General features: G+C 57.5%; 52 protein-coding genes (2 of these 52 only partly in view). 22 read left to right on the forward strand and 30 right to left on the reverse strand.

Features of this window, described 5'->3' with window-relative positions; all coding sequences use genetic code 11:
- Window positions 1-431, forward strand: the 3' portion of a protein-coding gene (gene fdnI / locus BMW97_RS02250; protein WP_090392489.1) for a formate dehydrogenase-N subunit gamma. Its footprint begins 226 nt before the window's first position; 431 of the gene's 657 nt are visible here — the last part of the coding sequence; the start codon falls outside the window, past its left edge; its stop codon occupies window positions 429-431.
- Window positions 432-489: 58 nt separating this feature from the next.
- Here the strand turns inward: fdnI and ppk2 are convergent, their stop codons facing one another.
- Window positions 490-1308 (reverse strand): polyphosphate kinase 2, encoded by an 819-nt coding sequence (gene ppk2, locus BMW97_RS02255; RefSeq protein ID WP_045908792.1) that lies wholly within the window; start codon window positions 1306-1308, stop codon window positions 490-492.
- 165 nt (window positions 1309-1473) lie between these two features.
- Between ppk2 and araJ the strand changes: the two genes are divergently transcribed.
- A complete protein-coding gene (araJ, locus tag BMW97_RS02260; protein WP_090392491.1) occupies window positions 1474-2649 on the forward strand; it encodes an MFS transporter AraJ in 1176 nt (391 codons plus the stop codon).
- A 6-nt stretch (window positions 2650-2655) separates the two neighbouring features.
- Here araJ and BMW97_RS02265 read toward each other — a convergent pair whose 3' ends face one another.
- The 12 genes from BMW97_RS02265 to BMW97_RS02320 all read right to left on the reverse strand — a co-directional run bounded on the left by BMW97_RS02265 (window position 2656) and on the right by BMW97_RS02320 (window position 16629).
- Entirely contained in the window at window positions 2656-3747 is a 1092-nt protein-coding gene (locus BMW97_RS02265) for an alkylhydroperoxidase domain protein (RefSeq protein WP_090392493.1), read from the reverse strand.
- A 10-nt stretch (window positions 3748-3757) separates the two neighbouring features.
- Complete coding sequence (locus BMW97_RS02270) at window positions 3758-4747, reverse strand: putative FMN-dependent luciferase-like monooxygenase (protein ID WP_090392495.1); 990 nt, start codon at window positions 4745-4747, stop codon at window positions 3758-3760.
- Window positions 4744-6351 carry a dipeptide ABC transporter ATP-binding protein gene (locus BMW97_RS02275; protein WP_090392497.1) on the reverse strand — a complete coding sequence of 536 codons (1608 nt, stop codon included), beginning with the start codon at window positions 6349-6351 and terminating at the stop codon, window positions 4744-4746. Before BMW97_RS02275 ends, BMW97_RS02270 begins: the two co-directional genes overlap by 4 nt.
- Complete coding sequence (locus BMW97_RS02280) at window positions 6348-7199, reverse strand: ABC transporter permease (protein WP_090392499.1); 852 nt, start codon at window positions 7197-7199, stop codon at window positions 6348-6350. The genes BMW97_RS02275 and BMW97_RS02280 overlap by 4 nt, the downstream gene beginning before the upstream one ends.
- Window positions 7196-8140, reverse strand: coding sequence for an ABC transporter permease (locus BMW97_RS02285; protein ID WP_023327539.1), 945 nt, complete (start codon window positions 8138-8140; stop codon window positions 7196-7198). The genes BMW97_RS02280 and BMW97_RS02285 overlap by 4 nt, the downstream gene beginning before the upstream one ends.
- A gap of 10 nt (window positions 8141-8150) precedes the next feature.
- Window positions 8151-9770, reverse strand: coding sequence for a TIGR04028 family ABC transporter substrate-binding protein (locus BMW97_RS02290; RefSeq protein ID WP_090392501.1), 1620 nt, complete (start codon window positions 9768-9770; stop codon window positions 8151-8153).
- Window positions 9771-9920: 150 nt separating this feature from the next.
- Complete coding sequence (gene adhP, locus BMW97_RS02295) at window positions 9921-10931, reverse strand: alcohol dehydrogenase AdhP (protein WP_008501719.1); 1011 nt, start codon at window positions 10929-10931, stop codon at window positions 9921-9923.
- 196 nt (window positions 10932-11127) lie between these two features.
- Window positions 11128-12840, reverse strand: coding sequence for an ABC-F family ATP-binding cassette domain-containing protein (locus BMW97_RS02300; RefSeq protein ID WP_090392503.1), 1713 nt, complete (start codon window positions 12838-12840; stop codon window positions 11128-11130).
- A gap of 382 nt (window positions 12841-13222) precedes the next feature.
- Window positions 13223-14920: an NAD-dependent malic enzyme gene (locus BMW97_RS02305; protein WP_008501715.1), complete on the reverse strand. Its 1698-nt coding sequence runs from the start codon at window positions 14918-14920 to the stop codon at window positions 13223-13225.
- A gap of 176 nt (window positions 14921-15096) precedes the next feature.
- A complete protein-coding gene (sra, locus tag BMW97_RS02310) occupies window positions 15097-15234 on the reverse strand; it encodes a stationary-phase-induced ribosome-associated protein (protein WP_008501714.1) in 138 nt (45 codons plus the stop codon).
- 95 nt (window positions 15235-15329) lie between these two features.
- A complete protein-coding gene (gene bdm / locus BMW97_RS02315; protein WP_013096534.1) occupies window positions 15330-15545 on the reverse strand; it encodes a biofilm-dependent modulation protein in 216 nt (71 codons plus the stop codon).
- A 232-nt stretch (window positions 15546-15777) separates the two neighbouring features.
- The gene (locus tag BMW97_RS02320; protein ID WP_090392504.1) at window positions 15778-16629 is read right to left on the reverse strand and encodes a Vmh family MBL fold metallo-hydrolase; all 852 of its coding nucleotides are present in this window, start codon (window positions 16627-16629) and stop codon (window positions 15778-15780) included.
- Between the two features lie 110 nt (window positions 16630-16739).
- Here BMW97_RS02320 and BMW97_RS02325 point away from each other — a divergent pair, with 110 nt between their 5' ends.
- A complete protein-coding gene (locus tag BMW97_RS02325) occupies window positions 16740-17621 on the forward strand; it encodes a LysR family transcriptional regulator (RefSeq protein WP_045908780.1) in 882 nt (293 codons plus the stop codon).
- 75 nt (window positions 17622-17696) lie between these two features.
- Window positions 17697-18125: an OsmC family protein gene (locus BMW97_RS02330; protein ID WP_008501708.1), complete on the forward strand. Its 429-nt coding sequence runs from the start codon at window positions 17697-17699 to the stop codon at window positions 18123-18125.
- 23 nt (window positions 18126-18148) lie between these two features.
- On the opposite strand, the gene BMW97_RS02335 is transcribed toward BMW97_RS02330, so the two are convergent.
- Window positions 18149-19054, reverse strand: a complete 906-nt coding sequence (locus tag BMW97_RS02335) for a LysR family transcriptional regulator (RefSeq protein ID WP_045908779.1) — start codon at window positions 19052-19054, stop codon at window positions 18149-18151.
- A gap of 115 nt (window positions 19055-19169) precedes the next feature.
- Here BMW97_RS02335 and BMW97_RS02340 point away from each other — a divergent pair, with 115 nt between their 5' ends.
- On the forward strand, window positions 19170-19919 hold the full coding sequence (locus BMW97_RS02340) for an SDR family NAD(P)-dependent oxidoreductase (RefSeq protein ID WP_008501706.1): 750 nt from the start codon (window positions 19170-19172) through the stop codon (window positions 19917-19919).
- On the opposite strand, the gene BMW97_RS02345 is transcribed toward BMW97_RS02340, so the two are convergent.
- The 7 genes from BMW97_RS02345 to BMW97_RS02375 are packed head-to-tail and all read right to left on the reverse strand — an operon-like array spanning window position 19916 to window position 26749.
- Window positions 19916-20845, reverse strand: a complete 930-nt coding sequence (locus BMW97_RS02345) for an oligopeptide/dipeptide ABC transporter ATP-binding protein (RefSeq protein WP_045908778.1) — start codon at window positions 20843-20845, stop codon at window positions 19916-19918. The genes BMW97_RS02340 and BMW97_RS02345 overlap by 4 nt on opposite strands.
- Complete coding sequence (locus tag BMW97_RS02350) at window positions 20838-21824, reverse strand: ABC transporter ATP-binding protein (RefSeq protein ID WP_045908777.1); 987 nt, start codon at window positions 21822-21824, stop codon at window positions 20838-20840. The genes BMW97_RS02345 and BMW97_RS02350 overlap by 8 nt, the downstream gene beginning before the upstream one ends.
- Entirely contained in the window at window positions 21824-22717 is an 894-nt protein-coding gene (gene ddpC / locus BMW97_RS02355) for a D,D-dipeptide ABC transporter permease (RefSeq protein ID WP_045908776.1), read from the reverse strand. The genes BMW97_RS02350 and ddpC overlap by 1 nt, the downstream gene beginning before the upstream one ends.
- Window positions 22714-23736 carry an ABC transporter permease gene (locus tag BMW97_RS02360; RefSeq protein WP_045908775.1) on the reverse strand — a complete coding sequence of 341 codons (1023 nt, stop codon included), beginning with the start codon at window positions 23734-23736 and terminating at the stop codon, window positions 22714-22716. Before BMW97_RS02360 ends, ddpC begins: the two co-directional genes overlap by 4 nt.
- Window positions 23737-23758: 22 nt before the next feature.
- Entirely contained in the window at window positions 23759-25291 is a 1533-nt protein-coding gene (locus BMW97_RS02365; protein ID WP_045908774.1) for an ABC transporter substrate-binding protein, read from the reverse strand.
- A 15-nt stretch (window positions 25292-25306) separates the two neighbouring features.
- Complete coding sequence (gene ddpX / locus BMW97_RS02370) at window positions 25307-25882, reverse strand: D-alanyl-D-alanine dipeptidase (protein ID WP_025911023.1); 576 nt, start codon at window positions 25880-25882, stop codon at window positions 25307-25309.
- A gap of 12 nt (window positions 25883-25894) precedes the next feature.
- Window positions 25895-26749, reverse strand: coding sequence for a MurR/RpiR family transcriptional regulator (locus tag BMW97_RS02375; protein WP_045410261.1), 855 nt, complete (start codon window positions 26747-26749; stop codon window positions 25895-25897).
- A gap of 265 nt (window positions 26750-27014) precedes the next feature.
- Between BMW97_RS02375 and BMW97_RS02380 the strand changes: the two genes are divergently transcribed.
- The 9 genes from BMW97_RS02380 to BMW97_RS02420 all read left to right on the forward strand — a co-directional run bounded on the left by BMW97_RS02380 (window position 27015) and on the right by BMW97_RS02420 (window position 39496).
- Window positions 27015-28496: an alpha/beta hydrolase gene (locus BMW97_RS02380; protein WP_045908773.1), complete on the forward strand. Its 1482-nt coding sequence runs from the start codon at window positions 27015-27017 to the stop codon at window positions 28494-28496.
- Window positions 28497-28591: 95 nt separating this feature from the next.
- Window positions 28592-29803, forward strand: a complete 1212-nt coding sequence (locus BMW97_RS02385; protein ID WP_045908772.1) for a diguanylate phosphodiesterase — start codon at window positions 28592-28594, stop codon at window positions 29801-29803.
- 88 nt (window positions 29804-29891) lie between these two features.
- Window positions 29892-30782 carry an aminoimidazole riboside kinase gene (locus BMW97_RS02390; protein WP_045908771.1) on the forward strand — a complete coding sequence of 297 codons (891 nt, stop codon included), beginning with the start codon at window positions 29892-29894 and terminating at the stop codon, window positions 30780-30782.
- Between the two features lie 172 nt (window positions 30783-30954).
- Window positions 30955-32472 carry a carbohydrate porin gene (locus tag BMW97_RS02395; RefSeq protein ID WP_045908770.1) on the forward strand — a complete coding sequence of 506 codons (1518 nt, stop codon included), beginning with the start codon at window positions 30955-30957 and terminating at the stop codon, window positions 32470-32472.
- Window positions 32473-32538: 66 nt separating this feature from the next.
- Entirely contained in the window at window positions 32539-33909 is a 1371-nt protein-coding gene (locus BMW97_RS02400; RefSeq protein WP_023619263.1) for a sucrose-specific PTS transporter subunit IIBC, read from the forward strand.
- Window positions 33909-35315, forward strand: coding sequence for a sucrose-6-phosphate hydrolase (locus BMW97_RS02405; RefSeq protein ID WP_045908769.1), 1407 nt, complete (start codon window positions 33909-33911; stop codon window positions 35313-35315). The genes BMW97_RS02400 and BMW97_RS02405 overlap by 1 nt, the downstream gene beginning before the upstream one ends.
- Window positions 35316-35343: 28 nt before the next feature.
- A complete protein-coding gene (locus BMW97_RS02410) occupies window positions 35344-36360 on the forward strand; it encodes a LacI family DNA-binding transcriptional regulator (protein ID WP_023344186.1) in 1017 nt (338 codons plus the stop codon).
- A gap of 89 nt (window positions 36361-36449) precedes the next feature.
- A complete protein-coding gene (locus tag BMW97_RS02415) occupies window positions 36450-38000 on the forward strand; it encodes a methyl-accepting chemotaxis protein (RefSeq protein WP_045908768.1) in 1551 nt (516 codons plus the stop codon).
- A 584-nt stretch (window positions 38001-38584) separates the two neighbouring features.
- Window positions 38585-39496, forward strand: a complete 912-nt coding sequence (locus tag BMW97_RS02420) for a TIR domain-containing protein (protein ID WP_023344184.1) — start codon at window positions 38585-38587, stop codon at window positions 39494-39496.
- Between the two features lie 208 nt (window positions 39497-39704).
- Here the strand turns inward: BMW97_RS02420 and tnpA are convergent, their stop codons facing one another.
- Complete coding sequence (tnpA, locus tag BMW97_RS02425) at window positions 39705-40139, reverse strand: IS200/IS605 family transposase (RefSeq protein WP_090392505.1); 435 nt, start codon at window positions 40137-40139, stop codon at window positions 39705-39707.
- A gap of 484 nt (window positions 40140-40623) precedes the next feature.
- On the opposite strand from tnpA, the gene BMW97_RS02430 reads away from it, so the two are divergent.
- Window positions 40624-41343 carry a hypothetical protein gene (locus BMW97_RS02430; RefSeq protein WP_090392507.1) on the forward strand — a complete coding sequence of 240 codons (720 nt, stop codon included), beginning with the start codon at window positions 40624-40626 and terminating at the stop codon, window positions 41341-41343.
- A gap of 350 nt (window positions 41344-41693) precedes the next feature.
- Here the strand turns inward: BMW97_RS02430 and BMW97_RS02440 are convergent, their stop codons facing one another.
- Window positions 41694-42404, reverse strand: coding sequence for a hypothetical protein (locus BMW97_RS02440; protein ID WP_045910606.1), 711 nt, complete (start codon window positions 42402-42404; stop codon window positions 41694-41696).
- 69 nt (window positions 42405-42473) lie between these two features.
- Between BMW97_RS02440 and BMW97_RS02445 the strand changes: the two genes are divergently transcribed.
- The 7 genes from BMW97_RS02445 to dsbG all read left to right on the forward strand — a co-directional run bounded on the left by BMW97_RS02445 (window position 42474) and on the right by dsbG (window position 47808).
- A complete protein-coding gene (locus BMW97_RS02445) occupies window positions 42474-42713 on the forward strand; it encodes a hypothetical protein (protein ID WP_045910605.1) in 240 nt (79 codons plus the stop codon).
- 158 nt (window positions 42714-42871) lie between these two features.
- Window positions 42872-43291: a hypothetical protein gene (locus BMW97_RS02450; protein WP_045910604.1), complete on the forward strand. Its 420-nt coding sequence runs from the start codon at window positions 42872-42874 to the stop codon at window positions 43289-43291.
- Between the two features lie 5 nt (window positions 43292-43296).
- A complete protein-coding gene (locus tag BMW97_RS02455) occupies window positions 43297-43857 on the forward strand; it encodes an RNA polymerase sigma factor (RefSeq protein WP_048029899.1) in 561 nt (186 codons plus the stop codon).
- 87 nt (window positions 43858-43944) lie between these two features.
- Entirely contained in the window at window positions 43945-44316 is a 372-nt protein-coding gene (locus BMW97_RS02460) for a hypothetical protein (protein WP_045910602.1), read from the forward strand.
- A 48-nt stretch (window positions 44317-44364) separates the two neighbouring features.
- The gene (locus BMW97_RS02465) at window positions 44365-46389 is read left to right on the forward strand and encodes a protein-disulfide reductase DsbD family protein (RefSeq protein WP_045910601.1); all 2025 of its coding nucleotides are present in this window, start codon (window positions 44365-44367) and stop codon (window positions 46387-46389) included.
- A 7-nt stretch (window positions 46390-46396) separates the two neighbouring features.
- On the forward strand, window positions 46397-47008 hold the full coding sequence (locus BMW97_RS02470; RefSeq protein ID WP_045910632.1) for a DsbA family protein: 612 nt from the start codon (window positions 46397-46399) through the stop codon (window positions 47006-47008).
- A gap of 41 nt (window positions 47009-47049) precedes the next feature.
- Window positions 47050-47808, forward strand: coding sequence for a thiol:disulfide interchange protein DsbG (dsbG, locus tag BMW97_RS02475; RefSeq protein ID WP_045910600.1), 759 nt, complete (start codon window positions 47050-47052; stop codon window positions 47806-47808).
- Between the two features lie 40 nt (window positions 47809-47848).
- Here dsbG and BMW97_RS02480 read toward each other — a convergent pair whose 3' ends face one another.
- The 7 genes from BMW97_RS02480 to BMW97_RS02510 form a co-directional block, all read right to left on the reverse strand.
- Complete coding sequence (locus tag BMW97_RS02480) at window positions 47849-49141, reverse strand: glycoside hydrolase family 10-like protein (RefSeq protein ID WP_045910599.1); 1293 nt, start codon at window positions 49139-49141, stop codon at window positions 47849-47851.
- A gap of 7 nt (window positions 49142-49148) precedes the next feature.
- A complete protein-coding gene (locus BMW97_RS02485; protein ID WP_045415848.1) occupies window positions 49149-49436 on the reverse strand; it encodes a VF530 family protein in 288 nt (95 codons plus the stop codon).
- Window positions 49437-49530: 94 nt separating this feature from the next.
- Window positions 49531-51705 carry a glycoside hydrolase family 2 protein gene (locus tag BMW97_RS02490; RefSeq protein WP_045910598.1) on the reverse strand — a complete coding sequence of 725 codons (2175 nt, stop codon included), beginning with the start codon at window positions 51703-51705 and terminating at the stop codon, window positions 49531-49533.
- Entirely contained in the window at window positions 51702-54368 is a 2667-nt protein-coding gene (locus tag BMW97_RS02495) for a hybrid sensor histidine kinase/response regulator (RefSeq protein WP_045910597.1), read from the reverse strand. Before BMW97_RS02495 ends, BMW97_RS02490 begins: the two co-directional genes overlap by 4 nt.
- An 11-nt stretch (window positions 54369-54379) precedes the next feature.
- Window positions 54380-54805, reverse strand: coding sequence for a globin family protein (locus BMW97_RS02500; RefSeq protein WP_024909518.1), 426 nt, complete (start codon window positions 54803-54805; stop codon window positions 54380-54382).
- Window positions 54802-56196, reverse strand: a complete 1395-nt coding sequence (locus BMW97_RS02505; protein WP_090392510.1) for a DUF3131 domain-containing protein — start codon at window positions 56194-56196, stop codon at window positions 54802-54804. The genes BMW97_RS02500 and BMW97_RS02505 overlap by 4 nt, the downstream gene beginning before the upstream one ends.
- A protein-coding gene (locus tag BMW97_RS02510; RefSeq protein ID WP_045910595.1) for a DUF3131 domain-containing protein crosses the window boundary here: on the reverse strand, window positions 56181-57066 show its 3' portion. The gene runs 662 nt beyond the window's last position; 886 of the gene's 1548 nt are visible here — the last part of the coding sequence; the start codon falls outside the window, past its right edge; it ends in the stop codon at window positions 56181-56183. The genes BMW97_RS02505 and BMW97_RS02510 overlap by 16 nt, the downstream gene beginning before the upstream one ends.

A 57066-nucleotide genomic window follows, 5' to 3' on the forward strand; every position in this document is an offset into this window, starting at 1 on the left:
TCCATCACAATATTCCTGACAAGCAGGATATCCCGTGGGTGAAAGGGATTGTCGAAGTCCTGAAGGGTAACGAGCACAAAGTCGCGAAGGTCGGGAAATACAACGCCGGGCAGAAGATGATGTTCTGGACCATCATGAGCATGATTTTTGTGCTGCTGGTGACCGGCGTGATGATCTGGCGTCCGTATTTTGCGCATTATTTCCCGATTCAGGTGGTGCGTTACGCGCTGCTTATCCACGCGACGTCGGCCATCATCCTGATTCATGCCATCCTGATCCATATGTATATGGCGTTCTGGGTGAAAGGGTCAATCAAAGGGATGATTGAAGGGAAGGTGAGCCGCCGCTGGGCGCAGAAACACCACCCGCGCTGGTACCGTGATGTGGAGCGACTGGAAGCAAAACAGGAAAGTACGGAAGGGATGAAGTAAGACCTGCGCCGTCGGCTTTGCCCGGCGGCGCTGCGCTTGCGCGGGCCTACTCTTCAAATCAGAACCGCTCCTCCACATACCGGAACGGATATTTTGTGGGTTTGATTTTACCGATTTTGCGTTTCGGTAAATCCACTTTCTCAACGTGTATTTCTTTATACGGGATCTGCGAAAGCAGATGCGAAATAATGTTCAGTCGCACGCGTTTTTTATCCTCTGAACGCGCCACAAACCACGGCGCCCAGGCGGTGTCGGTGGCTTCAAACATGGCGTCGCGGGCGCGGGTGTACTCGTCCCACAGGTTAAAGGATTTAATATCCATCGGCGACAGCTTCCAGATCTTACGCCCATCGTTAATACGGTCGCGCAGGCGTCGCTCCTGCTCTTTCGGCGTCACCTCCAGCCAGTACTTCAGCAGGATAATCCCGGCATCGACCATCGCTTTTTCCATAACCGGCGCGCCGTCTAAAAATTTCTCCGCCTGTTCCTCCGTGCAGAACCCCATCACTCGCTCCACGCCCGCGCGGTTATACCAGCTGCGATCGAAGATCACGATTTCACCCGCCGAAGGCAGGTGGGGCACATAGCGCTGGAAGTAAAGCTGGCTTTTTTCCTTTTCAGTCGGAGCAGGGAGCGCAACAACGCGAAACACGCGCGGGCTGACGCGCTCGGTGATCGCTTTAATGGTGCCGCCTTTGCCGGCACCGTCGCGTCCTTCAAAAACAATACACACTTTTAACCCTTTGGCGACGACCCATTGCTGGAGCTTAACCAGTTCGACGTGCAGGCGGCGGAGCTCTTTCTCATACTCTTTGGTCTTAAGCGGTGCATTCGTTACGACATCAACAGCGACAGGGGTTTTCTTTTTGCTTCCCATGATTGTCATCCTCAGGTTGTCCGGTGCGGAAAAAGCGAGGCCGCACTATGAAGTGTAATCCACCTGAATTAATGGATTAACCTGTCAGCCAGCTGATTTGAACTGGCTCACCATACAAGATTATTCAATAATGCCCGTTGCGAGTGATTAACCCGTGGTTGAGGTATGAAAAAGACAATATTTTCGTTGGCGCTTGGCACATTTGGCCTGGGCATGGCCGAATTTGGCATTATGGGCGTGTTAACCGAGCTGGCGCATGACACCGGTATTTCGATTCCCTCCGCCGGGAATATGATCTCGTTTTATGCCTTCGGCGTGGTGATTGGCGCCCCGATTGTGGCGCTCTTCTCAGGCAAGTTCTCGTTAAAAACCACGCTGCTGTTTCTGGTTGCCCTGTGCGCGGTCGGGAACGCTCTGTTTACGTTTTCTACGTCATATTTCTGGCTGGCGACCGGGCGCCTGATTTCTGGTTTTCCTCACGGCGCGATTTTCGGCGTCGGGGCGATTATTCTGTCTAAAATTGCGCCGCCCGGGAAGGTGACGGTCGCGGTGGCCGGAATGATCGCCGGGATGACCGTCGCCAATCTCGTGGGCGTCCCGCTCGGCACCTGGTTGGGACACCAGTTCAACTGGCGTTATACCTTTTTCCTGATCGCCCTGTTCGATGCGCTGGTGATCCTCTCGGTGCTGATCTGGGTGCCGGACATCCATGACAAATCAGAAATTAAACTGACCGAGCAGTTCCAGTTCCTGAATAAACCGGAGCCCTGGCTGATTTTTGCCGCCACGATGTTTGGTAATGCTGGCGTGTTCGCGTGGTTCAGCTTCGTTAAACCGTTTATGGTCAACGTTTCTGGCTTTTCCGAAGGCATGATGACGATCATTATGATGCTGATGGGCCTTGGCATGGTGTTGGGCAATCTGTTGAGCGGCAAACTCTCGGGACGCTTTAGCCCGCTGCGCATTGCGGCAACCACCGACATGGTCATTGTCGCCTCGCTGCTGCTGCTTTTCGCCTGCGGTGAACTGAAAACGGCTTCGCTAATCACGGGCTTTATCTGCTGTGCCGGGCTGTTCGCGCTCTCTGCGCCGCTGCAGATCCTGCTTCTGCAAAATGCGAAGGGCGGCGAGATGCTGGGGGCGGCCGGAGGGCAGATGGCGTTTAATCTCGGCAGTGCTATCGGGGCGTACTTTGGCGGGATGATGATTACCCTCGGCTTTAGCTGGCGCTACGTCACGCTGCCTGCGGCGTTACTCTCGTTCTCGGCCATGAGCGCGCTGTTGGTATACGGTTACCTGCGGGCCAGACAGGCTCAGGCTAACGCTCGCGCGCTAGCCTGATTGAAGTCAGGCAATCCAGGGCTCGCCCAGGGTCAGCATCAGGCGGTTAGCCCAGGCGAAGAACGCGGCGGACTGCACCAGATCAAGCTGGGCTAAGGTGTCCAGCCCCTCTTTTTCCAGCGCGGCAAGGTGCAGCGGCGTGGCGGCAGGCGGGGTTACCGACAGCGCTGCCGCAAAATTAATCTCCGCCTGCCAGCGCGCAGATTGCCCCTCGCTCAGGGACTGTCCCGGACGCACGGCCAGCAGGGCCTCTACCGCTGCGTCATCCTTTGACAGCTGGCTGGCTTTCCGCGCATGGACAGATGCGCAGTAGATGCAGCCGTTAATTTTACTGGCGACCGTTGCGGCCAGCTCGCGCTCGGCGCGCGGCAATCCCCCCGGCGTATAAAAAATCCCTTTATCCGTTAGCGTGCGCTGTTCAAGCACCGGCAGGTTGCGTCCCAGCAGTCGGAAATAGTCGGAATCGGTGTGGCCAAACTTCGCCAGTATAGCAACCTCGTCATCACGAAAATCCGCCAGCGGTTTGGCGGCGATCCACGGCTCCCAGCCCAGTTCCTGCTGGGTGAAGGCGACGGGAGCCGCCTTTCCGGTGGCCGTGGTGGCGGTCGTGTGCCAGACGCCTGCCGCCACCGGCGCATCGCTTGTGGCGACAGGCCTGTCATTCAGCAGCCGCAGCCCGGCAATCAGTCGGCTCTGGAAGCTGACAAAGGCGATAAGCTGCGCAAGAGTCACGATGCCTTCCTTGCTCCATCCCGCCTGGGTCAGCGCCCTTAACGATGTCGGCGTGGCTTCGACGGGGGAGAAGGTCAGCAGGCGCGCGAAATTGAGCGCCGGGGTCAGACGGTCTGAGGTCGGGTCTGCCAGGCCAAACCCCGCATAGTGCGCGGCCAGCGCCTCCGCGTTATGCCACCTCGCAACTTTTGCCGCGACGGCGAAGCGCTCGTCCAGCGCAAAATCGCTATTCTGCTGAGTGAATAAGATTTCGTAGCTGCCCTGTGCGTGGCGCGTGGCGGCGTCCCGCGTGGCGCGCGCCTCTGCCAGAGGGGAACCGGGTTTAATTTCCGCCAGCTCGGCGAGAATGTCGTGACTTAATGACATAGGTATCTCCTCAATGGATATGGGGGGCAATATGTTCGGCGATCAGTTCGATGGAGCGCAGCGTGTCGCGATGGGTGGGCTCGACCGAATGGACCTGGAATGAGATGTCCGTGGCGCGCCGGAGAACAGAATCGGCCTGCAGCGAACGCAGCACCGTCTCAGGCGAACCGATATGGGCGTCGAACTGGCGACGAAAATCTGTGATAGCGTCACCTTTAACCACGTGTCCGGCAGCGCGATGCTGCTGGGCCTGTTTCGTGAGACCCGGCGTTGCAACCTTCAGCGCATAGTCATCGCTGTCGGCGACGAATGCCGTACGAGAAGCCAGAATGCGCGGTGCGGTACCGGCGGGCAGCGCCTCAAGGTAGGCATCCACAATTGGGTTCTGGATCGCGTCGAGCGTTAAATCCAACTGGTCTGCCGGGCGCGGCTGCGTGCGGGAGAGCATTAAACCGTGTCCGGCCCGCGCGGCGCGAACGGCACCGTCGACGGAAAAGGTGGCAATCCAGATCCGGTCAGCGAGCTGTGGCGCTGGCGGGTAAAGATGGTTATCCGGATGGGTGAGCGAATCCCCGCGCCAGGCGCTCTGGATCACATGTAGATGGTCGGCAAAAGCCGCGCCGCGCTGTTCAAACGTCAGTCCGAACGGCAGGAAAGAGGTAGGTGTGCCGCCCGAACCAAAGCCGACTTCGAGACGTCCATCGGCGAGTAAGTCCAGCACGGCGGCATCTTCCGCCACACGCAGCGGGTTTTCCATCGGCAGGGTAATGATGGCCGTACCCAGCCGAATGGTTTCGGTATGCGCCGCAACGTGGGCCAGAAACAGCAGCGGCGACGGCAGGCCGCCTTCATTCTCATGGAAGTGGTGCTGCGCAATCCAGGCGCTGTCAAAACCGTGGCGTTCAGCGTGGCGGATCTGTTCTGTAGCCAGTCGATAGCGCTCTTTTGGCGTGGCATCGTCAAGCAGGCGGGTGAAAAATCCCAGGCGTTTTCGCGTCATGCGAACTCCTCCGTAGCGGGTGAAAAATGGGGAATGGCGGCAATCAGCTCGCGGGTATAGTCGTTCTGTGGCGACGTGAATAAGGTTTCGACGTCACCGTGTTCGACCACCTGACCGCTGCGCAGCACCGTGACGCTGTGGGCGATCCGACGAACGGTGGAGAGATCGTGCGTGATGAACAGATAGGTTAATCCCAGCTGTTGCTGCAGCTGCTGAAGCAGAGCCAGAATCTGCGCCTGTACGGTCACGTCCAGCGCGGAGGTGGCTTCGTCCAGCACCAGAATAGTCGGCTCCAGGATCAGCGCCCGGGCGATGGCCACGCGCTGGCGCTGCCCGCCTGAAAGCTCTCTGGCCGTACGGGTCAGGAGTTCGACGGGCAGGGCAACCCGCTGCGCCACGGTCTCCACCCGGGTCTTTCGCTCCGCCTTAGCGAGGCGAGAAAAGTTCTTCAGGGGCTCTTCGATGATGTCAAACAGCGTCTGACACGGATCGAGAGAGGCGAACGGGTTCTGGTAGACAAACTGGATCTTCTGGCGCAGCTGACGGCGGGCCTCGCGGCTGAGCGCGGTGGCATCAATGTCATCAATAATGACCTGTCCGTTATCCGCCTGTTCAAAACCCAGCAAAATACGGGCGAGAGTGGTCTTCCCGGAGCCGGACTCACCGACCAGCGCATGGGTGCTGCCGCGTCTGACGTCAAACGTCACCCGATCCAACGCCTGAAGCTGATGACCTTTACCCAGCGAGAACCGTTTGCTGATGGCCCGGGCGCGAATGGCCGGTGACGAGAGCGGAAGACCTGATACCGGGGCGATGGTCAGGCGCTGGCCCTGGAGGTCGCTCAGTAGCTGACGGGTATAGGCGTGCTGCGGCGTGCGAACGATGTCGGCGGTGTCGCCGTGCTCCTGAACTTCACCGTTGCGAAACACCAGCAGCCTGTCCGCGCGCTGAGCGGCCAGGGCCAGATCGTGGGTGACAAACAGAACGGCAGTACCCGATTCCCGGCGCAGGATATCCAACAGATCGAGAATGCGTTTTTGCACCGTCACGTCCAGCGCGCTGGTGGGCTCATCGGCAACGATCACGTCCGGGCGCAGGGCAATGGCGATGGCAATCAGCACGCGCTGTTTCATCCCGCCGGAGAGCTGATGCGGATACTGCGTCATGCGCTGTTCGGGGTGGCTCAGGCCGACCTTTCTCAGCAGGGCGAGCACCTGCTCGTCACGCTGGAGAGCCGTTACCTTTTGGTGCAGCTGAATAATTTCCCCGACCTGCACGCCGATCGTCTTCACCGGGTTGAGTGAATTACCCGGATCCTGCGGAACCAGGCTGATTCGCGCCCCGCGAAGGGTATCGAGACGCTTCGCTGACCACCGGCTAATCTCCTCGCCGTTGAGCACGATTTTTCCCGCATCGCGCCGGGCGTTATCCGCCAGCAGGCCAATGATTGCCTGTGCCGTGGTCGTTTTGCCGGATCCGGATTCGCCGACAAAGGCCAGCATTTCCCCTCGCCTGAGGGTAAAGCTGACGTTATGTACCACCTCGCGCCACTGGCGCGCGGTACGGTAGCTGATGGTCAGGTTTTCTACCGAGAGTACGGTCATTTCAGGCCTCCGCTGAACTGCTGGCTGATACGGTTGGTGGCAAGCACGACGGCGATGACGACCATGCCGGGGAAGGTGGTTAGCCACCATGCGGTAGAGAGATAGTTACGGCCTTCGGCGATCAATAAACCCCATTCCGGTACGGGCGGCGGGGTACCGTAGCCGAGAAAGCTCAGCGTGGAGAGGGCCAGGATAGCCTGACCAAACTGCAGCGTGGCAAAGGCGAGGACGGCGGTTAAGGCATTGGGCAGGATGTGTCGCCACAGCACCGCCAGGAACGTCCCGCCGCTGCCGAACGCTGCCTCGACATAATCCGTATGGCGGATGCGCACCACTTCACCGCGCGCGAGGCGGGCGAAGCTGGCAATGGAGGCCACGCCGACGGCAATCGCGGCATTAACGGTGCCAAACCCGAGCAGAATAATGACCGTCAGCGAGAGCAGCAGAGACGGAATGGATAACAGCACGTCGACAAAACGCATCAGGAAAGACTCGACGCGTCCGGCGAACGCCCCGGCGATCACCCCCAGACCGGTGCCCACCACCAGCCCCATCGTGACGGCAGCGAGCGCCGCGCTCAGGGAGTGGGACGCACCATACACAATACGGGTATAAACATCGCGGCCAAGCTGATCGGTGCCGAGCCAGTGGCCCGCCTGCGGCGCCAGACGTTGTGCTCCGGCGATGCCCTCAATCGGGCTGTAGTGGGTTAACAGGCCGGGCGCCACGGCGGCAAAAAGCGCAATAATAATGACCGCCCATGCCAGCCACAGTCCCGGCTGCCACGCGATGCCCTGCCAACCGGGAACGCGTTTTCGCGCGGCGGCAGCGTAATCGACCAGGCTCATGATGCACCTCCGGTAACGGTTTGCAGACGGGGATCCAGCAGCGGCATCAGCAGATCCACCAGCAGATTGATCAGGACAAAACCGAGGGCGGATATCATGACCACCGCCTGAAGCACGGCGATGTCCTGGTTGTTCACCGCCTGCTGGGTCAGCTGCCCGAGCCCGCTGCGGCCAAAAACGGTTTCGGTGATCAGCGCCCCGGCAATCAGCTCGCCCAGCAGCAGCCCGGCAATGTTCAGGACCGGCAGCAGGGCGTTGCCGGTGACGTGACGCCACAGCACGGCGGTTTCACTCAGCCCTTTAGCCCTGGCCACGGCGACAAACGGCTGCGTCGCCACCTGGTCGAGGCTGCGCATCAGGATTTGTGCCAGCGGGGCGGAGATCGGGATCGCGACGGTCACGATCGGCAGGATCAGCCCCTGCAGCGGGGTCGGGTTAATCACCGGGATCAGCCGCAACTGGAAAGAAAAGAGCTGGATGAGGGCAATCCCCAGCCAGAACGTCGGTAAGGAGATAAACAGGACCGGCAGAGACTGGAGGGTATTACTTAGCCAGCGCAGACCCGGCAGGCGCGACGCAAAGGCCAGCGCAAACGCCAGCAGGACCGCGAGTAAAAAGGCGGGCAGGGCGAGGCTCAGGGTATCCGGCAGATTGCTGGCAATCAGCTCGCTGACCGGCACCCCGGCCTGTAACGAGTAGCCGAAATCCCCGCGCAGCATCGCCAGCAGCGTGTGGCCGTATTGCTGCCACAGCGGGCTGTCCGCGCCATAGGCCACGCGCATCTCCTCGATTTGCGCCGGGCTTAAGCCCAGGTCCGGGTTCTGAAATTTAATCAGCACCGCGTCGCCCGGCAGCACCTGGAGCAACACGAACGAGAGGGTAAAGGCGGCCCACAAGACCAGTAGCCCGTGCCCAAAACGTTGAAGAAGTGCGTGGCGCATCGTCAGCTCCTCAGTGTTTCTCTATCCACGCGCCGTAGAACGACGGGCGGCCGACTGCTTCAAAATTGACGCCTTTCAGCCACGGCGCACCGGCAAAGACCTGCGGCTCTTCGAAAATCGGAATGACGTAGGCGTTATCCAGCAGGTAACGCTGGGCATCGCCGGTCAGCTGCAGGCGTTTTTGTGGATCAACCTCTGAGGAGATATTCACCAGCAGCGCATTCAGCTTGTCGTCACGGAAGCTTTTGACCTTGTCGCTGGAGCCGCCTTTTTGCAGCAGGGCGTCGCGGTTAGCGGGGTAGAACATGCTTTTCACCACGTCCGGATCGGCGCGGCCCACTTCGGAGACGGTTAACGGGGTTTTCAGCGGATCAAGGTTATCCAGCGTGCGGCTGCCTGCGTCGCCGGCTTTCACGTTCAGCGCCACGCCCACCTGTCGCCACTGCTGGGCAACCAGCTGCAGCACCTCTTTATTTTGTGGCTGCGGCAGGGATTCATACACCGTCAGCGCCAGCCGCTGTCCATCTTTGGCGCGGATCCCGTCGCTGCCTGCTTTCCAGCCTGCCTCGTCCAGCAGCTGGTTGGCTTTTGCCGGGTCGAAGGACAATTTGTCGCTGAGATCGACAAAGCCAGCGGCGGAATCGGCAATCACCGACTTCGCCTGCGGATAGTTAGCCGAGAAGAGGGTTTCAACCACCTGTTTTGCATTGGTGGCATGCAGCAGCGCCTGACGGACGCGAATATCGGAGACCAGCGGGTTATCCGGACGGAAGCTAATGCTGTCGTTCACCCCGCGCGTCGGGGCGGCGTAGATTTTATAGCCCTGATCGGTCGCCTGCTTTTCGTCATACGCCTGCACCTGGCGAATAAAGTCGGCCTGACCGGCCAGCAGGGCGCCGACGCGCACGCTGTCTTCCTGAGTTACGATAAACTTGATGCCATCAAGATTGGCTGGCCCCTGTTGCGCCAGATTTTTGGGCCCCCACTGGTAGTCCTTACGTGCTTCCAGCGTCACTTCGCGACCCAGCTTCTCGTCCTTCACCACAAACGGGCCAGAGCCAATGATATGCCGGGCGTCACCCAGCTCTTCAAAATTGCGCTTGAGCGTGCTGAGCGAGACCAGTCCCGACCCGATGGTGGCGGTGCCCTGCAGGAATCCCGGTGACGGTTTTTTGAAGTAGAACTTCACGGTCAGCGGGTCGATCACTTCGCTGCGATCGTAGTTATTGATTACTTCTGACACCGGCAGGCGCTGCGCCTTGTTACCTAAGCCGTAGGTATCAAAGTTTTTTGCTACGGCGTTGGCGTCCAGCGGCGTGCCGTCGGAGAAGGTGATCCCCGGGCGAATTTTGAAGGTGTATTCGGTTTTATCGGCGTTGGTGGTCCAGCTTTCGGCCACCCACGGTTCGACCTGCAGCGTCTTTGGGTTCTGCCACGTCAGTTTGTCGGTAATCTGGTTCAGAATGCCGCCGTTCGGGTAGAAGCCGCCGGCAGGCGGATAGAGGTTGGTGTGCGCCTGTTGCTCCAGATAAATCAGCGTGCCGCCTTTAACAGGCGCATCCGCGGACCAGGCGGCGGTGGTCGTCAGAATCAGCGCCGTCAGCAGCGGCAGACGAAGTGGGGTTTGCATGGTGAATTCCTTTGTTATCTTCTTGTTAGCGTCGGATTCATCATCGGGCGCAGGGGAAAACAAGGGAACAAAGGAATTAAGATAAGGATTGCTGGAAAATGGCTATAAAAAAACCGCCCCTGTCAGGAGCGGTAATTGAACGGTGGGTGATTATGAACGCAGGTCAATCACCATACGGCCACGGATCTGGCCCTGTTCCATCTCTTTGAAGATGGCGTTGATGTCCTCGATCGGGCGCATCGTAACTTTCGGCACGACTTTACCTTCAGCGGCGAACTGGAACGCTTCCTGCAGATCCTGACGGGTGCCAACCAGCGAACCCACCACCTGAATGCCGTCCAGCACCAGGCGAGGAATGTCGAGGCTCATCGCTTCCGGCGGCAGGCCAACGGCGACCACACGGCCACCGGCACGCACGGCATCCACCGCCGAGTTGAAGGCGGCTTTTGCGACGGCAGTGACGACGGCGGCATGCGCGCCGCCGGTTTTTTCCTGCACAATTTTAGCGGCATCTTCGCTGCGGGAGTTGATGGTGAGATCCGCACCCATGCTGGCCGCCAGCTTCAGCTGTTCGTCGTTGACGTCAAGGGCGATGACTTTGGCGTTAAAGACGTTTTTGGCGTACTGCAGCGCGAGGTTACCCAACCCGCCGAGACCGTAAATCGCAATCCACTGGCCCGGTTTAATACCCGATACCTTCACTGCTTTGTAGGTGGTGACACCCGCGCAGGTAATGCTGCTGGCCGCCGCCGAATCCAGACCGTCCGGCACTTTTACCGCGTAATCCGCGGTGACGATGCACTCTTCCGCCATGCCGCCGTCAACGGAGTAACCGGCGTTTTTCACGTCACGGCACAGGGTTTCGTTGCCGGAATTACAGTATTCGCAGTGCCCGCAGCCTTCAAAGAACCAGGCCACGCTTGCGCGGTCGCCGACTTTCAGCGACTTCACGCCAGGGCCGACTTCTTTCACGATACCAATCCCTTCATGGCCCAGGATGACCCCGGTTTTATCGCCGAAATCACCGTTCTTCACGTGGAGGTCGGTATGGCATACGCCACAGCACTCCATCTTCAGCAGGGCTTCCCCATGCTTTAGCGGGCGTAAGGTTTTTTCGGTAACGTTGACCTGGTGATCCTGAGTGACAACAGCAGCCTTCATGTGTATCTCCTTGTTCATGATAAGAATCTGCATAGCAGGTGTAGTACCTCTTAAGGATTAATACATTAGCCTGGTAATGCAAGGCTGCAGCAACATAATGTCATCATTTGATTCGATTTCAGATTAAGAATACGGCGTTCCTCTAATAATTAAGGGGGAAAATTCTGGCCCGGCGAGGCGCTCGCCGGGCGCAGACTTACAGCTGGGCTTCTATCTCCTCTATCTCTTTACGCCATTGCGCCTGCAGCTGCGGCTTTTGATGCTTCGGCTTACGCGCCAGATCATCTTCCAGCAGCGTTTCCAGCGCGACCAGGCGTTCAAGCAGATCGTCATGCGGCGAGGGGCGAACCGTCGGCGCCGCGATGTCAGGCGCAGTGGATGTGACCAGCCCCGCGCGTTCACGCAGCCGCTCAAACACCGCTTCTGCATCGTGCCACTCGCTCAGTTTTCCCTCTTCAATCAGCCAGAAACGGTTGCAGCTTTGGCTAATTAACTGACGGTCATGGCTGACCAGCAGGACGCCGCCTTCGAACTGCTGAAGGGTGTGCGCCAGCGCCTCTTTGCCTTCCATGTCCAGGTGGTTGGTAGGCTCATCCAGCATCAGCAGGCTATAGCGGGCAAGTGTCAGGCCAACGAACAGCAGGCGTGAGCGTTCGCCTCCGCTGAGCGTGCTGACCGTTTGTCCGTGACGCGCCCACGGGAAACCGGCGCTTATCAGGGCCATTTTGCGGTTCTGCGGATCCGGAGCGAAAGGCTCCAGCGCGTCGAGTAGCGTGGCGTTGTCCGGCAGCTGATTCAGCGTCTGGTCGTAATAGCCCGGCGACACGCGCGGGTGCAACTTCAGCCCGTCGTGGGTCAGTTCATCGGTAAACTGTCGCCAGATAAGCTTCATCAGCGACGATTTACCGCAGCCGTTACGACCGACAATCGCCACGCGATCGCCGCTTTTTAACCGCGCAACGTCGACGCTGAACAACGCAGGCAGGCCCGGAGCAGGGGGCACGTCAAGGTTTTCCATCTCCAGCAAACGGTCGGCCCGCAGCGCGTCGCCGCGAAGGGTCAGCGTCCACGGGCTACCTGCCGTGAGTTCCGTCTGGCTCTCCCTGAGCCGTTCGACCTGCTTTTCCATCTGTTTGGCTTTTCGGGCCAGGTCTTCGTTGTCGTAAACCTTGCCCCAGGTCGCCAGCCGCTTCGCGCTGGCTGTCACGCGGTCGATCTCCTTTTGCTCCGCCTTGTGGCGCTGCGCATCGCTCTCATCTTTTGCTTCAAGCGACTTGCGTGCTGCCGTACAGGGAAGGGCAAAGTAGTGCAGCGTTTTATCGCGCAGGATCCAGCTGCCGTTGGTGACGGCATCCAGCAGCTGTCTGTCATGCGAGACCAGCACAAAGCTGCCCGACCAGTTCTGTAGGAAGTGTTCCAGCCAGAGCATGGTCGGGAGGTCCAGGTGGTTGCTGGGTTCATCCAGCAGGAGCAGGTCCGGCTCGTGAATCAGCGCCCGCGCCAGCAGCAGGCGGGTGTGCTGTCCGCCGCTCAGCGTGGCGGATTGCAGCGCCATATCCTGCGGGGTGAAGCCCATGCCTGCCAGCAGCGTTTCGGCTTTCCAGCGCAGGCTATCGCGCTCAGCAAAAGGCAGCTGTGCGAGTACGGCATCCAGCATGGTCAGCGGAAAAATAGCGTCCGGGAGATGTTGCTCCACGCGCGCCATCAGGCAGTGCCCGGCCAGCGAGACCGTTCCGGCGGCGGGGAAATCCGTGCCGTCCAGCACCTTCAGCAGCGTACTTTTACCGCAGCCGTTGTCGCCCAGCAGGCCAATGCGGTCGCCTTTTTTCAGCGTAAAGGAGAGTGAGTCGAAGAGCGTGCCAAACGCCGTATCAACGCGTAAAGATTGTGCAGTGAGTAAAGTGCTCATTGTTGCTTACCCAAGAGTTACAGGCATGTTTATGCCTCGTCAAACATTGCTGACGATAACTCAGTAAGCCCGAGAGAAGGGATTTCAGGGGTTGGTGTCTTCGCTCAAGCAGAAGTTATCGCAGCACGATACCGATAACGCTTGAGCTGGTGCGATCACCAAATGTATGTGAAACATTGAAAATTTCACGATACAGCATAATTGGCCTCCTTATATATTCAGTGGGTTAATGGATGAAAGGAGTGTAGCGGGGGAAAAGGGGTTTGGCTAGTGGGTATTCGATGGTGCGGTTTGTTGCCCTCACCCTGACCCTCTCCCACAGGGAGAGGGAAAACAGCCAGCCCGTAGGCCCGGTAAGCGAAGCGCCACCGGGCGGAGCGGATTAAATCGACGTACGGCGATAGCTGCGGTATTCAGGCTTCCAGAAGTTGTCGTCGATGGCCTGCTGCAGCGCGTCGGCAGAAGTTTTCACCGCCACGCCCTGCTGCTGCGCCATTTTACCCACCGCAAACGCGATAGCGCGCGACACCTTATGAATGTCCTTCAGCTCAGGCAGAACCAGACCTTCGCCGTCGTTGACCAGCGGCGAGTGGCCCGCCAGGGTTTCGCTCGCCGACATCAGCATTTCGTCGGTGATGCGGGACGCGCCGGAGGCGATAACGCCCAAACCAATGCCCGGGAAGATATAGGAGTTGTTGCACTGAGCAATCGGATAGGTTTTATCCTTCCACACCACCGGATCGAACGGGCTGCCGGTCGCAACCAGCGCGTTACCTTCGGTCCAGGCGATGATGTCCTGCGGCGTCGCCTCCACGCGGGAAGTCGGGTTAGACAGCGGCATCACGATAGGGCGCTCGCAGTGCTTGTGCATCTCGCGAATAATCTCTTCAGTGAAGAGACCGGTTTGCCCGGAAACGCCGATCAGAATATCCGGCTTCACGTTGCGCACGACGTCCAGCAGGGAAAGGACTTCGTTGTCGGTATCCCAGTTTTTCAGGTTTTCGCGTTTCTGCACCAGCTTCGTCTGGAATGGCAGAAGGTTCGGCATGCCGTCGGTCAGCAGGCCGAAACGGTCCACCATAAAGACGCGGGAGCGGGCCAGCTCTTCGCTTAAGCCTTCGCGCTGCGTCTGGGCGATAATCTGCTCGGCAATACCGCAGCCTGCGGAGCCTGCGCCAAGGAAGACGATTTTCTGGTAGCTCAGCTGGCTTCCCGCTGCACGGCTGGCGGCGATAAGCGTACCCACCGTGACGGCTGCGGTGCCCTGGATATCGTCGTTAAAGGAGCAGATCTCATCGCGATAGCGGTTCAGCAGCGGCATCGCGTTTTTCTGCGCAAAGTCTTCAAACTGCAGCAGCACGTCCGGCCAGCGGTGCTTCACGGCCTGGATGAAGTCGTCGACAAACTGATAGTACTCGTCGTCGGTAATACGCGGATGACGCCAGCCCATATAGAGCGGGTCGTTGAGCAACTGCTGGTTGTTGGTGCCGACGTCTAGCACCACCGGCAGGGTATACGCCGGGCTGATGCCGCCGCAGGCGGTATACAGAGAGAGTTTACCGATTGGGATCCCCATCCCGCCAATGCCCTGGTCGCCGAGGCCAAGAATACGTTCGCCGTCGGTCACCACAATCACTTTGATATTGTGGTTAGGCACGTTCTGCAGAATATCGTCCATGTTGTGACGGTTCTGATAAGAGATGAATACCCCGCGGGAGCGACGGTAGATCTCGGAGAAACGCTCGCAGGCGGCACCCACCGTCGGGGTGTAGATCACCGGCATCATCTCTTCAAGATGGTTTTGTACCAGGCGATAGAAGAGGGTTTCGTTGGTGTCCTGAATGTTGCGCAGGTAGATGTGTTTGTCGATTTCAGTTTTGAAACCCTGGTACTGGATCCACGCGCGCTCTGCCTGTTCTTCAATGGTTTCAACCACTTCGGGCAGTAAACCTAGCAGGTTAAAGCTGCTGCGCTCTTCCATGCTGAAGGCGCTGCCTTTGTTGAGCAGGGGGAATTCGAGTAAAACCGGTCCGGCGTATGGGATGTATAAGGAACGATGTTTTTTCAGTTTGTTGTCCATGTCACTCACTCTTTTTATGAAGATCCGTCCCTGACACTGCTGTTTGTCATCTTTCTGGCCTGTGCGATGGGGTGCGGTCCGGCGGTATTATAAAGGAGCTAAATATTAATTACCGCAACACATAAACAAAAACACCATCGGGATTACCGATGGTGTTCTGGATCTCAGTCTGGAACTTACTTGCCGGCGTGGCGTTTTCTGCCGGTGGCGTGAGTGACTTGGGTTTCGTGGTCGCCTTCAATCACCACTTTACGCTGATTAGAAAGCTTGTAGTTCAGTCCCAGAATATGGCGTGCCTGACGGTTCGATTTCATATTAACTCCTCAATCCTGTTGATAGTTTTAAGGACCAGTTTGCTTACGCAAACGAAATGTAACCCCTTAGGTTGCAGATCCAGCTTAGCAGGTTTTTACAAGGGTGCGTTTTGCCCGCTGACGACGTAGTTAATGGTCTGCTGGTAGATGTCACTGAGGATGTCATTATCTGTGGATTCCACCCACTTGGTGAGTTCCATCAAAATGTCATCTTCAGTCACAGCACCGTGCTCGGCGTGAAGACCCTGTGCAATCGCGTTAACGAGTTCAGGTTGTGCTGCTGCGGTATTTGCCGGGTAATAAGTAAACATGCTGCCTCCGTGTCGTTGTCTGTTTAATGGTACGGCTCGCAAAAAAATTAATTCATAAACAGAATGGCAAATATTTTCCCGGTTGTGGCTCAGATTCATCTTAGAAATAAAAATGACATAAGTGTATGCTTTTGTGTGGTTTTGAAATGTGGGGGTAAATCGACGTGGCGTTGAGAGAATATTATGACGGTGCTCCTGCTATCACGAAAATATAGCAGGAGCAGAGTTTACATTACCACTTCATTTCGCCGGTATTCACCTTAGCGCTTAATTCCAGCGAGCTCTCTTCAGCCAGGTTCGGATACTGTTTTTTCAGGGTGCTGATGACGCCTGCAGAATCTTTATGAACGGATAAGGCCTTTTCAAAGCGCTGGAGATAGTCACGGGTAAAATCAATCGCCCCCGTCCCGGCTGGCGGGATACCCAGATAGTGACCCGGGATGACGCGCTCGGGTTTGTGCGCCGCCATATTCACCAGCGTTTCCTGCCACTGCTTACGGCTTTCTGCTGTCTGGGTGTCTGCCGTCCAGACGTGAATTCCCCAGGCTACCCCGGTGCCGCCGAGGATGGTTTTCGCTGACGGGATCCACACATAGGCCGCATAGCTGTCAGGCTGTTCGATATCGATCTTTTCTCCGTCGACCATAAACGTGGTGGAGGCGAGCACCTGCGGGACGACCAGCTCGGTTGGCGCACCGTCTTTCATCTGCGGACCCCAGAAGGCGAGCTTGGCGTCTTTGGTGGCCTTGATGTGGTCAACCACATGCTGCGTGGCCACCACTTTAGCGTTCGGGAAGGCTTTGACCAGCGGCTGCAGGCCAAAATAGAAATCCGGATCGCCGGAGGTGATCACAATCTTGTTCAGGGTTTTACCGCTTTGACGAATTTTCTCTACCAGCGCTTCGCCATCCTTCACGCTGAACTGCGCGTCAAACAGCACCGCTTCTTTCGGGCCGGAAACCAGCGTGGAGGAGACCGCGAAAATGCCTTTCTCCTGCGGGTTATAGGTATCAATGCTCAACGGCGCGGCAAAAACAGCCGGAGTGAAAAGCGTGGAAAGCAGGGCTATGTGGGTGAATTTCATGCTGTTGTCTCTGTTGTTCAGGAATGTCTCTATTGTACGGATATTCGCATTTGCCAGAATTCCTGAAACAGGACATGCTTAGTTTCATAAATCGAGCAGATGGAGTTGATATGGATCGCGTTATTGCCGCTCAGGTTTACAACCGGATATGCGAGCTGGGAAGTTTGAGCGCGGCGGCCCGCGCGCTGGGTATTTCCCGACCAATGGTGAGCCGCTACCTTGAACAGATGGAAAAGTGGGCGGGGACGCGTCTGGTAAACCGCTCCACGCGCAAGCTGACGCTGACTGCGGCAGGGGAAAAGGTGCTGCAAAAAACGCGGACGCTTTCGCAGATCTCGCAGGAAATTGAAGGCCAGTCAGAGAAAGATCTCCCGTCAGGTACCCTGCGGGTGGCCTGCGCGCACTTTACCGCGATGCACCTGATTGCGCCGGTGCTGCCCGGTCTGCTCTCGCGCTACCCGCAGCTGCGCATCGAACTGGATGTGAACAACCATCCGGTCAGCCTGGTGGGAGAACGCATTGATGTCGCCGTGCGCATTACCGACAATCCCGAACCCGGCATGATTGCCCGCAGGCTGGGGGAGTGTCGCTCGGTGCTCTGCGCCTCGCCGGAGTATCTGGCGCAGCACGGCACGCCCGTCAGCCCCGAAGAATTAGCCCGGCATAACTGCCTGCACTACAGCTTTTTTGCCGGGCAGTCCTGGCACTTCCTGACGCCGGAAGGCGAAAGCCTGAGCGTGGCCGTCAGCGGCAACCTGAGCGCCAGCATCTCTTCGCTGCTGATGGACGCGGCGGTTAAGCACTGCGGTATCGCCATGCTGCCGGAGCGTGAGGCGCGAACCGCGCTGGCGCAGGGAATACTGGTGCCGGTACTGGAGACGCTGGAGCCGAAACCGCTGGCCATCCATGGCATTTATCAGTCCCGGGAATACCAGCCTGCCGCGCTGCGGGTGTTCCTCGACGCACTGGCGCACCATTTACTCAGTGACTAAGACTCGTCTGTCTTGCCCGCAAAATCCGGACAGCCTTCTATACTTAACCCTTTGTAAGCCAAAAGGAGAGCAAGAATGACTATTCATAAGCACGGTTCGGCACACTGGTCTGGCGACATTAAGCGCGGTAAAGGGACGGTTTCCACCGAGAGCGGCGTTCTCAATCAGCAGCCTTATGGTTTCAATACCCGCTTTGAGGGTGAAAAGGGGACCAACCCGGAAGAACTGATCGGCGCGGCACATGCGGCCTGTTTTTCGATGGCGCTGTCGCTGATGCTCGGGGAAGCGGGCTATACCGCTGACGCTATTGATACCACCGCGGACGTCTCTCTGGATAAAACCGACGGCGGCTTTGCGATTACGAAGGTTGCCCTGAAAAGCAAGGTGACCGTCCCGGGCATCGCCCCACAGCAGTTCGACGGTATCATTCAGAAAGCGAAAGCGGGATGCCCGGTTTCGCAGCTTCTGAAAGCCGAGATTACCCTGGACTACACGCTAAATTAACTCCCTGCCGGGTTTGCGCCCGGCTATCCCTTCAGTGCGGCGGGAAACACCTCCGCCAGCCACGCAATAAACACCTTAAGACGGTGCGTCAGATGCCGGTTCTGAGGGTAAACCACATGAAACGGATAGGCGGCAGGGCGCCAGTCGCTCAGGATCGCCGTCAGCGTACCCGCCTGTAAATACGCATTTGCCGAATACTCAAACGTCTGAACGATCCCCAATCCCGCTGCGGCAGCCGCCAGATGGGCATTACTTTCGTTTACGCCGAGAAAATGCGGAATATTGATTTCCAGCGTCTCGCCGTTCTCTCTGAAGCGAAACGGAAATGCCCGCCCGGTGACGGGCGAGAGGTAGCTAATGAGCTTGTGGCCGTTGCACAGCTCCTGCGGATAGGCCGGAACGCCATGGTGTTTCAGGTAACCCGGCGTCGCGCAGGTGACCATTTCGGCGTTGCCAATATGGCGGGCGATGAGGGTCGAGTCGTTCAGCGGGCCGCCGCGGATGACGCAGTCTACGTTACCGCTGATAAGATCCACCGGACGATCGGCTACTCCAAGATCGATGCGGATTTCCGGATAACGCTGCATAAAATCCGGCAGCAGGGGAATAAGTACGTCCCGAGCGGTGGAGCCGCCCACGTCAACCCGCAAATGCCCTTTGGGCGTCGCGCGGGAAACGCGAAACGCGGTGTCGATATCTTCGATATCTATCAAGACCCTGAGCGCTTTTTCATAGTAATCCGCCCCTTCCGGCGTCGCGACCACCCGGCGAGTCGTCCGGTGCAGGAGACGTATCTCAAGATGCGACTCAAGCGCTTTCACCAGCTTGCTCAGGGTGGCAATGGGCATGTTCAGCGAGTCCGCCGCGCGGGTAAAGCTGCCGGTTTCCACCACCCGGGTAAAAGCGCGCATCGCCATTAGCTGGTCCATTAGGCTCCCCTGATTATTTCTGTGTGTGAATAGTCATTTTCATTTTTGCCGGTTTTTCACTAATCCGGCAAGGGCTAAAGTTTGTCCAACGCAAACCCAACAAAAGGTAAATGACATGAACACGACTCTCTCAGGAAAAATCGCACTGGTCACCGGCGGCAGCACCGGCATCGGTCTTGCCACGGCGCAGGAGCTTGCTGCACAGGGCGCGAAGGTGTACATCACCGGACGACGTCAGGCCGAGCTGGACGCGGCGGTGGCTGAAATCGCTTCAACGGCAGTGGGCATTCGCGCTGACGTGTCAAAACTGGCGGACCTGGACGAGGTCTATGCCCGGATAGCCAAAGAAGAAGGCCGCCTCGATATTCTGTTCGCCAATGCGGGTGGCGGCGATATGCTGCCGCTGGGCGCGATAACCGAAGAGCAGTTTGACCGGATTTTCGGCACCAACGTCCGCGGGGTGCTGTTTACGGTACAGAAGGCACTGCCGCTGCTGTCCGCCGGATCCTCGATTATTCTGACCGGCTCGACGGTGTCCATTAAGGGGACGGCAAACTTTAGCGTCTACAGCGCCAGCAAGGCCGCCGTGCGCAACTTTGCCCGCTCCTGGGCGCTGGATTTGCAGGGCCGTGGGATCCGCGTCAACGTGGTCAGCCCGGGCCCGATCAAAACCCCAGGCCTCGGCGATCTGGTGCCGGAAGAACATCGTCAGGGACTGTACGACGCGCTGGCCGCACAGGTGCCGCTCGGCCGTTTAGGCGCGCCGGGTGAGGTGGGTAAAGCGGTGGCGTTTCTGGCCTCCGACGCGGCCAGCTTTATTAACGCCACCGAGCTGTTCGTGGACGGTGGGATGGCGCAAATTTAACCCAGACTGCGCCAGCAGCGGACATCACGGCCCTCGCGAGAGGGCTGTAACGGCTGAGGACGTTCGCACCCCTGCGCGGCCATCGGGCATCGGTCACGGAAAAAACAGCCTTCGGGCAGATGACGGTTGCCGGGAAGCTCCGTTTTGCGTAAGGCCAGCGTCTCATCCAGCGGTTCACCGGTGCGGGGAACCGAATCGAGCAGCAGACGGGTGTAAGGATGGCGCGGCTCCCCAAGCACCTGAGCGGCGCTGCCCAGCTCCACAATCTGCCCAAGGTACATCACCGCCACGCGGTCGCTCATGTGCCTGACCACCGAGACGTTATGTGAGATCAACACGTAGGTCAGATTACGCTGCTGTTGCAGGGTCACCAGCAGGTTGAGGATCTGCGCCTGCACGGAAATATCCAGCGCGCTGGTGGGTTCATCGAGCACGATGATATCTGGATCTGACGAGAGCGCCCGGGCGATGGCAATGCGCTGGCGCTGTCCGCCGGAGAAGGCGTGCGGAAGCCGGTCGAGATACTCCGGGCGAATGCCCACCTGTAGCGCCAGGTTTTCAGCCAGCTGACGGCGTTCGCGCTCGCTGCTGCGCTTTTGTACCCACACCGGCTCGGTGATAATGCGCCAGACCGGCAGGCGCGGGTCGAGCGAAGAGAGCGGATCCTGAAACACCATCTGCATGCCGCCCGCGTGGTGCGCCCGCTGGCAGGCGCCGGTGCTGGGCTTAAGCATGCCCATCAGCAGCTGGGCCAGCGTGCTTTTCCCGCAGCCGGACTCCCCGACAATGCCAAGCGTCTCTCCCCGACGGATCTCAAGGTCGAGCCCGTTGAGCGCGTGGACCTGTTCCGTCACGCGGCCCAGCCAGTTTTTACGTGCCGCAAAATTCACGTGCACGCTATCCAGTTCCAGCAGTACATCAGACATGGGCTTTCTCCCGTTGTGGATACCAGCAGGCAGCCTGTTGGCCTTCTGCGCCATGGGGCTGTAAGCGCGGTGTTTCGCTGCATTTCGTCCCGGCGGCAAAGCAGCGCTCGCGGAACGCGCATCCCTGCGGAAGCTGGCTGAGGTTGGGGACCGTGCCGGGGATGGCGGGAAGCGGGGCGCGCGGCTGGCCGTTTTCCGGCGCGCACTGCAGCAGACCAATGGAATAGGGATGTACAGGCTGTTGGATCAGCGTTTGCGTGGCACCGCTCTCGATCACACTGCCCGCATACATCACGTACATTCTGTCGCAGAGCTGGGACACCACGGCCATATCGTGGCTGATAAACAGCACCGAGGTGCCGCTGGCCCGTGCCTTGTGTTTCAGCAGGCGCAGCACCTGCAGCTGGACGGTGACGTCCAGCGCGGTGGTCGGTTCGTCGGCGATAATCAGCTCCGGCTCGCAGGAGAAGGCAAGGGCGATCATCACCCGCTGGCGCATCCCGCCGGACAGCTCAAACGGATAGCGCGCCATGACCGCTTTCGCATCCGGGATTTGCATCTCTTCCAGCAGGGTAATCGCCTTCTGCTGCGCCTCATGCCGGGAAAGCAGCTGATGCTGGCGGATCACCTCCACCATCTGTTTGCCAATCCGCCGCGTCGGGTTGAGGGCGGTCATGGGCTCCTGAAAAATCATAGCGACCTTTGCGCCGCGCCACTGGCGAAGCTGTTTCTCGGATGCCGTCAGGACATTTTCGCCGAGTAATTTCACCTGACCATGATGAATGCGGTAGCTGCCTTCCGGCAGCAGACGCATGGCGAGCATGGCGGTCACCGATTTACCTGAACCGGATTCACCCACCACGCCGACAATTTCACCCCTGCCGATCTCCAGCGAGACGTGGTTCAGCGCGTGGACCTCGCCGCGGAAAATCGGGAAGCTCAGATGCAGGTCTTCAATCTTGAGTACCGGATCGGTCATCACTGTTTACCTCCCGATTTCGGATCCAGCAGATCGCGGATACCGTCGCCAAACAGGTTAAAGCCCACGGCGGTTATCAAAATCGCCGCACCGGGAAACGCGCAGTACCACCACTGGTCCAGAACGTAGTTACGGCCGACGGCCACCATCGCGCCCCATTCGGCGGTAGGCTGCTGCGCTCCCAGGCCAATAAACCCCAGCGTGGCGGCCATCAGGATGGCGCTGCCGATGTCCAGCGATGCCTGCACAATCAGCGGCGGCAGGGCGTTGCGCAGGATGTGCCAGCGGATCAAATGCCAGCGGGAGGCGCCAAAGGTGCGGGCGGCCTGCACGTAGGTAAACTGGCGCACCACCAGGGTTTGGCCGCGTGCCAGGCGGACGTAAAACGGAATGCGGACAATCGCAATTGCTAGCATGGCGTTAAACAGGCTCGGCCCGAGCGCGGCGGCCAGCGCCATGGTCAGCACCAGGGAAGGTATCGAGAGCATAATGTCCATCACCCGCATGATGACGGCGTCGCCGCGCCCGCCCAGCACGCCGGACAGACAACCCAGCAGCGAACCGATGCCGCCCGCAATCACCACCACCGCCAGTCCGGCGGTAATGGACTGCTGGCTGCCCGCCAGCACGCGGCTGAACAGATCGCGGCCCACCTCGTCGGTACCAAACCAGTGCTGCGCAGACGGCGCCTGCAGGCGCGCGGTCAGATCCAGCGCGTTTGGATCATGCGGCACGATCCACGGCGCGGCCACCATAATGAAAAGCATCACCAGCATAATGACGCCGCCAACGATCGTGAGCGGGCTTTGACGCAGCATCCAGAACAGCTTTGCCCAGTTGATGCGTTGTCTGACGGGTTTAACCGGGACGGGCGTTTCCTGCGTTAACATCATTCGGCACCTCCGCGCCCAATTCGCGGGTCAATCCACAGGTAAAGCAGATCGACCACCAGATTAACCAGCACGTAGGCCAGCGAAACAACGACGGCAAAGCCCATCACGGCAGGGAAATCGAGCGCCTGAATGGATGTCACCACCCAGGCCCCCATGCCCGGCCAGGCAAAGACGGTTTCGGTCAGCACGGCGCCGTACAGCAGGTCGCCCAGCGCCAGCCCGAGCACGGTAATCGACGGGATCATCGCATTCGGCAGGGCGTAGCGCAGGACGATATACCAGCCGGGCAGGCCGCTGGCGCGGGCCGTGCGAATGTAGTCTTCGCTAAGCTGCTCCAGCATCGCCGAGCGAACCTGACGCGCCACGATGCCCAGATGCACAAACGCCAGCGTCAGCGAGGGCAAAATCAGGTGCTGCAGCGCATTGAAAAAGACCTCTCCATTACCTTCCAGCAGGGCATCCAGCAGATAAAAGCCGGTGACGTGGGCAGGCGGGTCGAGCCAGTCGTCCAGCCTGCCGCCGCCCGGCAGGATCTGCAGGTGCCCGTAGAACAGGACAATGACGCCCAGCCCAAGCCAGAAGGCCGGGGTGGAGATCCCGGTAATCGCCATTAAACGCACCAGGTGATCCAGCCAGCGGTTGCGGTAGACCGCCGACAAAATTCCCAGCGGCACGCCGATGACCAGCGCCAGCAGCAAGGAACAAAAGGCCAGCTCCAGCGTGGCGGGGAAAAAAGCCTTCAGGTCTTCCGCAACCGGACGGCCGGTCCGGATGGAGGTGCCTAAATCACCGTGGGCCAGGGCGTCCACGTAACGGCCAAACTGAACATACAGCGGCTGATCCAGTCCCAGCTGCTGGCGAATGTTCTGCACGATATCGTCGCTGGCGCGGTCGCCGGCCAGCAGACGGGCCGGATCGCCGGGGATCAGGTGCGAAATAATAAAAGTGATAATACAGACACCGGCCACCACAAGGAGTAACCCCCAGCAGCGCTGGCGCACGATGCTCCAGAACGTCATACACTTTCCCCCGGCGAAACGGTTACTTGCTCATGGTGGCGATGTTAAACACCTGCTCGAGCATTGGATTAAAGGTGAAGCCTTTGACCTCTTTGTTCATCGCCAGCTGGTAGTTCTTCTGGAACAGATAAACGTAGGCCGCCTCGTCGATGACTACCTTTTGCGCCTGCTGGTAATCTTTGGTGCGTTCAGCCTGGTCGGTGGTTTTCAGCGCGGCCTGCAGCAGGGAATCGACCTCTTTGTTCTCATAGAACGAGCGGTTGCCCGGCAGCCCTTTTTTGTCCGATTCGAACCAGTAGTTCATGAACATGTACGGGTCGGCAAAGTCCGGGCTCCAGTTGCCGATGGCAATGTCGTAATCGCCTTTGCCGACGCGGTCGCGCATGGTGGCATTGGCCAGTTTTTCCAGCTTGACGTTAATGCCGATCTTGCCAAGGCTGGCCTGCGTTGAGAGCGCGATAGGCTCCCAGTTCGGATCGTTGTCAGAGTAGAGGAAGGTCAGGCTGGCGGGCTTGTCTTTAACCTTCTCCAGGGCCGCTTTGGCTTTTGCCTCGTCGAGGCTGTACTGCATTGCCGTGGCGTCAAATCCCCACATGCCTTCCGGGATCGGGCCGCGCATCTGCTTGCCGTTGCCGCTCAGAATGCCTTTCACCATCCCCTGATAGTCTGTCGCCCAGGAGACCGCGCGGCGTAAATCGACCTGATTGAGCGGCGCTTTGCTGTTGTTGAGGTAGAGATAGGTCACGCGCAGGGACGGGTATTCGGCGACGGCGACTTTCCCTTCCTGCTTCAGGGCTGACAGCTGATCAACCGGCAGGGAGTCGGCAATGTCCAGGTCACCGCGGGAAAGCTGCAGACGGCGCGACGCGCTCTCACCGATAATTTTCACCGAGACGCGCTTGAAGTGCGGTTTGTCGCCCGACCAGTGCGGGTTTGGCACCAGCACCAGCTGCTGGCCTTTCTGCCAGCTCTTCAGCATAAACGGCCCGGACCCGGCGGTGTTTTGCGCCAGATAGCCGCGCGCGTCGTCCGCGGCATTGGCCTTCAGCACCGCAGGGTTAATGATGGAGGCGCCGTCGTTCGCCAGGGTGTAGAGGAAAGGCGCGAACGGCTGGCTGAGGGTGAATTTCACCGTATGGTCATCAACGGCATCAATTTTCAGATCTTTTGGGAAGGCTTCAGACGGCCCCTGGCTGAGCTTCAGCAGGCGTTCAAAGGAGAGTTTGACCGCCTCGGCGGTGACCGGCGTGCCGTCGGAGAATTTGGCGTTATCCGCCAGGGTGAAGGTCCACTCTTTCTGGTCGTCGGAGGCTTTCCAGCCCGTCGACAGATCGCCTTCCACCTCGGTAGAGCCTGGCTTGTACTTGACCAGACGCTGGTAGGATGGATAGGTGACGGTCCAGTCGTTGTTATCAATAGTGATGGCCGGATCGAGCGTTTGCGGGTCGGCGGCTTTCCCGATGACCAGCATGTCTTTCGGGACGGCAGCCAGCGCCAGCGGTGCACTCAGGGCCAGCGTGGCGGCAATGACGGTCGAGAGAAGCGATGTTTTCATGGCAGTGCTCCAGGTTTAAAGAGGGGTGTGCGTCAGGGGAAAACAGGCAAAACGGTCATCAAGCAGCGGGTAGCTGGCGGCGTTCGGCAGTTCGAAGTGCCACCATTCGCTGCCGATCCCGACAAAACCGCCGCCGAACATGATGGCGTTCAACAGCAGACGGTTGCGCTGGGCGTGGGGCGGCACGGAAGGGTGATACGGATGCGAGCGGTCATGCATTTCGTCAAAACCGGCGCCCATATCCAGCACGGCGTTATGCTCGTCCATCAGGGTCACGTCGATGGCCGTGCCGCGACTGTGGTTGGAGCCAATCGCCACGTCGACAACATATTCCGGGTTCGGGCAGGCCTCCCACAGCTGGGCCTGCGCCTGCTGTGGCCGATAGGCGTCGTAAACCACCAGCTTCAGTCCGGCCAGCGTGGCAATGCTGATGGCTTTTGCCAGCGCGGTGGCCGCGTCGGTATGCAGCAGGCACAGCGCCTCCTGGTAAATTGGGCGGCCGGTAATATTGTCGGCGGTGGCGTACTTCAGATCGATATGCAGCGTGGGGAACGTCTTCGCCACATCAATCAGTTCACTCTCTACGGGCATAGCTCCGCTCCTTTAGCGTTCGAATTGACCAAACTCTTGTTGTAATTGTCGGTTTACTGCCAGGCGCGCCGGAAGCGCATCACCCAGCGCTTCCACCACACCCGACAGCAGCAGGTTGAACAGACAGCTCACAGGGGCAAGTGAATCCCAGAAATGACCGGTATCGGTTTTCACCTGCAGTAAATCAATCGGATAATCCCGCGCCCACGGGCACCAGATATCGGTGATTAAGGCCAGCGGAATGCCTTTCTCGCTCGCGACGCGGCAGTACTGTCGGGCCATCGTGGAGTAGGTACGCGTATCGGTCAGCACGACATAAGGGTGCGCAAACCCGGAGTTCAGGGATTCCACCCAGCTGCCGGATGCCCCTTCGGAGTAACTCACCCGCGGGCGGAGGTATTCAAGGTGGCTGAAGAAGGCGTTGGCGATCCCGCGCGTGGACTGGATCCCCAGCACAAAGACCGCGTCCGCGTGGGCCAGATGGTGCACCACCTGACGAAAAGCGTCCGTTTGCGCCAGCTGATACACCTGCGTGATGGCGTCCACTTCCAGCGACAGGGCGTGCTGAAGGCGGTTGGGCAGGGGGCGCTGCTGCTGCCAGGAGTCGAGGCGCTCGTTCATGCCCCAGGGCTGATACGGATCGCGCAGGCTTTTTTTGGCATCCTCCAGGTTGCGATACCCCAGCTTGCGCAGAAAGCGTCCGACGGTGATCCCGCTGGTTCCGCTCGCCAGCCCGACGCTCTCCGCCGTTTCAAACGGGATTTGCGCGGCGTGCGCCAGCAGCCAGCTTCCGACCCGCTTCTCGCTGGGGGTAAGCTGGCTGAAGGTCGCTTCGATACGGCTCAACATCTCAGGTTTCGTCGTCATACCGCCTCGCTGTTAACAGGCTGTCAATGGCCGAAATTGTGTTACCTGATTAACAATGCATGACGCGTGCCATGTTCACAGGCGGGCGAAAACCCGCTGCGCAGTAAACTTCATGCAATATTTGGTTAACCAATGATCAACATTTGTGCAGCGTAGTTCACTTTTGGTGCACTGGCTGACCGGACAGGTATGAATTTGGTGAATACGTCAGCCTGTTCACATTTTTGATAAGATAGAAGCACTGAGAACATAAAAGGGATCCCTCATGGCGAATTTGCCCTGGCGAGTCAGCGTGCGCCTGATCGCGCTTGCAAAGAAAACAGGAATGGTCGTGGGGATCGTCCTGGTCGTCCTGCTGGCGGTGCGGGTGTATCTCTCGCAGCAGGGGCCGGAACTGCACCTGTGGCACACCTGGCGGGCAGATGAGATGTCCGTTCGCGAGCTGGATAACGCCGATTTTGCCGGGTACCTCGCCCGGGAAAAGGCGATTTTCACCGATCTGGATAACGCGGTGACGGCGAAAACAGCGGGCGAGGAACAAACCCCGTTAAACCGCTATTACCGCCAGAGCCTGGTGTGGCCCGGTCAGTTTGCCCCCGATGCCAACCGCTCCTTTGTGCTGATGCCAGCCGGCAACCCCCGCGGCGCGGTGGTGCTGCTGCACGGGCTGACGGATTCGCCATACAGCGTCAGGCGCCTTGCCGTGAACTATCAGCAGCACGGCTTTGTGGCCGTGGTCCCGCGACTTCCCGGACACGGCACCGCGCCCGGTGCGCTGACGGACGTGGACTGGGAAATGTGGCTGGCGGCCACGCGCCTTGCCGTACGGGAAGCCACGCGCCTGGCGGGTGATGCGGTGCCTCTGCATCTGGTGGGTTACTCCAACGGCGGGGCGCTGGCGATGAAATATGCCCTCGATGCGCTGGACGCGCCTGCACTGCGTAAACCGCAGCAGGTGATCCTGCTCTCGCCGATGATTGGCGTGACGGCCTTTGCGCGGTTCGCCGGTTTCGCCGGGCTACCGGCGCTGCTGCCGCCGTTTGCCAAAGCGGCCTGGCTGAATATCTCCCCGGAATATAATCCGTATAAATACAATTCGTTCCCGGTGAACGCCGCCCGCCAGTCGTGGCTGCTGACGAAGGCCCTGCAGGAGCAGATTGGCCGCGCGGCGCGGGAAAACAGGCTGGCGAATTTGCCGCCGGTGCTGGCGTTCCAGTCGGTCATGGACTCCACGGTCAGTACCCGCGCGGTGGTCAGTGGCCTGTTTGACCAGCTTCCGGCAAACGGCAGCGAACTGGTGATGTTCGATATCAACCAGGCGGCGAGCTTCCGTCCGCTCTTCAAACCGTCGTCCTGGACGGCCACCACGGCGCTGCTACCGGTCGCGCAGAGACGTTACGGTGTCACTATTATCACCAATGCCAGCGAGCACAGTTTCTCGACGGTGGCGAAAATAACCCCGGCAGGCAGAACGCAGGAGACGGTGGTGCCGCTTGCCCAGTCCTGGCCGCAGGATGTCTATTCCCTGTCGCACGTTGCGGTGCCGTTCCCGCCGGATGACGATCTCTATGGTCGCGAACCTGGGGTGAAAAATCGCTACGGTATCAGCCTGGGGACGATTGCGCTCTGGGGAGAAACGTCCGTATTAAGCGTCGGAAAAGAGGCGCTGATGCGGGTCACCTCGAACCCGTTTTACGACTTTATGCAGGAGAGGATTAACAGCCGGATTGGGGACGAGAAAAAGTAACGTTCCCCTGTAGCGTGAATATGTTAGGTCGCATTGATTAAGTATGTTACATAGTAGCTTCAAGGCACCTCTCTTTCTCATTGGAACCCCTTTTTGTGCTGACGACTCTGATCTACCGAAGCCAGTTGAATTTATCCCGCCCGTCCACTGAACTGCGGGAGCTGGTGGCGCGCGCCAGGGGCCGCAACACAAAACTGGCTATTACCGGCGTCCTCCTGGCTAATGGGAATGAGGTTCTGCAGATCCTCGAAGGGTCGGAAGAGAGTGTGGTCAAACTTTTCCATACCATCCGTGAGGACAAGCGGCACAGTGGGGTGGTAGAACTGCTGCGGGACTATGGTCCGCGCAGACGCTTCGAAAACGTCGGGATGCTGCTGTTTGATCTGCAAACGCAGTCGCCGAAAGAGGTGCTGCAGTCGGTGCTGCGCTACAGCAAGCTGGACAGCTATCTGACCTCCGACGATCGGGTGTTCAAATTTATTCAGACCTTTATAACCGGTAAACGTCCGGTCCCGTCGGGGGCACGCTACACCGCGGACAAATGGACGCTCTCGACCGAAACGCTACCCTTTGGCGAACACCTGGGCCTGATTGCCGGGCAAACCTGCCAGTTTGCGCTGCAGCCTATTGTCGAGCCCTCGGAAGGGAAGATCAGCTCCCTTGAGGCGCTTATCCGCGGCAACGACGGCGGCAGCCCGGAGCATTTCTTCAGCACCGTCGACCCGGACAACATCTACGAAGTCGATCTCCAGACAAAAGCCTATGCCTTTGCGCTGGCGGAAAAGCTGGGCATTGGCAGCCATAAAATCGCGGTAAACCTGCTGCCCATGTCGCTGGTGAATGTCCCTGGCGCAGTGGAATTTCTGGTCGATCAGATTAAAAAACATGGTCTTCAGCCGGAGCAGGTGGTCATTGAAGTCACTGAAAACGAGATGATCTCCGGGTTCAACCAGTTTAACAGTGCCATCAAGCAGCTTCGCGGTGAGGGGATTGGCCTGGCGATCGATGATTTTGGCTCGGGCTATGCCGGACTTTCGCTGCTGACCCGGTTCCAGCCGGATAAAATTAAAATCGACCGGGAAATTGTCAGCAATATTCACCTGAGCGGCCCGAAACAGGCAATTGTGCGCTCCATCATCAGCTGCTGCTCCGATCTTGAAATCACCCTGGTGGCGGAAGGTATCGAGAAAATTGAGGAGTGGTGCTGGCTCGAATCTGCCGGGATCCGACGCTTTCAGGGATTTCTGTTTGCCCGGCCGCAGCTGAATGGCGTCGGCGATATCCACTGGCCGCATCTGGTGCGTTAAGTCAAATTTCCCTCCCGTTATTTCCCCTTTGCCCGGCCTGTGCTTAAATAGCTAAATCGGTTTAACATAGTTTAGCTACGAGGATCACATGAAGAAAATCTGGGTACTTGGCGATGCGGTAGTGGATTTGCTGCCAGATGGAGAAGGTCGATTACTGCAGTGCCCTGGCGGCGCGCCAGCGAACGTCGCGGTCGGTATTGCCCGGCTGGGCGGCCAGAGCGCCTTTATTGGCAGGGTTGGCGACGATCCTTTCGGGCGGTTTATGGCGAAAACGCTCGCTGACGAGCGGGTTGACGTGACGTGGATGCGCCTTGACCCGGCGCACCGCACCTCAACGGTGGTGGTTGATTTGGACGACCACGGCGAGCGATCGTTTACCTTCATGGTGCGCCCGAGCGCCGATCTGTTTCTCGAACCCGACGACCTGCCGACGTTCAGCGCCGGGGAGTGGCTGCACGTCTGCTCCATCGCCTTAAGCGCCGAGCCGAGCCGTGCCACGACCTTTCAGGCGATGGCCGCCATCCGGGAGGCGGGCGGTTACGTCAGTTTCGACCCCAATATTCGCCCGGATCTCTGGCCGGATGAGAACGCACTTCACCGCTGTCTTGAACAGGCACTGCAAAGCGCTGACGTGGTGAAACTTTCGGTAGAAGAACTGGCCTTTTTCACCGGCAGCGCGGAGGTAAACGTTGGTCTGGAGGTGCTGATGCAGCGCTGCCCGGCGCGTCTGGTGCTGGTTACCCAGGGAAAAGCGGGCGTAACCGCGTGGCATGAAGGTACCGTAAAACACTACCCGGCAACGCCTGTGCAGTGCATTGATACGACCGGCGCGGGCGACGCCTTTGTGGCGGGGCTGCTCTACGGTCTGGCCGACGGTCAGGCGCTGCCTCCGGTTATCGCGCTCGCCCAGCGCTGCGGCGCGCTGGCCACCACCGCCAAAGGGGCGATGACCGCGTTGCCCTGGCAGCACGACCTGTAATTTCTCCTCTCCTGGCCGCCATCCGGCGGCCTGAATTGTCGCCTCGATCACACTTACTAAATCGGTTTAGCAAAAAAGATTGCCGATCCAAAATTCACAGGTTTAGTATCAGCAACCTAAACCGGTTTAGCAATTTAGCACGTTTAATGACTTCTTTTAGGGATGCGACAAAATGTATAAAAAACGCAGACTTGCCGTGATGATAGGCATGCTGGCCGGAAGTACCTCTGTTTTTGCCCAGACGGATATGTCCAGTATTGAAGCGCGCCTTGCCGCGATGGAGCAGCGCCTTCAGGACGCGGAGACGCGCGCGCAGGTAGCCGAGAAGCGCGCCGCGGCAGCAGAACAAAAAACGCAGCAGCTGGTTGCCGCTCAGCAGCAGGCGCAAACGACGACCCAGGAGGTGGCGCAGCGCACCACCGCGCTGGAGAAAAAGGCGGATCAGACCGGCGGGTTTGAGTTCCACGGCTATGCCCGCTCTGGCCTGCTGATGAACGATGCGGCCTCCAGCAGCAAAAGCGGCCCTTACCTGACGCCAGCCGGTGAAACCGGCGGTGCGGTGGGGCGTCTGGGTAACGAAGCCGACACCTACGTCGAGCTGAACCTCGAGCACAAGCAAACCCTGGATAACGGGGCGACCACGCGCTTCAAGGCGATGCTGGCCGATGGTCAGAGAACCTATAACGACTGGTCAGCCGATACCAGCGACCTCAATATTCGCCAGGCCTTCGCAGAGCTGGGCAATCTGCCTGATTTTACCGGCGCGCTGAAGGGCAGCACCTTCTGGGCGGGTAAACGCTTCGACCGCGACAACTTTGACATTCACTGGCTGGATTCCGACGTGGTGTTCCTGGCCGGTACCGGCGGCGGCGTTTATGACGTGAAATGGAACGATTCGCTGCGCAGCAACTTCTCCATTTATGGCCGCAACTTCGGCAGCGTGGAGCAGACCGACAACAACGTTCAGAACTATATACTCAGCATGAACCACTTCGCCGGCCCGTTCCAGCTGATGGTGAGCGGCCTGCGGGCGAAGGATAACGACGACCGTAAAGACACTAACGGCGATCTCATCAAAACGGATGCCGCCAATCACGGCGTTCATGCTCTGGTGGGCTTGCATAATGACAGCTTCTACGGCCTGCGCGAAGGGACCGCCAAAACGGCGCTGCTGTATGGTCACGGGCTGGGTGCGGAGGTGAAAAGCATCGGCTCCGATGGCGCCTTGCTGTCTGAGGCGGATACCTGGCGCTTCGCAAGTTACGGTGTCACGCCGATCGGCGGTGGCTGGAGCGTTGCGCCCGCCGTTCTGGCACAGAGCAGTAAAGATCGCTACGTCAAGGGCGATAGCTATGAGTGGGTAACGCTCAACACCCGCCTGATCAAAGAGGTCACCCAGAATTTCGCGTTGGCCTTTGAGGGCAGCTATCAGTACATGGATTTAAACCCGGAAGGCTATAAGGATCGCAACGCCGTGAACGGCAGTTTCTACAAGCTGACCTTTGCGCCAACCTTAAAAGCAAGCAAAATCGGCGATTTCTTCAGCCGTCCCGAACTGCGCCTGTTTGCCACCTGGATGGACTGGAGCAGCAAACTGGATCATTACGCCAGCGATGATGCCTTTGGCAGCAGCGGCTTCAACGCCGGCGGGGAATGGAACTTTGGGGTCCAGATGGAAACCTGGTTTTAACCCATCACGCTCCCGCCTGGCGGGAGCGTTTCGCACATCATAAAAAGAAGTCAGGCAGAGGTATCTATGGATTTTAATCAAATCGCCCGCGAGCTTATTCCGCTGCTCGGTGGCAAGGAAAATATCGCCAGCGCGGCGCACTGCGCAACGCGTCTTCGTCTGGTGCTGGTCGATGACGCGCTGGCGGATCAGCAGGCTATCGGCAAAGTTGACGGTGTGAAAGGCTGCTTCCGTAACGCCGGGCAGATGCAGGTGATTTTTGGCACGGGCGTGGTCAACAAGGTGTACGCCGCCTTTATTCAGGCGGCGGGGATTAGCGAATCCAGTAAATCTGAGGCTGCGGATCTGGCGGCGCGCAAGCTGAACCCGTTCCAGCGCATTGCCCGTCTGCTCTCCAACATCTTTGTGCCGATCATCCCCGCGATTGTGGCGTCCGGTCTGCTGATGGGCCTGCTCGGCATGGTGAAAACCTACGGCTGGGTCAATGCGGATAACGCCATCTATATCATGCTGGACATGTGCAGCTCGGCGGCGTTTATCATTCTGCCTATTCTGATTGGCTTTACCGCCGCGCGCGAATTTGGCGGTAACCCGTACCTCGGCGCGACGCTGGGCGGCATTCTGACCCACCCGGCGCTGACCAACGCCTGGGGCGTGGCGTCGGGCTTCCACACCATGAACTTCTTCGGCCTTGAGATCGCGATGATTGGCTATCAGGGCACGGTATTCCCGGTGCTGCTGGCCGTCTGGTTTATGAGCATCGTGGAGAAAAACCTGCGCCGCGCGATCCCGGATGCGTTAGACCTGATCCTGACGCCGTTCCTCACCGTCGTCATCTCCGGCTTTATCGCCTTGCTGATTATCGGCCCGGCGGGGCGCGCTCTGGGGGACGGTATCTCCTTTATTCTGAGCACGCTGATCGCCCACGCGGGCTGGCTCGCCGGGCTGCTGTTCGGCGGACTGTATTCGGTGATTGTGATCACCGGTATTCACCACAGCTTCCACGCGATTGAAGCCGGGCTGCTGGGCAACCCGTCGATTGGCGTTAACTTCCTGCTGCCGATCTGGGCCATGGCGAACGTGGCGCAGGGCGGTGCCTGTCTGGCGGTGTGGTTCAAAACCAAAGATGCCAAAATCAAAGCCATTACCCTGCCGTCGGCGTTCTCTGCAATGCTGGGCATCACAGAAGCGGCCATTTTTGGTATCAACCTGCGCTTCGTTAAGCCGTTTATCGCTGCGCTGATTGGCGGCGCGGTGGGCGGGGCCTGGGTGGTCTCCGTGCATGTGTACATGACCGCTGTCGGGCTGACCGCGATTCCGGGGATGGCCATCGTGCAGGCCAGCTCGCTGCTCAACTATATTATCGGCATGGTGATTGCCTTCGGCGTGGCGTTTACCGTCTCACTGCTGCTGAAATATAAAACGGATTCTGAATAATGACGTTACCTTCCCGCTGGCCTGCGATCCTGCAGGCCGTTATGACAGGTCAGCCGCGGGCGCTGGCGGACAGCCATTATCCGCAATGGCACGCCGCGCCGGTGACGGGGCTGATGAACGACCCGAACGGGTTTATCTGGTTCGCTGGCCGCTATCACCTGTTCTATCAGTGGAACCCCCTGGACTGCGAGCACCGCTTTAAGTGCTGGGGGCACTGGAGCTCTCCGGACCTGGTGCACTGGCGGCATGAGCCGCTGGCGCTCATGCCCGACGAAGCGTATGACCGCAACGGCTGCTACTCCGGTAGCGCCGTCGATAACGAGGGCGCTTTGACCTTGTGCTACACCGGCAACGTTAAGTTCGATGACGGCAGCCGTACCGCATGGCAGTGCCTGGCCGTGGAGCAGCCGGACGGGACCTTCAGGAAGCTGGGGCCGGTGCTGGCGCTGCCGGAAGGCTACACCGGCCACGTGCGCGACCCGAAGGTGTGGCAGCATGAGGGGATGTGGTACATGGTGCTCGGCGCGCAGGATGTGCAGAAGCGCGGCAAGGTGCTGCTGTTTAAATCAGCCGATTTGCACGCCTGGACATCCTGCGGGGAGATCGCCGGTCACGGGGTTAACGGCCTGACGGACGCGGGTTATATGTGGGAATGTCCGGACCTGTTTGCCCTCGACGGGACACATGTCCTGATCTGCTGCCCGCAGGGGCTGGCGCGCGAGCCGCATCGCTATCTCAATACCTATCCGGCTACCTGGATGAGCGGGGCGTTTGATTACGCCAGCGCCGCATTTGATCACGGCGAGCTTCACGAGCTGGATGCGGGGTTTGAGTTTTACGCCCCACAAACCACGCTGGCGGAAGATGGACGCCGCATCCTGATTGGCTGGATGGGCGTACCGGACGGGGAAGAGATGCTTCAGCCCACCCGGGCGCACGGCTGGATGCACCAGATGACCTGCCCGCGCGAACTACGCTATCGCGACGGCAGGCTCTGGCAGACCCCGGCGCGCGAGCTGGCGGCGCTGCGTGAAGATGAGCAGCACTGGCAGGGGCGCGCCAGCGACGCGCCCGAACTGGACGCGACGCGCCTGGAGTTTGAGCTGGGCGCATCGCAGGTGAACGTCGATTTTGCCGGCGCGCTGCGCCTCACGCTCGATGAGCAGGGCGTGCGCCTGGAGCGCGCGAGCCTGAAAACCGGTGAAACCCTGACCCGCTACTGGCAGGGTGACGTCCGTCACTTACGCGTTCTGTGCGACCGCTCCAGCGTCGAAATCTTCATTAACCAGGGCGAAGGGGTGATGAGCAGCCGCTATTTTCCTGACCATCCGGCCCGGGTGCGATTCGAAGGTGCGTCCGATATCACATTACGCTACTGGTCGCTGCGCGCCTGCATGATAGAATGAGGGTTTTGGCAGCCGGATCTAAGTCGTTGTGAGAAAAACAAAACGCGTCACCATTAAAGACATCGCGGAGCTGGCGGGTGTGTCAAAAGCCACCGCCAGCCTGGTCCTGAACGGTCGCAGCAAAGAGCTTCGCGTGGCGGAAGAGACGCGCGAGCGCGTGCTGGCAATTGCAAAAGAGCACCACTATCAGCCCAGCATTCACGCCCGCTCGCTGCGCGATAACCGCAGCCACACCATTGGTCTGGTGGTTCCTGAGATCACCAACTACGGTTTTGCCGTCTTTTCTCACGAGCTGGAAACACTGTGCCGCGAGGCGGGCGTTCAGCTGCTGATCTCCTGCAGCGATGAAAACCCGGGGCAGGAGACGGTGGTGGTGAACAACATGGTGGCACGTCAGGTGGACGGGCTGATTGTGGCCTCCAGTATGCTCAACGACGCGGACTACCATAAGCTGAGCGAGCAACTGCCGGTGGTTCTGTTTGACCGCCACATCAACGACAGCGCGCTGCCGCTGGTGATCACCGATTCCATTACCCCGACGACCGAACTGGTGGCCGACATTGCGCGCCAGCATCCTGATGAGTTCTACTTTCTCGGCGGCCAGCCCCGCCTGTCGCCCACGCGCGACCGCCTGGAAGGGTTTAAGCAAGGGCTGCGTGAGGCCGGTGTGGCGCTGCGCCCCGAGTGGATCATTCACGGCAACTATCATCCGAGCTCCGGATACGAGATGTTTGCTGAACTCTGCGCCCGCCTGGGGCGTCCGCCGAAAGCGCTCTTCGCCGCCGCCTGCGGGCTGCTGGAAGGGGTGCTACGCTATATGGGCCAGCATAACCTGCTGCAAAGCGATATCAGGTTAGCCAGTTTTGACGATCACTATCTCTACGATTCGCTGACGATCCCGGTGGATACCATTCGCCAGGACAACCGCCAGCTGGCGTGGCACTGCTTTGATTTGATTAGCAAATTAATCGAGGGGGAGACGCCGCAGCCGTTGCAGCGCAAGCTCAATGCCACCCTGCAGCGACGCTATAAGTCAGCGAAATAGCCCGGTTCGATACTTCAATAACTTTAATTAATTTAAGTTTTGGAATGGCCGATAACCATAAGGAATAATTCTCCTTGAGGTATTGGTTTATGTCGTTGAAAAAGTCATCCCTGATTGTCCTGTTCTCGTTGCTTTTCTTCTTTATTGTCAGCACCGTCACCAGCGTTGGCCTCATCATTAAAAGTAATAATTCGCTGGATAACGTCAACAAAGAGATCCAGGTTGTGCTGTCCATTATTGACCCTATTAACCACAGCCGTACGCTGCGCGTGCGGGTGATGGAGTATGTGAAGATGGTGGAAGCGGGCAACGCGGCGGACGGCGCTGCAAAGCTTACCGCCGTGAAAGAGGCGCTGACCAAAGCAGATCACGCCTTTGCGGCCTTTATGGCGTCGCCGCGCCTGAGCGATGAAGCGCCGCTGGTCACTGCCTATCAGGATGCCTGGCAAAACTACCGCAACCAGGGGCTGGCGCCGCTCATCGACGCCGCCGAGGCGCACGATATTGCCAAATTCAACGCGCTGATCCCGGAAGTCTCCCGCCTCGACCGCCAGTACGAGATCGTTCTCGACCAGGTCCTTTCCGTCCACCAGAAATACGCCAAAAGCCTGAACGAGGATGCGAGCAGTAACTTCGTCTCTGGCCTGGCGATCATTGCCGCTATCGCCAGCCTGTTTGTGGTGGTGATTGTCGCCGTCAGCCTGCTGATGAAGCGCTTTGTCTTTGCGCCGGTTAACCTGGCACGCGAGCACTGCAGCCAGATTGCGGCAGGCAAGCTGGACATTCCGGTGCCGGTGAAGGGGAGTACAGGCAACGAAATCGACCATCTGATGGGCTCGATGGAGCAGATGCGTCAGGCGCTGCTGGCGACCATCGCCCAGGTGCGCGATGCGAGCCATACCGTAACGCATGCAGCCCAGGAGATTGCCTCCGGGAATATCGACCTGGCGTCACGCACCGAGCAGCAGGCTTCGGCGTTAACCCAGACGGCGGCCAGCATGGAAGAGCTGAGCGCGACGGTGGCGAACAATACCGATAATGTGTATCAGGCCGGGAAACTGGTGCAGGACGCGGTGAAAAATGCCCACACCGGTGAAGCGGTAACCCGTGAAGTCATCGACACGATGAATACCATTGCGGCGAACTCGAAGCGCATTGAAGACATCACCAGCGTGATTAACAGCATCGCCTTCCAGACCAACATCCTGGCGCTGAACGCGGCGGTTGAAGCGGCGCGCGCCGGTACGCAGGGACGCGGCTTTGCGGTCGTAGCCAGCGAAGTGCGCACCCTGGCGCAGAAAAGCGCGGTGGCGGCTAAAGACATCGAAAGCCTGATCGCGCAGTCGGTTTCCAGCGTGAAAAACGGTGCGGAGCTGGTCAGCCGCTCGGGCGAGGTGATTGATTCGATCATTTCATCGGTGAACAAAGTGAATACGCTGATGGAGCAGATCTCCGTCGCCTCTGAAGAGCAGAGCCGCGGGATCAGTCAGGTCGGGCAGGCGGTGACCGAGATGGACGGCGTGACCCAGCAGAACGCCGCGCTGGTGCAGCAGTCCGCGGCGGCAGCGGCCTCGCTGGAAGAGCAGGCGCAGCAGCTTTCACGAAGTATTTCGAGTTTTAGGTTGCCGGTGCAGGCTTGATATAATAAAAGAGGCTCCTTAGGGGGCTTTTTTGTAGCGGGTGTAACTGGAAAGACGCACCAGCAAAGGTTTTACGTTTGATTAATAGTTGTTAGAAGCTATAAAAAACGGTTGTAGTTGCACTTTTGTCACGACCGAGGCCCTTTCGTGTTTTATCGTTTCACCGGGTTGAGGTCGTGCCACTGCCACCGCATCCTTCGCCGTCAAGCCTGCAATAAATACATTGGATATAATTTTTATGTTGGAAGCGGCATGTAAGTATTAAATATGGGAGTTAATCGGTTTAAATTCCATTGTTAACTTTGTTGTTAAAAATTTAGGTCTTTTTTTGCTCTTATAACAAATAGCACTTGGGGCAAAAGGAGAGCTTTTGACAGTCGAATTACGGTGTCTGGTGATGGATAATCCTATTTTACAAGGTAATAATGATCATTGTCATTTTATCTGGAAAAAATTGAATTGATATATTGAAATTATGCAATAAAAACATTAAGTTATGTGATGTAATGGTTTTTCAATTAAATTGAGTCGGGGTTCGAGCAAACCTCTAAAATTTCGTTTGTACTAATCGTGGGGGGTATAATATGGAGTTATTTATAAGCTGGTCTGGTGAAAGAAGTCGGGCAATTGCAGAGGCTATAAGAGAATGGATACCATGCGTAATTCAAGCGGTAAAACCTTATTTTTCTCCTGAGGATATAAATAAAGGTCAACGATGGAGTACGGAAATTTCAAATAAATTGGAATCTTCTAAGTTAGGGATTATTGTATTGACTCCAACAAATTTAGATGCTCCATGGCTAATGTTCGAAGCTGGTGCATTATCTAAAAGTCTAGAAACCTCTCGAGTTTGTCCTTTGTTATTCGGAGTTACACCAGCAGAAGTAATCGGTCCTTTAGTTCAATTCCAGTGCTCTGTTTTTAATCAATCCGAGGCACTTAAACTCCTCCGTTCTATAAATAATATGCTAGGAGATGATAAACTTGAGGAGAAGACATTACATTCGACTTTTGAGGTTTTCTGGCCTCGACTAACATCGAAAATTGAAGCTATTACTAATGCTCCAGAGATATCCAGGAATCAAGTTAATACTCGGAATGATAGGGATATTTTGGAAGAAATCCTGAGGCTTAGCAGAAAAAATGCTTATTCTCATGCGAGAACAAAATCCCCAGACAACTTTTTTGAAAAATTCCAACAAAAAAAGCCTGTGACGTTTGATCCTGAAAGTGGTGTTGTTTCGTTCTGGAGTGCCGGAACGGAAGTATATGACTTTAATGTTAATAGATTATCATCAGGCTCTGAAGTTTTAGATTGGTTCTTCCAAGTTTCTAACAAAGGATGGTGTACTGGGGAACATCTGAAAGCATTTCTAGATTGTCTTGAGCAAGTAACCGATTTGTACTTCGGAACAAATGCGCAGGGTGTATTTTGTCCTGGTGGTGTAAATAAGGTTATAGACTGGGGAAATATTTTACCTAACGAAGAAATTTGATAGCGCACATGCGCAAAAATCACGCGCTTTCAATGGCATGTTATTTGCCGGTAAATTTATAAAACAAGCCGAATTGTGTGGCTCTTTGCTGAATATTTCGATATTGAAGCAGGTTACTCAATATTCTATCAAAGTAAAAGACCACCTTCTTAGAAGGTGGCTTTCCAGAATGCCCCCTGTAAGGGGGGCTATTGTTTCATTCCTGTTTCTATTCTAGAAATTCCATCTGCTGTTCGTGCGTTTGTTCCGTTTTCTCCTGATGCCGCACATATCGTCTGATGATCTCTTCGTTTACCCCTACCGTATCGACAAAGTAGCCGCGTGACCAAAAATGGTTTCCCCATAACTTCTTCCTTATATGTGGAAAACGATTGTAGAGTCTGATGGCACTGCGACCTTTAAGATGCCCCATCAACGTCGATATGGAAATTTTAGGCGGCACGATAACCACAAGATGTACATGATCTGGTTGAACATTTAACTTCAGAACTTCACAACCTTTTATTCCGCAGAGGATGTAGATTGTCCTGTAAAGTTCCTTACCCAGCTTATCTTTGAGGATCCTGAATCGATATTTTGGCGTCCAGACTATGTGGTATTTGCAACGCCAATATACATGTGATGAACTCCTGTAAAGCCCCATGTCAGTCTGTCTCCTTTTACTTGTGGTGAGTAAGAAGAGATATTCCGACATGGGTATTCTGCAGGCTATAGCCTTACAGGATCAATCACCACCTCCCCAGGAGGTGATTTAGGGATGACAACAAAACCCCACATTTGTGGGGCTTTTTGTTGCTGGTGTAAATGGACAGTCGGCAGATAAGGCTTCACGGTTTACTAAGAGCAGTTAGAGGCCATAAAAATCGACTGTCACGGTGCACATGTATCACCTGTAGCGCAACGCTTGTGACCAATGAGAGGGGCGAGCGTTATATCGAATCGCCAGTGAAAGTAGCGTCAACTACACCGCCTCCGGGCAGCAAAAATATCGTAGATGTGATCATTATCAAAGCCCTGAAACTTCGAGTTTTAACATTTTGTGCAACACGAATGAAAATATTTGATCTTGGGTTCTGGTTCGCTAAACTACCATCATAAAAATGACTGGTTATTATTAAGGAATATTAATGTCAGAGTTGATATGCACGTGGACACCAAAATTAATTGTCGAGCTTGTTAAAAATATGGCATGGCCAATTGTCGTTCTTCTAATTGGAATAGTATTCCACAATAAAATATCAGGAGCAATTCGTTTCTTTTTTACAAAAAACACAGTCTCGGAACTTTCAGCTTCTACTACTGGATTATCTGCAAAATTCGTGGCTGCTCAACAATCCCTAGATCCTATTTCATCGGTTAGTACTCATGCAACTGACTTACCTGATGAAATGAGTGTAGAGGCTATAAGGACTAGACATCTCCTGTATAAAACGGAGTTTAGTGAGGAAATATATCAAAGAGTCATGAAGCATTTGCTTGCATTAAATATTGATGATAAGGAAAAAGTCGAGTTGCTTGCTCGAGATATATCAATAATACAAAGTGGTGTGAGGTATAACGAGATAAATAAACTCCTCTTTCGTTCACAGTATAATATGTTTTGTAATATGGCAAATAATGCAGGATTTATCCGTAAAGAAGAAGCAATCCGAGAGTTCGAATCGACAAAAGCAATTTACAAAGATGCGTTTTCTGAATGGGATTGGATAAAATACATCGCATATCCAGTTAGTAATGGGCTTATGGTCGAAGAACATAATGGTTACAAATTAACTGCGATAGGTCGTTCATATTTGTCATTTATGTCAAAAAATCCGCAGATGATAGATGATCTTGTAAAAATTTAAATTAATCGATATGAGATGCATCACAATGTGGTGAGTCTCATATCGATTTGTTCAATGTATAGAGGTGCTTTTAAAAACTTCTGTGAAGGCCTTTTATATTGCGGGGACATAAAAATTCCAGATTTATTCCTACCTTGCACAAGTTCAAGGTAAGAGGTTTTTTGACTTAAGTTTATATTAATACCATTTGTTGTATCTAATATATATAACAGAAATGGTAATCACCCAAGCGACGCTAAGTAAAGCGGCATAATCCGGTACAAACCGTACGAATAAATATATCCCAATAACAATAAGCAACGCAGGAACCAAGTAAAAGAACGACTTCAAAAGCCATAACATCGCTTGCTTCATTTTCGCAGTATCTCGTACAAGGCGTCGCCTATCACTTGCTCGTTATTATCCCCAGAGTTTACCTGATAAATGATTTCAGACATTTGTGGTTCGATTAAGAAGTATAACATCTCGATATTTTCTTTATAAAGTGCCTGGTAGTACTGCGGATCCTGAAATTTGAGTCGATTAGCCGCAGATGCTGCTACCTGAGCCTTTGAGTAAAGCGTTGCACCATTAACGAACCAAGTCGAGAATGAGTTCACAAGCCTGATATGATTTTGCTTAAAATCTTTGCTGTTGATGATCAGGTTCGCAAGAGTAAAGGAGAGGGCTAGCTTGCTGGCTTTCGCCGATGCATGCTCGGCAGCTTTACCCAACAAGTTATGGATATTCGTAATCAGGTCTTTGCTCTTTTGTTCGCCCAGCCTATTGAGAGTTTTCCTAAAATAGATTTCAACCATGTCTAAAGTGACATCTTTTCGGTTGTAAATTTCACCTAAGGCAAGGACTAAGCGTTTGTCTTCACGCCAGGTATCACGGCATGCGTTACGATAATACTCGTCTGGCATCAAACATGCACCGTAGCTAACCAGGCGCTGCGTTCCCTGTTTCACCTTTTCCAGAGTTGCCATATGGTCTTCATGCATGTCTCGAAGCGAGTTTGTTAGTGCAATAGCTAACTGTTTATTCGACTGCATTTTCAGTTGCAAATAGTTTTGTGCCATTTTATATAACCTTGCAGTATCATTACCTTATTATCATTGATCATGTTTGATAGAGGGGCAACATCGAAAATGGGAAAGCGCAAGAGTGCTCTGGTTTATGTCCTGACCGTCATTATTTTTTTGCTTATTATCCCTGAGATCATTCTGCGTGTTTGCACGTCCGAGCAACTTGGCCGTCTCAGCGACTTCACCAGTTTAGGTGGCTTGTTAAATCCACTATTATCCTTGCTCATCTTCCTGACATTGTTATCAATCATACTGGCCGTCATTGCTATCGAATTGGTTAAGCGACTTCTTCGTACGCGATGATTTTCCTGCAAGCGACTCATAGCATCCGCCAGCCGTTACCGCTATGAGTCCAAATTCGGCAGCACAAAAAAATTATATTCACCCCGGCAATATTTCCCTTCCTCATCCGTCTACCTCATCACACGCCATAATCAGTTACGGTAAACGAGGTAAACACCATGAGAGATTTTGAAATGCACGGCAGAGGTCACGGGCGCGGATTTGGTCGCCACCGTATGGGCAAGGGCTTAGTCATCGGCGCGGTGATTTTCATCGTGCTCGGCCTGCTGGTGATGTCCCTGTGGAACGCCTTACTCCCGGCGATCCTCGGCGTGAAGGCCATCGGATTCTGGCAGGCGCTGGGCATTCTGGTGCTGAGCCGCATTCTGTTTGGCGGCTTAGGTTTCCGCCCCGGAATGTTTGGCGCGCACCGCCGGATGCACGAGCGCTGGATGAACATGACACCCGAACAGCGCGAGGCGTTTATTCAGCAGCGCCGTGAAGGGTTCGGTCGCCATGGTCGCGGTCACTGCGGCTGGCACGGCCATCGTGACGATAAGCGCGATGAAGCCACGCCAAAAGCGCCGGAAGCAGAGTGAGCGAGATGAAAGCCGGGGAGGCGGGCGGATCCATGCTGATGTCGGCGCTCAATGCCTGCCGCGCCCGGCTGAAAGCCTTCATTCGCGGACGGACGTCCGTGCGCGATGATGCCGACGACATTTTGCAGGAAGTGACGTATCAGTTGATGAAAGTGGAGCAGCCGGTCGAAAACGTCGCCGCCTGGCTGTTCCGCGCGGCGCGTAACGAAATGACCGACCGGGCGCGAAAAAAGCGCGAGGTGTCGCTCTCCGGCTATTTTACGGGCGAAGATGACGACGGTTATCCGGAAGACGAGCTGGCCGAAACCCTGTTCGGCGTACCGCACACGCCGGAGGAGGAGTACCTCAAAACGCTGCTGTGGGAAGAGCTGGGCCAGGCGCTGTCTGAACTTCCGCCGCCGCAGCGGGAGGTATTTGAAAAGACCGAGCTCCACGGCTACAGCATTAAAATGCTGGCAGAGGAGACCGGCGCCAGCGAACAGGCGCTGTTATCCCGCAAGCACAAGGCGGTGCTGTTTCTACGCACGCGGCTACGGGACGTCTATGACGCGCTGACGGGCGAATAGCGGCGGCAGACAAAACCTTACACTTCCGGCACTTGTAGATTCATCACTATCGTTTATGATCGGGGCGTCTTGTCACTCTGGAATGTTATGCGCAACCGTCAGCTCCTCGGAAAATGGCTTTTGATTATTACCTGTCTCGCGATGGCGCTTTGCCTCGTGCAGCGTGCGGTGATGCTCAACCATTTTTTACAGGGACTGGATCCGCAGATTTCGCTGAGTGCAGATGCCCCGGCTCAAACCAGCAACACTGAACAACCCGGCCCGTCGCCGTGTCAGCTCGGCGCGCACTCGCTGCTTTGCGCGCAGCCGCTGTTCTTCGACGGTGCGTTACCGGCCATTATTATCTTCTTCGCGCTGCTGCAGCTGTTGACGCAAGGGCGGGCACTGGCTCCGGCGGAACAGCCCGTTCAGGCACCACCTCCCCGAATACACCTTAAAAACTGCGTTTTCCGTGAATGAAAAACATCGTCACCACACGATAATTTTTCACTGTTCACGGAGTACAACATGGTTAACCTCTTCAGGGGATTCGTCTTCCTGTGGCTGTCCTGCATCGGCATTGTCCATGCGGCAGACACCGGCTGGCTGGTCTCCCCACAAAACGATCACGCCCGCATCCGCTTTCAGGCGGAGAGGGAACAAACGCATGTTAAAGGCCTGCTCACCGTTGAGCTAAAGCCCGGCTGGAAAACCTACTGGCGATCGCCGGGCGAGGGCGGCGTGGCGCCGAAAATCAGCTGGCCGGAAGGCGTAACGGACAGCTGGTCCTGGCCGGTGCCGTCGCGCTTCGATATCTCCGGCATGACCACGCAGGGCTATCACGATAAGGTGACGATCCCGATTACGCTCGACGGAGCGAAGGGCGACACGCTCGACGGGACGCTGACGCTCTCTACGTGCAGCAACGTCTGCCTGCTGACGGACTACCCGCTGCACCTCGATTTTACCCAGCCGGTGGATGAGGGCTTCCGCAGCGCCTTCGGGCAAGCGATGCGCGCCGTGCCGGGTTCATCAGGCGTGTCGTCTGATCTTTCCGCCTGGCTCTCTGGCGACAAGCTGGTGATTACCGGCACGACGGACGGGAAGTGGGACAATCCGGGGATCTACTTTGACCCGCTGGAGGGTGACATTCTGCCCGGCGAGCCGGTCATTAAACATGACGGCACTGCGCTTCGGGTGACGGTACCCGTGACCGACGAATGGGGTGATAAACCCGCCTCATTGGCAGGCAAAAGACTGTCGTTTGTGCTGACCAACGGCGATCGGGCGCAGCAAACCACCATGACCGTTGGGGCAACGCCCGAAGAGACCTCCGTGCCGGACGGGACGGGAAAAATGGTGCTCTTTGCGCTGCTGGGCGGGCTGATCCTGAACCTGATGCCCTGCGTGCTGCCGGTGATGGGAATGAAGCTTAACAGCATCCTGCTGGCGGGATCGAACAGCCGCGCCATCAGGCTGCGCTTTCTGGCCACCAGCGCCGGGATCCTCACCTCCTTTATGCTGCTGGCCGGGATGGTCACCGCGCTGAAGCTGGCCGGAGCGTCGCTGGGGTGGGGCATTCAGTTCCAGAACCCGTGGTTTATCGGCCTGATGGTCGCCGTGACCTTCCTGTTTGCGCTGAACCTGTTTGGGACGTTTGAAATGCTGCTGCCTTCTTCTGCCGCAGGACGGCTGGCGACGGCAGGGGGATCGGGGATCGGAGGCAGCTTCTGCGAAGGGATGTTCGCCACGCTGCTGGCGACGCCGTGCTCCGCACCGTTCCTCGGTACCGCGGTCGCTTTTGCCCTTGGCGCGCCGCTGCACGCCCTGTGGCTGATCTTCCTGATGCTCGGCGTGGGCATGAGTCTGCCGTGGCTGTTCGTTGCCCTGGTACCGAAAACGGCCATGCTGCTGCCGAAACCCGGCCGCTGGATGAACACGCTCAAGGTCATCCTCGGCATGATGATGCTGGCCTCCAGCCTCTGGCTGGCGACGCTGTTGAGCGTGCATCTGGGCGAGGCGGTCAGCCAGATCGTGATGCTGGCGCTGACTGCCTCTGCGCTGGTGCTGTTCGCGCAGAAGCGGCAAAAATCTTCGCCGCTGTTCTGGCTGGTGGTCATCGCGCTGTCGGCGTTCGGCGGGTATCAAGTGCGCGGTCTGCTTAACGCGCCGTCTGACGCTCCGGCACAAAGCGTTGCGCAAACCGTCCCGTGGCAGCCGCTCAGTGAAGAAGCCATTGAGCAGGCGCTGGCGCAGGGGAAGCGAGTGTTTGTGGATATCTCGGCGGACTGGTGCGTGACGTGCAAAGTTAACGAGCACCGCGTACTCAGTCAGCCGGACGTGATTGCCGCGCTGCGCCAGCCGGACGTGGTGGCCCTGCGCGGAGACTGGAGCCAGCCGTCCGCGTTTATCGCGGATTTTCTGGCAAAGCGAAACCGCTACGCCATTCCGTTTAACGCGGTGTATGGCCCCGGCCTGCCTGATGGCGAGATCCTCTCGCCGCTGCTGGACAAGCGCACCCTGGTCACCACCCTGAACAACGCAAAAGGCTAACGGTATGATGAAAAAATTCCTTATTACGCTGCTGCTCCTGCTGGCCCCGGTTCAGGTGTTTGCTGCCCAGCCGCTGACGCCGGACCAGGAGCAGCGCGCGCAGAAGATGATCGCTGATTTCCTGTTTAACGATCCAAACTCCCCGCGCATCGGCGCGAAAAACCCAAAGCTCACCCTGGTGGTGTTTACCGACTACAACTGCCCGTACTGTAAAAAATTCGATCCGTACCTGGAGAAGATTGTCGAAAAACATCCGGACGTGGCTGTGGTCTTTAAGTTTTTACCTTTCCGCTCGGAAAGTTCGCTGACCGCCGCACGAGACGCGTTAACCGTCTGGCGTGCGCATCCTGAGCAGTTTATGAAGTTGAACCACACCCTGATGGCGAAAAAGGGGTACCACGATGACGCCAGCATTCAGGAGGCGCAAAAGCGGGCGGGCGTGAGCGTGACGACGCCGGACGAGGAGAGTTTTCTGACGATCAGGCGCAGCCTCATTGTCGCGGAAAAAATGGGGATCCAGGGCACGCCCGCCACGCTTATCGGCGAGGGGCTGCTTCCCGGCTGGGTGCCGTTCGAACAATTCGACGAAATGGTCAGTGAAGCACTGAAAAACCGCTAACCTGAAGGGGGCGAAATGCCCCCGACAAACCGGAGAGGGAAATGAAAAAATTACTGTTACTTTCGGCGCTGGCGACGTCAGGGCTGGTACAGGCGGCTGAAGCCATACCGGATGTGGTGAAGCACTTCAGCGAGCAGCAGAACATCAAAATCATCAAGAAGCTGGATGCGCCGGGCGGGGCGCCAGCCTGGCTGGGGCAGTATCAGGATATGGGCGTCACGCTCTTTCTTACGCCGGACGGCAAGCACGTGATCTCAGGTTATCTTTATGATGAAAAAGGAAAAAACCTCAGCGAAGGCTATTTCCAGAAAGAGATCTACGCCCCAATGGGACGTGAAATGTGGAAGAACCTCAATGCGGCGCATCCCCTGAAAGAAGGGGCGGATAACGCCCCGCGTAAGGTCTTTGTCTTTGCCGATCCGTTCTGTCCGTACTGCAAGCAGTTCTGGTCCGAGGCGCAGCCGTGGGTGAAGGCCGGTAAGGTGCAGCTCAATACGCTGCTGGTGGCGTTCCTCAACCCCAACAGCGGACGCAACGCCGCCGCCATTCTGAATGCGAAAGATCCGGTTGCGGCCTGGCGCGAATACGAGCTCTCCGGCGGCAAAAAATTGCCCAAGCCTGAAGGCGAGGCGTCCCGCGAAACGGTTGAGATCCTACAGAAACATCAGGCGCTGATGGACAGCCTGGGCGCTAACGCCACGCCGGCTATTTATTATCTGAATGCGGAAAACGAGCTGCAGCAGGTGGTGGGGATGCCGGATGCGCAGCAGCTCGAGGCGATGTTCGGGCCGAAGCCGTAAAAAAAACAGGCAGAAACGGGCGTTTCTGCCTGCTCGTTACTTAGCTACCCCAGCGTCCACGGAGGTAGTTTACCGCCTGCTGGGTCTGCGGCTGGTTCAGGTAATCTTCCCGGAACAGGATGGTGCCGTTGACGTTGGGCAGCGAATCGTTGAGATCGAGCTGCTTTTTCAGCTCCGGCACGCCGCCCTGAACCGTCCAGTCCGGCTCGTTTCTCGACGGTTCGCCCACCTTGTAGAACGCAATGCCGATATACAGGCGCGTGTGGGTCGGCTTCACGACGTCGGCCCACCATCTGGTCAGCACGTCGTAGCGCGCGGCATCACGCGCGAAGGGCCAGTAAATCTGCGGCGCGATGTAGTCCAGCAGGCCCTGCTGCACCCACTGACGCGTATCGGCGAAGGATTCATCATAGGCCGCGGCGCCTCGTGTGTCGGAGCCTGCCGGGTCAAAGGAGCGGTTACGCCATACCCCCGCCGGGCTGACGCCAAACTCAACGTCGGGCTTTGTCTGCTTGATCGCGCGGGAGACCTGGACGATCAGCTGCTGCGTGTTGTGCCTTCGCCAGTCGGCTTTTGAGGCAAAACCCTGGCCGTACTGCCGCCAGGTCTGCGAATCATTCAGCGCGGAGCCCGGGGATTCGGCATAGAAGTAATCATCAAACTGCACGCCGTCTACCGGGTAGTTCGCCACCACTTCGGTCACCACTTTGGTTATCCAGTCCCGCACCTCGGGAATGCCCGGGTCGAGCACAAAGCGGTCGCCTGAGATGCGGACCCATTCCGGGTGCTGGACATAAACGCTGGACGGCGTCTGGTATGACGTCCGGTTCAGGGCGGCGATGGTGGACGGTTTGGTGTTGGTCGACACGCGATAGGGGTTAAACCAGGCATGGACCTTCATGCCGCGCTTGTGCGCTTCATCGAGCATAAACTGCAGCGGGTCGTATCCCGGATATTCCCCGATGTTGCCCGTCAGCATATCCGACCACGGGAGAATCTTTGATGACCAGAGCGCCGTGCTGTCCGGCTTCACCTGGAAAAAGACCGTGTTGATGCCGAGTTGCTTAAGGTTGTCGAGCTTTGCGATCAGCGCCTGCTTTTGCATCGAGATGCGCTGGTCCGCGCTGCGGCCATTCACCGAGGCCACCGGGGGCCAGTCGAGACGCGAGACGGTCGCCAGCCAGATGCCGCGCATCGGCTGGTTTGCCTGCGGCGTCGGTTTGCTGACGGTGGGGAGAGGGGTAACCAGCGATTTCGGTGGTTTTGAGGAGCAGCTCACAAGTAAAAGCGCGCAGGCAGCCAGCGCACCGATCCGTTTTACGTGTCGCGTCATTTGCGTATTAGCTCTTGATAATCCGACTGTTGGCCCAGGGATTAAAGGCGGGCGCCGCCTGCGCTGTATTTCCCTCATCGTTGAGAGAGTCCAGATACAGGGCTTCCACTTCCGCGCGCGCCCATGGGGTACGGCGCAGAAATTTCAGGCTCGATTTAACGCTGGGGTCTTTTCTGAAACAGTTAATTTTGATGCGGTCGCCCAACTCGCTCCAGCCATATTTCGCCACCAGGGCGTTGACCATCATCTCCAGCGTTACGCCATGCAAAGGATCTTTGGAAATATGTGCAGTCATAGGCGTCCGGATGTCTCGATTTTTAGGGGATTGGGGTAAACGCTGAAAGGGTACAAGAAAGCAGGGGAAGCGGCAATTTTCCTTTTCCCCTCGCTCACTTTATGACGGACTCCGTGCGCTGATTTTCGCCGACAATTTTTCCCGCACTGTTTTTTATCGTAAACCGAATCGACACGTCAGCCTGGCCCGCGGGCGTGGCCGTCAGCGTTTTAATCATCGTTCCCGAGTCTGCTGCGATCGTCGTCGTCGTCGTGCCTTTTGCCAGCACCTTATCGCGCTGGGTGATGCGCCAGCTCAGACGGCATTCGCGGCACGGTTTCCAGGTGTCGTTGATGACCCACAGACGCACGGTCGCCGCCGCCCCGGATTGCCACTGCGCGGTGACCGGCTCAATGGACGGCAGAACAGGCTGGTACGCACGTTGTAACGCGTAAAACCCGGCCTTAGGTTTACGCAGGTAGTCCACCACGCCCCAGTTGATGGAGGGCCAGGTTTCCACGAACATGAAGTGGAACAGGGCCGTCACCGGCTGGTAGCGCTGTCGGCGATAGCTTTCTGCCGCCGTGGCCACCAGCTGAGACTGGTACGCCTGAGTATTGCGAATCATCTCCTGAATGTTCTTCCCGCGCGGAATACCGGCAAACTTAAAGGTCTGGAAGGGCTGAAAATTATGGTATTTCCAGACGGTCCAGCCGGGATCGTCAGCGGCGGTCGTTTTTGGCCAGAGCGACGCCGCCGGGATGATGGTTTTTAGCGTCGATAAGCGGGGAAGCGCCTGCGCGCCGAACTCGGTAATGATCCCCGTTTTAGCCGGTGCAAGCAGGTCGCGCACGGTGCCGAAGTACCAGCCCGCCCAGTAATGCTCTTCAACGGCGGAAAAGCGATGCACGATGCGGGAGGTATCTTCGGCAAGCGTATCCGCTACCTGCTGCGTGAGCTCGCGATTCAGATCCTTATTCCAGTCCGGGAAGCGTTTTTCCATCCACGGCGAATTCCACGGCGGTTCGTTATGCCCGCCCCAGACGATGATGGCGGGCGAATTGCCAAACTGTTCGACCATCTCCCGCGTCTGGCGAACCGCGTTTTTCGTAAAGGCGTCTCGGCTGTCGTAGCCCCACTGCAGCGGAACGTCCTGCCAGATCATCATCCCCATCTCATCGGCCACGTCATACAATGCACGTCCGGCAACGTGTCCGTGCACGCGTATGGCGTTGGCGTTCATGGTTTCCACCAGACGAAGATCGCGACGGTATTTTTCTCGCGTCATGGTGCTGAGCCAGGGGGAACCGATGTAATTACTGCCCTTAATGAAAAGGCGTTTGTCGTTAATGAGCCAGCCCTTATTGTCGGGCTGTTCGACGATCTTACGCAGCCCGGTACGGGTGACCGCCGTATCCATCAGGCCGTTTTCATCCCGCAATGCCACGCGAATGGTATACAGGTGCGGTTTCCCCGTGCCGACGGGCCACCACAGTTTTGCCTTCGGCATGGGCAGCGTCACCTGCACGGAATGGGCGCCGCTTTCGAGGGTAACCGGAAAATCAGCCTGATAGCGCTTGCCGCTGAAATTGGCGGGCGTGGCGGTGAGCCGCAGGGTCGCCGGGCCCGGATCGAGTGCGCGATAGCGAATCTCCGCCTTTAACGCCGGGCGAGTCAGTCCCTGCGTCCAGTCGGGCCGCAGGATGGTCTCATCAAGGGTAGCGCCCCGGCTAAGATGCAGCCTGACCGGTGCCCAGATGCCGCCTGAGTTAGCGTCCTGTCCTTGCGGCGACCAGGCCCCACCGGGACGCGTGTCATGCTGGTTAAGGATCCCCTTCATAAGCGTTTTATGCAGCGGCCAGACCTTAGTGGGATCTTCGTAAGGGCTGTCGACCCTGACCACGAGTTGGTTGTGACGTTGTAACGCCGAACGGGCATCCAGCGAAAAGCGCTGAAAATAGCCCTCATGCTTGCCCAGTAGCTGGCCGTTCAGCGTCACCTCTGCAAGATAATCGACGCCGTCAAACACCAGGGTACTCATTACGTCGGGGGGCTGCACGGGTAGGGAAAACGCGTGCTTATACCACAGCGCGCCCTGGTGATCGAACCCGGCGCTGTACCAGTTGGCAGGAACCTGAAGCGGGCGCCAGCCTGATGCGGCAGGATGTGCGCTGTCATTGGCATCCTGAACCTGCCATTCACCTGCCAGAGACCAGCTGACCGGCACGGAGTTCGCCACCGTGTGGGTGGTCAACAGGGCAAAGAGCAGCGCGCAGTTGCGAGTCATCATGCGTTTACCCCGCGTGCGGTGAGCCACGCCATCAGGCGCAGCGATTCCTGGCGAAGGTTGTCATTCAGGGCTGCAAGCTGTTGCCCATCCAGCGCATGCGCGTCGCTTTCCAGCACCTGCAGCTGCTGTGCGAGCGTGCTGAAGTCCAGGGTGACGGCCTCTCCGCGCAGCTTGTGGGCCGCGCGGCGCAGCGCCTCGCGATCGTTGCTGTCGATCGCCTGGGTAATGGTTTTGATTGCTTCATTTAGCCCTTCGCCAAACAGGGCCAGCAGCTCCTGCACCAGGGCGGGATCGTCAGCGCACTGCTTCAGCAGGCGTGCTTCATCCGGAAAAGCGGAGGTGTCTTCGTGGTGCTGGAGTACGCGGGCAATCTCTTCAGCGAGACGCTCCTGGCTGATGGGTTTGGCAATGTAGCCGTCGAAACCCATGTTAAGACAGCGCTCTTTGTCCCCCTGCATGGCGTGTGCGGTCATGGCGACGGTGGGCTGAGCCGGGCCGGGGCGGGACCGTTCTTCTTCACGCAGCAGGCGAATGGCGGTTTCACCGTCCATCTCTGGCATCTGAAGGTCGATCAGCAAAACGTCCCACGTATCCTCGCGCCAGCGTTCCAGCAGCGCGACGCCATTATCGACGATCTGACAGGTGTGGCCGAGCCGCTCGAGCAGGCGCGCGGCGACCTTCTGGTTGACCAGATTATCTTCAGCCAGCAGGATCCGCAGTCCCGTAGCCCCTGGCGAGGCGACAGGCGCGGGGGGGCTTTCACCCACGGGCACCGGCGAACGTTCAAACGCGGCGGCAATCGCCTGATGTAATTCATCCTGGGCGATAGGCTTATGCAGATAGGTCTTGATCCCGATCCGCTTCAGCATATTGATATCAAAATGTCGGCTCATGGAGCTCAGCATAATGATATGGCTCTCAGCAACCTGCGGCAGAACTGAAAGCTCAAGGGCCAGCGACACGCCGTCCATATCCGGCATCTGCGCGTCCAGCAGGATCAGCGGCCAAGCCGTTCCCGTTTTAACCAGGTTGATGGCCTCGCTGGCGTTGTTAACACAGGTGGGTTTCAGCCCCATCTGGCTGAGCATCGCTGCCAGCAGCCGCAGGTTGGTCGCGTTATCATCAACCACCAGCACGGGTTCCCCGTTAAAGCGCTGGCTATGTGGGCGCTCTCCGGGCGCAAGGGTCTGCGCCGCCAGCGGCAGCGAGAACGTAAATTCGCTGCCTTTTCCCGGCTCGCTGGAGACCGTTAATTCGCCCCCCATCGCCGCAACCAGTCTTGCCGAGATGGTTAGCCCGAGCCCCGTACCGCCATAGCGGCGGGTGGTTGAGTTGTCCGCCTGGCTGAAGGCTTCAAAAATAGCCTTCTGCTTATCTGCCGGTATGCCAATGCCGCTATCGCGCACGCGAAAACGCCATCTGTCCGCGCTATCGTCGGGCTCAACAACCAGGATCACTTCTCCCTGATGGGTAAACTTCAGCGCGTTACCCAGCAGATTGGTCAGGATCTGGCGCAGACGCGCGCCGTCGACCAGCAGCACGTCGGGGACGTCGGGCGCAATATCAACCAGCAGCTCGATGCCTTTTTCGCTCGCCCCCGGCATGTGTGGGCGAATAAGCGACTGAATAAAGGTGCGCACAGGCACGGGGTCCGCCTCCAGCTCCACTTTGCCGGCTTCAATTCGGGAAAAATCGAGAATGTCGTTGATGATATGCAGCAGAGACTGGGCAGAGCTCATCACCAGGGTCAGATAATCGCGCTGATCGGCACTGAGAGACGTATCCAGGCACAGCTGGGTCATGCCAATAATGCCGTTCATCGGGGTGCGAATTTCATGGCTCATATTCGCCAGGAACGCGCTTTTTGCCTCATTGGCTTTTTGTGCCTCAATGGCCGAGGCGAACGCCTGAATTTCAGCCTCTTTGCGCCGCGTAATATCCTGCAGCGTGCCAATCACGCGCTCGGCGTTTCCCTCAATGGAGAGGGTGACCACCTGGCCGGAGAGCAGCATCCAGCGCAGTCCTTCGGTAGGGTGATGCACGCGAATTTCACATTCAAAGACCGGACGGTGATCCTGCTTCGAAGCGTGCAGCGCCTTGCGTAGCGCTGCGCGATCGTCCTCGTGGACCTGATTGAGGAGAAAACGTACCGGATATCGCCACTGTGTGCGCGACTGGCCCAGCATGGCAAGCAGGGTGTCATTCACCTGGAGCGTGTCGCCAGAAACCTGCCAGTCCCAGATCCCGATATGGATGGATTCCGCCGTCAGCAGAAAGTCGTCATGCAGCTGATGGCGCGCGCGCTGCGCTTCATCCAGCTCCGTGATATCGCTGTGCAGGCTGACAATGCCGCCGTCCGCAAGCCGCTGGTGCTGGACGAAAATCCGCCGCTGGCCCGCCTGCCGCACTTCGCAGTGTTTATTCTGTCGACAGTTGCGCACGATCGACTCGCGCAGCGTCTGGCGCAGGCCGGGGTCGACGTTGTAAACGGCATCGATAAAGCGTTCCGCCAGCGCCTCAAGTGTTGTCCCCACCTTCAGCCACGGGGTTATGACCGGATAAAACAGAGCCACGTTGTGATTCCAGGCCTGAAGGCGTTCCTCGCGGTCATAAATCATGACGGCGGCCGGCAGTGCGTTAAGATCGTACGTGAACGAACTCATCGTGATCCTCCCTACGCGCGGTAGTGCAGTTCTGCCTGTCGGCGCAGATATTCCAGCCCGGGCGCGATCGCCATGGCCCAGGCCGTCAGGATCTCATCGTCGCACTGCGGATCTCGCTCACTCACCGCGTTCAACATCGCTTCGCGCCACAGGGCAAAGAATCGCGGGGGGAGGTGGAGGCCGTCGTCGCTTTGCTCCCGCGCCAGGCGCTCGAGAAAATCAGGCACGATTAACGCGCCGTCCACCGCAAGCATGGCGAAGAAACTCTTAAACAGGGTCTGCTGACCCTCCCGATCCGGCAGACGAGAAAAATGCGCTTCCGTTTCGGGTGACATATGGACGAAGGCGTCATAGAACGTCTGAAAAAAAGCGGTTTTTTCATTATTCGGAAAGACGCGGTTCAGGCTGGATTCAAACAGATCGCGATAAAACTTCACGGCGTCCTCCTTATGGTGCTTTCGCCTGGCAGACACTGCCCGACAGGCGTGTACTCCTCTGCCAGACGGCGTGAAAAATAGCTCTCTTTCTTCGACCGACGAACGTCAAACAGCGGCCCGGCATTGTGTTTAAAGAAAAGGGCTTCCAGAACCGTGGCATTGGTTGAGAGGGTTAAGGCAGCGTTGGTATCGCCCGTGGCTTCCTGACGGCCTTCGTACCAGCCTTTCTGCGGATCGTTAAGGTGTTTTGTGACCGTCATCAGCACGTCGGTGTACGGAGTGTCCCACAGGGCCCACAGGGCAAAAACCGCCTTGGTCGATACCTGCGCGAAACGGGTGTAGTCCCGGCCATCGTCTCCGACCGAGTTCCAGGCATAGCCATTTCCCCAGACCGTATCCTGGATATGCCAGGGCGCCTGAGAGAGCGAGAAATCTGCTCTGGCCGTCAGGATCTTATCGGTCTCCCAGCGGCTCTTCTGGCTCAGCCAGACGTTTTCGGCCTGCTTGCGCAGGTGCTTTTGCCGATCGGCCGCAACGCCTTCGGGCTCCCAGCCAAACTCCAGACCCGGCAGCATATAGGGAAGGGTGGTAATCAGGGAGGGCTGCCACGTGGTGCGCGGATCCCGGGCATCAACGGCCAGACGCCGCTGGGCGATGATGACGTGGTGCGCCGGGGGCGTAAACGCTTTCTCCGGGGAAAACCCCCACAGCTGAAACGCCGTCGCGGCATATTCGCTCTCGCCCAGGCGCAGCTCCTCGCGCACCACCGGCTGGCCGTTTTGCAGGGAAGATGACCACAGTTCGCCTTCGCCGTCGATGACCGGGCAGAAATTCCAGCGCAGGATGATTTTATCGAGGTATTCGCTGTACTGCGGTTCCCGCTCTGCGGTGAGGCGCAGGGCGAGCATCAGACGCGCCATATCGCGCGCGGACCAGCCGTTTTTGCTGGGCTTGCCGCTAAAATCGACGGGCGTCGCCGTCTGGCTGGAATAGAGTCGGCCCGGCGTCCGGGCATCGGTCAGCATCAGACGCTTAAGGGTGCCCATGATACGGGTTAAGCGAGCGTCATACTCGGCATCATCAATTAGCCCCAGCTCTTTTGCCGCCAGCAGGGCAATAAGCGTATCGCCCATTTGCCAGAGCGTGACGCGAGGCTGTTTGTCGCTCCCGTTGACCAGGCCCGTTTGCGGCTGGGTATTATTGACGAAATAGCGCCAGGCGATCGCCGCCCACGTCTGCTCCTCCGGCGTCAGGGCGGCAATACGCGCACTGGAGTGCCAGCCGCCGTGGATGAGCCAGCGCCAGCCTGCGCCCTGATGGCCAAACAGGGCAAAGATGATCGCGCCTGCGAGGAGTAATCCCGCGAGCCCTCTGGCTAAGGTTTTAAGCATTGCGCAGTCACCGGAGGCAGTTTAACGGGCTCGTCCGCGCTGCATGACGCGCACTGACAGGCCTGACAGGCGGGTTTGGTACGCTGCGTGACGCCGGTCCGGTCGCACCAGCTTTTTACGGCCGGTGTGCTGGTCAGGAACGGGCGACTGCGCAGCGCGTTGTTCTCTTCAAACTGATCGAGCAGCTTTTGATTCCACAGCGACGGCGCAAAATCCTTGCTCTTCGGGTTGTCGGTGTTGAAGGCCAGCAGTTTTCCCTCTTTTTTGAACAACAGGGCCTCCAGCATGATGCCGTTATTGTTCGCGGTGAACTCTTTGATCGGGCCGTCACCGTTTTCATACAGCCCTTCGTAGTAGCCTTTTCCCTCTTCGTTGGCATTCTCAATGGTATTCAGCAGGCGGTCGGTATAAGGGGAGTTCCACAGCACCCACATGCCCAGCGCCGCCTTCAGCGATATCGCGGCAGCGTTAGGGACGAACTGGCCCTTATCGGTAATGGTGTTCCAGTTGTATCCGTCGCTGAAGACGGTGTCATAGACGAAGTAAGGCGCCTTATCGAGCTGGTGCTCGGAGCGCGCGGTGAGGACGCCGGTAATGGTATAGCGGTTCTCCTGAGCCTGATAAACGCGGTCAGCAAAGTTTTTCATCCACGTCAGGGAGTAGTCGCGCGGGGCGTTATCCCGATCGGTCGGTTTATCAAAGCCGAACTCCAGCCCGTAGAGCAGGTAGGATTCCGTCACCACGTAGTTATGCTGCGACGTGTTGCGCGGATCGCGCGTATCGTACGGGACCAGCACGCAGTAGATTTCGGCCAGCTCGTAAGGCTGCGGACGGCTGGCTTTACAGGTATTAAACCCCCACAGCTGGAAC

It is taken from the genome of Enterobacter sp. NFIX58 (assembly GCF_900110475.1).
Lineage (GTDB): Bacteria > Pseudomonadota > Gammaproteobacteria > Enterobacterales > Enterobacteriaceae > Enterobacter > Enterobacter quasiroggenkampii.

What these genes read in the sequence shown, in the direction of transcription:
- ppk2 (WP_045908792.1), bottom strand. Translation starts at nt 1,308, where the DNA reads ATGGGAAGCAAAAAGAAAACCCCTGTCGCTGTTGATGTCGTAACGAAT.
- araJ (WP_090392491.1), top strand. Translation starts at nt 1,474, where the DNA reads ATGAAAAAGACAATATTTTCGTTGGCGCTTGGCACATTTGGCCTGGGC.
- BMW97_RS02265 (WP_090392493.1), bottom strand. Translation starts at nt 3,747, where the DNA reads ATGTCATTAAGTCACGACATTCTCGCCGAGCTGGCGGAAATTAAACCC.
- BMW97_RS02270 (WP_090392495.1), bottom strand. Translation starts at nt 4,747, where the DNA reads ATGACGCGAAAACGCCTGGGATTTTTCACCCGCCTGCTTGACGATGCC.
- BMW97_RS02275 (WP_090392497.1), bottom strand. Translation starts at nt 6,351, where the DNA reads ATGACCGTACTCTCGGTAGAAAACCTGACCATCAGCTACCGTACCGCG.
- BMW97_RS02280 (WP_090392499.1), bottom strand. Translation starts at nt 7,199, where the DNA reads ATGAGCCTGGTCGATTACGCTGCCGCCGCGCGAAAACGCGTTCCCGGT.
- BMW97_RS02285 (WP_023327539.1), bottom strand. Translation starts at nt 8,140, where the DNA reads ATGCGCCACGCACTTCTTCAACGTTTTGGGCACGGGCTACTGGTCTTG.
- BMW97_RS02290 (WP_090392501.1), bottom strand. Translation starts at nt 9,770, where the DNA reads ATGCAAACCCCACTTCGTCTGCCGCTGCTGACGGCGCTGATTCTGACG.
- adhP (WP_008501719.1), bottom strand. Translation starts at nt 10,931, where the DNA reads ATGAAGGCTGCTGTTGTCACTCAGGATCACCAGGTCAACGTTACCGAA.
- BMW97_RS02300 (WP_090392503.1), bottom strand. Translation starts at nt 12,840, where the DNA reads ATGAGCACTTTACTCACTGCACAATCTTTACGCGTTGATACGGCGTTT.
- BMW97_RS02305 (WP_008501715.1), bottom strand. Translation starts at nt 14,920, where the DNA reads ATGGACAACAAACTGAAAAAACATCGTTCCTTATACATCCCATACGCC.
- sra (WP_008501714.1), bottom strand. Translation starts at nt 15,234, where the DNA reads ATGAAATCGAACCGTCAGGCACGCCATATTCTGGGACTGAACTACAAG.
- bdm (WP_013096534.1), bottom strand. Translation starts at nt 15,545, where the DNA reads ATGTTTACTTATTACCCGGCAAATACCGCAGCAGCACAACCTGAACTC.
- BMW97_RS02320 (WP_090392504.1), bottom strand. Translation starts at nt 16,629, where the DNA reads ATGAAATTCACCCACATAGCCCTGCTTTCCACGCTTTTCACTCCGGCT.
- BMW97_RS02325 (WP_045908780.1), top strand. Translation starts at nt 16,740, where the DNA reads ATGGATCGCGTTATTGCCGCTCAGGTTTACAACCGGATATGCGAGCTG.
- BMW97_RS02330 (WP_008501708.1), top strand. Translation starts at nt 17,697, where the DNA reads ATGACTATTCATAAGCACGGTTCGGCACACTGGTCTGGCGACATTAAG.
- BMW97_RS02335 (WP_045908779.1), bottom strand. Translation starts at nt 19,054, where the DNA reads ATGGACCAGCTAATGGCGATGCGCGCTTTTACCCGGGTGGTGGAAACC.
- BMW97_RS02340 (WP_008501706.1), top strand. Translation starts at nt 19,170, where the DNA reads ATGAACACGACTCTCTCAGGAAAAATCGCACTGGTCACCGGCGGCAGC.
- BMW97_RS02345 (WP_045908778.1), bottom strand. Translation starts at nt 20,845, where the DNA reads ATGTCTGATGTACTGCTGGAACTGGATAGCGTGCACGTGAATTTTGCG.
- BMW97_RS02350 (WP_045908777.1), bottom strand. Translation starts at nt 21,824, where the DNA reads ATGACCGATCCGGTACTCAAGATTGAAGACCTGCATCTGAGCTTCCCG.
- ddpC (WP_045908776.1), bottom strand. Translation starts at nt 22,717, where the DNA reads ATGATGTTAACGCAGGAAACGCCCGTCCCGGTTAAACCCGTCAGACAA.
- BMW97_RS02360 (WP_045908775.1), bottom strand. Translation starts at nt 23,736, where the DNA reads ATGACGTTCTGGAGCATCGTGCGCCAGCGCTGCTGGGGGTTACTCCTT.
- BMW97_RS02365 (WP_045908774.1), bottom strand. Translation starts at nt 25,291, where the DNA reads ATGAAAACATCGCTTCTCTCGACCGTCATTGCCGCCACGCTGGCCCTG.
- ddpX (WP_025911023.1), bottom strand. Translation starts at nt 25,882, where the DNA reads ATGCCCGTAGAGAGTGAACTGATTGATGTGGCGAAGACGTTCCCCACG.
- BMW97_RS02375 (WP_045410261.1), bottom strand. Translation starts at nt 26,749, where the DNA reads ATGACGACGAAACCTGAGATGTTGAGCCGTATCGAAGCGACCTTCAGC.
- BMW97_RS02380 (WP_045908773.1), top strand. Translation starts at nt 27,015, where the DNA reads ATGGCGAATTTGCCCTGGCGAGTCAGCGTGCGCCTGATCGCGCTTGCA.
- BMW97_RS02390 (WP_045908771.1), top strand. Translation starts at nt 29,892, where the DNA reads ATGAAGAAAATCTGGGTACTTGGCGATGCGGTAGTGGATTTGCTGCCA.
- BMW97_RS02395 (WP_045908770.1), top strand. Translation starts at nt 30,955, where the DNA reads ATGTATAAAAAACGCAGACTTGCCGTGATGATAGGCATGCTGGCCGGA.
- BMW97_RS02400 (WP_023619263.1), top strand. Translation starts at nt 32,539, where the DNA reads ATGGATTTTAATCAAATCGCCCGCGAGCTTATTCCGCTGCTCGGTGGC.
- BMW97_RS02405 (WP_045908769.1), top strand. Translation starts at nt 33,909, where the DNA reads ATGACGTTACCTTCCCGCTGGCCTGCGATCCTGCAGGCCGTTATGACA.
- BMW97_RS02415 (WP_045908768.1), top strand. Translation starts at nt 36,450, where the DNA reads ATGTCGTTGAAAAAGTCATCCCTGATTGTCCTGTTCTCGTTGCTTTTC.
- BMW97_RS02420 (WP_023344184.1), top strand. Translation starts at nt 38,585, where the DNA reads ATGGAGTTATTTATAAGCTGGTCTGGTGAAAGAAGTCGGGCAATTGCA.
- tnpA (WP_090392505.1), bottom strand. Translation starts at nt 40,139, where the DNA reads ATGGGGCTTTACAGGAGTTCATCACATGTATATTGGCGTTGCAAATAC.
- BMW97_RS02430 (WP_090392507.1), top strand. Translation starts at nt 40,624, where the DNA reads ATGTCAGAGTTGATATGCACGTGGACACCAAAATTAATTGTCGAGCTT.
- BMW97_RS02440 (WP_045910606.1), bottom strand. Translation starts at nt 42,404, where the DNA reads ATGGCACAAAACTATTTGCAACTGAAAATGCAGTCGAATAAACAGTTA.
- BMW97_RS02445 (WP_045910605.1), top strand. Translation starts at nt 42,474, where the DNA reads ATGGGAAAGCGCAAGAGTGCTCTGGTTTATGTCCTGACCGTCATTATT.
- BMW97_RS02450 (WP_045910604.1), top strand. Translation starts at nt 42,872, where the DNA reads ATGAGAGATTTTGAAATGCACGGCAGAGGTCACGGGCGCGGATTTGGT.
- BMW97_RS02455 (WP_048029899.1), top strand. Translation starts at nt 43,297, where the DNA reads ATGAAAGCCGGGGAGGCGGGCGGATCCATGCTGATGTCGGCGCTCAAT.
- BMW97_RS02460 (WP_045910602.1), top strand. Translation starts at nt 43,945, where the DNA reads ATGCGCAACCGTCAGCTCCTCGGAAAATGGCTTTTGATTATTACCTGT.
- BMW97_RS02465 (WP_045910601.1), top strand. Translation starts at nt 44,365, where the DNA reads ATGGTTAACCTCTTCAGGGGATTCGTCTTCCTGTGGCTGTCCTGCATC.
- BMW97_RS02470 (WP_045910632.1), top strand. Translation starts at nt 46,397, where the DNA reads ATGAAAAAATTCCTTATTACGCTGCTGCTCCTGCTGGCCCCGGTTCAG.
- dsbG (WP_045910600.1), top strand. Translation starts at nt 47,050, where the DNA reads ATGAAAAAATTACTGTTACTTTCGGCGCTGGCGACGTCAGGGCTGGTA.
- BMW97_RS02480 (WP_045910599.1), bottom strand. Translation starts at nt 49,141, where the DNA reads ATGACGCGACACGTAAAACGGATCGGTGCGCTGGCTGCCTGCGCGCTT.
- BMW97_RS02485 (WP_045415848.1), bottom strand. Translation starts at nt 49,436, where the DNA reads ATGACTGCACATATTTCCAAAGATCCTTTGCATGGCGTAACGCTGGAG.
- BMW97_RS02490 (WP_045910598.1), bottom strand. Translation starts at nt 51,705, where the DNA reads ATGATGACTCGCAACTGCGCGCTGCTCTTTGCCCTGTTGACCACCCAC.
- BMW97_RS02495 (WP_045910597.1), bottom strand. Translation starts at nt 54,368, where the DNA reads ATGAGTTCGTTCACGTACGATCTTAACGCACTGCCGGCCGCCGTCATG.
- BMW97_RS02505 (WP_090392510.1), bottom strand. Translation starts at nt 56,196, where the DNA reads ATGCTTAAAACCTTAGCCAGAGGGCTCGCGGGATTACTCCTCGCAGGC.